The 55347-nt window shown below is 69.5% G+C and carries 57 protein-coding genes and 1 pseudogene (1 of these 58 only partly in view); 26 read left to right on the forward strand and 32 right to left on the reverse strand.

Annotation, left to right across the window (positions count from 1 at the left end; all coding sequences use genetic code 11):
- Positions 1-4: 4 nt before the first annotated feature.
- Together HKK74_RS18190 and HKK74_RS40040 are read right to left on the reverse strand one after the other, a co-directional pair.
- A complete protein-coding gene (locus HKK74_RS18190) occupies positions 5-790 on the reverse strand; it encodes an enoyl-CoA hydratase-related protein (RefSeq protein ID WP_187244436.1) in 786 nt (261 codons plus the stop codon).
- Between the two features lie 56 nt (positions 791-846).
- Complete coding sequence (locus HKK74_RS40040) at positions 847-1797, reverse strand: PaaX family transcriptional regulator (protein WP_246491720.1); 951 nt, start codon at positions 1795-1797, stop codon at positions 847-849.
- 158 nt (positions 1798-1955) lie between these two features.
- Here HKK74_RS40040 and HKK74_RS18205 point away from each other — a divergent pair, with 158 nt between their 5' ends.
- The 5 genes from HKK74_RS18205 to HKK74_RS18225 all read left to right on the forward strand — a co-directional run bounded on the left by HKK74_RS18205 (position 1956) and on the right by HKK74_RS18225 (position 7392).
- A complete protein-coding gene (locus HKK74_RS18205; protein WP_111868348.1) occupies positions 1956-2123 on the forward strand; it encodes a DUF3117 domain-containing protein in 168 nt (55 codons plus the stop codon).
- A gap of 93 nt (positions 2124-2216) precedes the next feature.
- A complete protein-coding gene (locus HKK74_RS18210; protein ID WP_187244437.1) occupies positions 2217-3794 on the forward strand; it encodes a leucyl aminopeptidase in 1578 nt (525 codons plus the stop codon).
- 228 nt (positions 3795-4022) lie between these two features.
- Entirely contained in the window at positions 4023-5651 is a 1629-nt protein-coding gene (locus HKK74_RS18215) for a cellulase family glycosylhydrolase (RefSeq protein ID WP_187244438.1), read from the forward strand.
- Positions 5652-5980: 329 nt separating this feature from the next.
- Complete coding sequence (locus tag HKK74_RS18220; protein WP_187244439.1) at positions 5981-6691, forward strand: YqeB family protein; 711 nt, start codon at positions 5981-5983, stop codon at positions 6689-6691.
- A 62-nt stretch (positions 6692-6753) separates the two neighbouring features.
- Positions 6754-7392: an SIMPL domain-containing protein gene (locus HKK74_RS18225; RefSeq protein WP_187244440.1), complete on the forward strand. Its 639-nt coding sequence runs from the start codon at positions 6754-6756 to the stop codon at positions 7390-7392.
- On the opposite strand, the gene HKK74_RS18230 is transcribed toward HKK74_RS18225, so the two are convergent.
- The 4 genes from HKK74_RS18230 to HKK74_RS18245 all read right to left on the reverse strand — a co-directional run bounded on the left by HKK74_RS18230 (position 7379) and on the right by HKK74_RS18245 (position 9821).
- Positions 7379-8293, reverse strand: coding sequence for a hypothetical protein (locus tag HKK74_RS18230; RefSeq protein ID WP_187244441.1), 915 nt, complete (start codon positions 8291-8293; stop codon positions 7379-7381). The two genes, HKK74_RS18225 and HKK74_RS18230, sit on opposite strands and share 14 nt — an antisense overlap.
- On the reverse strand, positions 8290-8796 hold the full coding sequence (locus HKK74_RS18235; RefSeq protein WP_187244442.1) for a sigma-70 family RNA polymerase sigma factor: 507 nt from the start codon (positions 8794-8796) through the stop codon (positions 8290-8292). The genes HKK74_RS18230 and HKK74_RS18235 overlap by 4 nt, the downstream gene beginning before the upstream one ends.
- A 96-nt stretch (positions 8797-8892) precedes the next feature.
- Positions 8893-9312, reverse strand: coding sequence for a YchJ family protein (locus HKK74_RS18240; protein ID WP_246491721.1), 420 nt, complete (start codon positions 9310-9312; stop codon positions 8893-8895).
- 26 nt (positions 9313-9338) lie between these two features.
- Positions 9339-9821, reverse strand: coding sequence for a DUF1579 family protein (locus HKK74_RS18245; protein ID WP_187244444.1), 483 nt, complete (start codon positions 9819-9821; stop codon positions 9339-9341).
- 99 nt (positions 9822-9920) lie between these two features.
- On the opposite strand from HKK74_RS18245, the gene HKK74_RS18250 reads away from it, so the two are divergent.
- A complete protein-coding gene (locus HKK74_RS18250; protein ID WP_187244445.1) occupies positions 9921-10268 on the forward strand; it encodes an ArsR/SmtB family transcription factor in 348 nt (115 codons plus the stop codon).
- Positions 10265-10708, forward strand: a complete 444-nt coding sequence (locus HKK74_RS18255; RefSeq protein ID WP_187244446.1) for an SRPBCC family protein — start codon at positions 10265-10267, stop codon at positions 10706-10708. The genes HKK74_RS18250 and HKK74_RS18255 overlap by 4 nt, the downstream gene beginning before the upstream one ends.
- A gap of 27 nt (positions 10709-10735) precedes the next feature.
- On the opposite strand, the gene HKK74_RS18260 is transcribed toward HKK74_RS18255, so the two are convergent.
- Positions 10736-11509, reverse strand: a complete 774-nt coding sequence (locus HKK74_RS18260) for an endonuclease/exonuclease/phosphatase family protein (RefSeq protein ID WP_187244447.1) — start codon at positions 11507-11509, stop codon at positions 10736-10738.
- 114 nt (positions 11510-11623) lie between these two features.
- On the opposite strand from HKK74_RS18260, the gene HKK74_RS18265 reads away from it, so the two are divergent.
- Positions 11624-12016 (forward strand): MmcQ/YjbR family DNA-binding protein, encoded by a 393-nt coding sequence (locus HKK74_RS18265; RefSeq protein ID WP_187244448.1) that lies wholly within the window; start codon positions 11624-11626, stop codon positions 12014-12016.
- A gap of 36 nt (positions 12017-12052) precedes the next feature.
- Here HKK74_RS18265 and HKK74_RS18270 read toward each other — a convergent pair whose 3' ends face one another.
- Both HKK74_RS18270 and HKK74_RS18275 read right to left on the reverse strand, forming a co-directional pair.
- Positions 12053-12982, reverse strand: coding sequence for an ADP-ribosylglycohydrolase family protein (locus HKK74_RS18270; RefSeq protein ID WP_187244449.1), 930 nt, complete (start codon positions 12980-12982; stop codon positions 12053-12055).
- 73 nt (positions 12983-13055) lie between these two features.
- On the reverse strand, positions 13056-14096 hold the full coding sequence (locus HKK74_RS18275; RefSeq protein WP_187244450.1) for a pentapeptide repeat-containing protein: 1041 nt from the start codon (positions 14094-14096) through the stop codon (positions 13056-13058).
- Positions 14097-14228: 132 nt separating this feature from the next.
- On the opposite strand from HKK74_RS18275, the gene HKK74_RS18280 reads away from it, so the two are divergent.
- From HKK74_RS18280 to HKK74_RS18305, 6 genes and pseudogenes are all read left to right on the forward strand, one after another.
- A complete protein-coding gene (locus HKK74_RS18280) occupies positions 14229-14519 on the forward strand; it encodes a DUF4158 domain-containing protein (RefSeq protein ID WP_222722432.1) in 291 nt (96 codons plus the stop codon).
- A pseudogene (locus HKK74_RS42130) lies at positions 14498-15055 on the forward strand (Tn3 family transposase); the annotation flags it as partial. The gene HKK74_RS18280 and the pseudogene HKK74_RS42130, both read left to right, overlap by 22 nt.
- A gap of 786 nt (positions 15056-15841) precedes the next feature.
- Positions 15842-16273: an Hsp20/alpha crystallin family protein gene (locus HKK74_RS18290; RefSeq protein WP_187244452.1), complete on the forward strand. Its 432-nt coding sequence runs from the start codon at positions 15842-15844 to the stop codon at positions 16271-16273.
- A gap of 95 nt (positions 16274-16368) precedes the next feature.
- Positions 16369-16755, forward strand: a complete 387-nt coding sequence (locus tag HKK74_RS18295) for a DUF2267 domain-containing protein (protein WP_187244453.1) — start codon at positions 16369-16371, stop codon at positions 16753-16755.
- A 77-nt stretch (positions 16756-16832) separates the two neighbouring features.
- The gene (locus HKK74_RS18300) at positions 16833-17264 is read left to right on the forward strand and encodes a DUF2267 domain-containing protein (protein ID WP_222722433.1); all 432 of its coding nucleotides are present in this window, start codon (positions 16833-16835) and stop codon (positions 17262-17264) included.
- A gap of 248 nt (positions 17265-17512) precedes the next feature.
- The gene (locus tag HKK74_RS18305; RefSeq protein WP_187244455.1) at positions 17513-18067 is read left to right on the forward strand and encodes a Rossmann-fold NAD(P)-binding domain-containing protein; all 555 of its coding nucleotides are present in this window, start codon (positions 17513-17515) and stop codon (positions 18065-18067) included.
- Positions 18068-18203: 136 nt separating this feature from the next.
- On the opposite strand, the gene HKK74_RS18310 is transcribed toward HKK74_RS18305, so the two are convergent.
- Together HKK74_RS18310 and HKK74_RS18315 are read right to left on the reverse strand one after the other, a co-directional pair.
- The gene (locus HKK74_RS18310; RefSeq protein WP_222722434.1) at positions 18204-19460 is read right to left on the reverse strand and encodes a phosphodiester glycosidase family protein; all 1257 of its coding nucleotides are present in this window, start codon (positions 19458-19460) and stop codon (positions 18204-18206) included.
- A gap of 146 nt (positions 19461-19606) precedes the next feature.
- Positions 19607-20092, reverse strand: a complete 486-nt coding sequence (locus HKK74_RS18315) for a MarR family winged helix-turn-helix transcriptional regulator (RefSeq protein WP_187244456.1) — start codon at positions 20090-20092, stop codon at positions 19607-19609.
- An 82-nt stretch (positions 20093-20174) separates the two neighbouring features.
- Here HKK74_RS18315 and HKK74_RS40045 point away from each other — a divergent pair, with 82 nt between their 5' ends.
- Entirely contained in the window at positions 20175-20984 is an 810-nt protein-coding gene (locus HKK74_RS40045; RefSeq protein ID WP_344395190.1) for an amidohydrolase family protein, read from the forward strand.
- Between the two features lie 29 nt (positions 20985-21013).
- The gene (locus HKK74_RS41925; RefSeq protein ID WP_344395192.1) at positions 21014-21229 is read left to right on the forward strand and encodes an amidohydrolase family protein; all 216 of its coding nucleotides are present in this window, start codon (positions 21014-21016) and stop codon (positions 21227-21229) included.
- Between the two features lie 76 nt (positions 21230-21305).
- On the opposite strand, the gene HKK74_RS18325 is transcribed toward HKK74_RS41925, so the two are convergent.
- The 3 genes from HKK74_RS18325 to HKK74_RS18330 all read right to left on the reverse strand — a co-directional run bounded on the left by HKK74_RS18325 (position 21306) and on the right by HKK74_RS18330 (position 23018).
- Positions 21306-22232: a sulfite exporter TauE/SafE family protein gene (locus HKK74_RS18325; RefSeq protein WP_187244458.1), complete on the reverse strand. Its 927-nt coding sequence runs from the start codon at positions 22230-22232 to the stop codon at positions 21306-21308.
- Between the two features lie 172 nt (positions 22233-22404).
- Entirely contained in the window at positions 22405-22482 is a 78-nt protein-coding gene (locus HKK74_RS41930; RefSeq protein WP_376771536.1) for a putative leader peptide, read from the reverse strand.
- 74 nt (positions 22483-22556) lie between these two features.
- Positions 22557-23018, reverse strand: a complete 462-nt coding sequence (locus tag HKK74_RS18330; protein ID WP_187244459.1) for a MarR family winged helix-turn-helix transcriptional regulator — start codon at positions 23016-23018, stop codon at positions 22557-22559.
- Between the two features lie 63 nt (positions 23019-23081).
- Here HKK74_RS18330 and HKK74_RS18335 point away from each other — a divergent pair, with 63 nt between their 5' ends.
- Positions 23082-23654: a GNAT family N-acetyltransferase gene (locus HKK74_RS18335; protein ID WP_187244460.1), complete on the forward strand. Its 573-nt coding sequence runs from the start codon at positions 23082-23084 to the stop codon at positions 23652-23654.
- On the opposite strand, the gene HKK74_RS18340 is transcribed toward HKK74_RS18335, so the two are convergent.
- From HKK74_RS18340 to HKK74_RS18390, 11 genes are all read right to left on the reverse strand, one after another.
- Positions 23620-23811, reverse strand: a complete 192-nt coding sequence (locus HKK74_RS18340; protein ID WP_187244461.1) for a DUF397 domain-containing protein — start codon at positions 23809-23811, stop codon at positions 23620-23622. The genes HKK74_RS18335 and HKK74_RS18340 overlap by 35 nt on opposite strands.
- A 481-nt stretch (positions 23812-24292) precedes the next feature.
- Positions 24293-24673, reverse strand: coding sequence for a hypothetical protein (locus HKK74_RS18345; protein ID WP_187244462.1), 381 nt, complete (start codon positions 24671-24673; stop codon positions 24293-24295).
- A gap of 342 nt (positions 24674-25015) precedes the next feature.
- Entirely contained in the window at positions 25016-26422 is a 1407-nt protein-coding gene (locus HKK74_RS18350) for a purine-cytosine permease family protein (RefSeq protein ID WP_187244463.1), read from the reverse strand.
- A 16-nt stretch (positions 26423-26438) separates the two neighbouring features.
- Positions 26439-27401 (reverse strand): isopenicillin N synthase family dioxygenase, encoded by a 963-nt coding sequence (locus tag HKK74_RS18355; protein WP_187244464.1) that lies wholly within the window; start codon positions 27399-27401, stop codon positions 26439-26441.
- A complete protein-coding gene (locus HKK74_RS18360) occupies positions 27398-27859 on the reverse strand; it encodes a nucleoside deaminase (RefSeq protein ID WP_425544353.1) in 462 nt (153 codons plus the stop codon). The genes HKK74_RS18355 and HKK74_RS18360 overlap by 4 nt, the downstream gene beginning before the upstream one ends.
- 1014 nt (positions 27860-28873) lie before the next feature.
- A complete protein-coding gene (locus HKK74_RS18365; RefSeq protein ID WP_187244465.1) occupies positions 28874-30310 on the reverse strand; it encodes a gamma-aminobutyraldehyde dehydrogenase in 1437 nt (478 codons plus the stop codon).
- Positions 30311-30360: 50 nt separating this feature from the next.
- Positions 30361-31170, reverse strand: a complete 810-nt coding sequence (locus HKK74_RS18370; protein ID WP_187244466.1) for an ABC transporter permease — start codon at positions 31168-31170, stop codon at positions 30361-30363.
- Positions 31167-32066 (reverse strand): ABC transporter permease, encoded by a 900-nt coding sequence (locus HKK74_RS18375; protein WP_187244467.1) that lies wholly within the window; start codon positions 32064-32066, stop codon positions 31167-31169. The genes HKK74_RS18370 and HKK74_RS18375 overlap by 4 nt, the downstream gene beginning before the upstream one ends.
- Positions 32063-33262 carry an ABC transporter substrate-binding protein gene (locus HKK74_RS18380; RefSeq protein WP_222722436.1) on the reverse strand — a complete coding sequence of 400 codons (1200 nt, stop codon included), beginning with the start codon at positions 33260-33262 and terminating at the stop codon, positions 32063-32065. The genes HKK74_RS18375 and HKK74_RS18380 overlap by 4 nt, the downstream gene beginning before the upstream one ends.
- A 67-nt stretch (positions 33263-33329) precedes the next feature.
- Positions 33330-34421, reverse strand: coding sequence for an ABC transporter ATP-binding protein (locus HKK74_RS18385; protein ID WP_312881598.1), 1092 nt, complete (start codon positions 34419-34421; stop codon positions 33330-33332).
- Between the two features lie 124 nt (positions 34422-34545).
- Positions 34546-35709 (reverse strand): ABC transporter substrate-binding protein, encoded by a 1164-nt coding sequence (locus HKK74_RS18390; protein WP_222722437.1) that lies wholly within the window; start codon positions 35707-35709, stop codon positions 34546-34548.
- A gap of 359 nt (positions 35710-36068) precedes the next feature.
- Here HKK74_RS18390 and HKK74_RS18395 point away from each other — a divergent pair, with 359 nt between their 5' ends.
- From HKK74_RS18395 to HKK74_RS18405, 3 genes are read left to right on the forward strand one after another with little or no spacing between them, the layout of a single operon-like run.
- A complete protein-coding gene (locus HKK74_RS18395) occupies positions 36069-38696 on the forward strand; it encodes a nitrate- and nitrite sensing domain-containing protein (RefSeq protein WP_187244470.1) in 2628 nt (875 codons plus the stop codon).
- Between the two features lie 6 nt (positions 38697-38702).
- Complete coding sequence (locus HKK74_RS18400) at positions 38703-39083, forward strand: DUF742 domain-containing protein (RefSeq protein ID WP_187244471.1); 381 nt, start codon at positions 38703-38705, stop codon at positions 39081-39083.
- Positions 39064-39684, forward strand: coding sequence for a GTP-binding protein (locus HKK74_RS18405; protein WP_187244472.1), 621 nt, complete (start codon positions 39064-39066; stop codon positions 39682-39684). The genes HKK74_RS18400 and HKK74_RS18405 overlap by 20 nt, the downstream gene beginning before the upstream one ends.
- 65 nt (positions 39685-39749) lie before the next feature.
- Here HKK74_RS18405 and HKK74_RS18410 read toward each other — a convergent pair whose 3' ends face one another.
- Both HKK74_RS18410 and gabT read right to left on the reverse strand, forming a co-directional pair.
- Positions 39750-41183: an aldehyde dehydrogenase family protein gene (locus tag HKK74_RS18410; protein ID WP_187244473.1), complete on the reverse strand. Its 1434-nt coding sequence runs from the start codon at positions 41181-41183 to the stop codon at positions 39750-39752.
- A 23-nt stretch (positions 41184-41206) separates the two neighbouring features.
- On the reverse strand, positions 41207-42556 hold the full coding sequence (gene gabT / locus HKK74_RS18415; RefSeq protein WP_187244474.1) for a 4-aminobutyrate--2-oxoglutarate transaminase: 1350 nt from the start codon (positions 42554-42556) through the stop codon (positions 41207-41209).
- A 300-nt stretch (positions 42557-42856) separates the two neighbouring features.
- On the opposite strand from gabT, the gene HKK74_RS18420 reads away from it, so the two are divergent.
- Both HKK74_RS18420 and hslR read left to right on the forward strand, forming a co-directional pair.
- Entirely contained in the window at positions 42857-43726 is an 870-nt protein-coding gene (locus tag HKK74_RS18420; RefSeq protein ID WP_187244475.1) for a DMT family transporter, read from the forward strand.
- A 72-nt stretch (positions 43727-43798) separates the two neighbouring features.
- Complete coding sequence (hslR, locus tag HKK74_RS18425; RefSeq protein ID WP_187244476.1) at positions 43799-44194, forward strand: Hsp15 family ribosome-associated heat shock protein; 396 nt, start codon at positions 43799-43801, stop codon at positions 44192-44194.
- Here the strand turns inward: hslR and HKK74_RS18430 are convergent.
- Positions 44167-45006, reverse strand: coding sequence for a DUF4184 family protein (locus HKK74_RS18430; protein WP_187244477.1), 840 nt, complete (start codon positions 45004-45006; stop codon positions 44167-44169). The two genes, hslR and HKK74_RS18430, sit on opposite strands and share 28 nt — an antisense overlap.
- A 123-nt stretch (positions 45007-45129) precedes the next feature.
- Positions 45130-45984 (reverse strand): hypothetical protein, encoded by an 855-nt coding sequence (locus HKK74_RS18435; protein WP_187244478.1) that lies wholly within the window; start codon positions 45982-45984, stop codon positions 45130-45132.
- A gap of 251 nt (positions 45985-46235) precedes the next feature.
- Here HKK74_RS18435 and HKK74_RS41480 point away from each other — a divergent pair, with 251 nt between their 5' ends.
- Positions 46236-47375, forward strand: a complete 1140-nt coding sequence (locus tag HKK74_RS41480) for a pentapeptide repeat-containing protein (protein WP_187244479.1) — start codon at positions 46236-46238, stop codon at positions 47373-47375.
- Between the two features lie 39 nt (positions 47376-47414).
- Here HKK74_RS41480 and HKK74_RS18445 read toward each other — a convergent pair whose 3' ends face one another.
- A complete protein-coding gene (locus tag HKK74_RS18445; protein ID WP_187244480.1) occupies positions 47415-47918 on the reverse strand; it encodes an NUDIX hydrolase in 504 nt (167 codons plus the stop codon).
- 136 nt (positions 47919-48054) lie between these two features.
- Here HKK74_RS18445 and HKK74_RS18450 point away from each other — a divergent pair, with 136 nt between their 5' ends.
- From HKK74_RS18450 to HKK74_RS18460, 3 genes are read left to right on the forward strand one after another with little or no spacing between them, the layout of a single operon-like run.
- Positions 48055-48633, forward strand: a complete 579-nt coding sequence (locus HKK74_RS18450; RefSeq protein WP_187244481.1) for a PadR family transcriptional regulator — start codon at positions 48055-48057, stop codon at positions 48631-48633.
- Positions 48630-49361 (forward strand): ABC transporter ATP-binding protein, encoded by a 732-nt coding sequence (locus HKK74_RS18455; RefSeq protein ID WP_187244482.1) that lies wholly within the window; start codon positions 48630-48632, stop codon positions 49359-49361. Before HKK74_RS18450 ends, HKK74_RS18455 begins: the two co-directional genes overlap by 4 nt.
- Positions 49358-51826, forward strand: coding sequence for an FtsX-like permease family protein (locus tag HKK74_RS18460; protein ID WP_187244483.1), 2469 nt, complete (start codon positions 49358-49360; stop codon positions 51824-51826). Before HKK74_RS18455 ends, HKK74_RS18460 begins: the two co-directional genes overlap by 4 nt.
- 55 nt (positions 51827-51881) lie before the next feature.
- On the opposite strand, the gene HKK74_RS18465 is transcribed toward HKK74_RS18460, so the two are convergent.
- On the reverse strand, positions 51882-52706 hold the full coding sequence (locus tag HKK74_RS18465) for an undecaprenyl-diphosphate phosphatase (RefSeq protein ID WP_312881611.1): 825 nt from the start codon (positions 52704-52706) through the stop codon (positions 51882-51884).
- Between the two features lie 72 nt (positions 52707-52778).
- Positions 52779-55347: the 3' portion of an FtsX-like permease family protein gene (locus tag HKK74_RS18470; protein WP_187244485.1), read on the reverse strand. 83 nt of this gene lie beyond the right edge of the window; the window shows 2569 of its 2652 coding nt (coding positions 84-2652); its start codon lies beyond the right edge, outside the window — the gene reads right to left on this strand; it ends in the stop codon at positions 52779-52781.

Raw genomic sequence — 55347 nt, forward strand, 5'->3', positions numbered from 1 at the left:
AGGGTCAGCGGCCTTCGAAGACCGGCTGCTCCTTCTTGAGGAAGCTCGTCGTGGCTCCCTGGTGGTCCGTCGTTTTCACGCAGAGGTCCTGCAGCTCGGCCTCCTTCTCGAGTGCCGAGGCGAGGTCGTGGGTGGCCGCGTGGTCGAGCGCCTGCTTGACGGCGTGGTAGGCGATCGTGGGGCCGGCCGCGAGCTTCGCCGCGAGGGTCCGTACCGTCGACTGCAGCTCGTCGCCGGGAACCACCTGGGTGACCAGGCCCAGTTCGAGTGCTCGATCGGCCTTGACCGGATCGCCCAGCAAGAGCAGCTCGGCCGCCTTGGCCCGGCCGACGAGGCGCTGCAGGGTCCAGGACATGCCGCTGTCCGGCGCCAGACCGATCTTGGTGAAGGCGGTCGAGAACGACGCCTTCTCCGCGGCCACTCGCAGGTCGCAGGCGAACGCCAAGGACGCGCCCGCGCCGGCCGCCACTCCGTTGATCGCCGCGATGACCGGTTTGGGCATTTCGGCAATGGTCCGCACGATCGGGTTGTAGTGATCGCGCACCGTGTTGGCCAGGCCCCGTCCACCGGCGAGGTTGTCGGCGTGCTCACGCAGGTCCTGCCCGGCGCAGAAGGCCCGTCCGGAACCGGTCAGGATCACCGACCGCGCCGTCTCGTCGCCGGCCGCTCGCGTCACGGCGTCCCGCAGTGCCGCCTTCATCTCCACGGTCAGCGAGTTCATGGCGTCCGGGCGGTTGAGCGTGATCGTTGCTACGCCGTCGGTCACGTCGTACAGCACGGTCTCGGACATCCTCGTCCTTCCAGTTAGCGGTGCCTTCCCGCCGGGGCGCGCGAACAACTGCATGATCACGGCGGGGAGGGGGCCTGCAGGCAACGATCGACGAAACGGGACGCCCCGGGCAAGAGGCGCGCCGCTTCGGCGTCGAAGAAACGCGCCGCCTCGGTGCCGGGCCAGCCGGGTGGGAGCAGGTCGGACGGCAGGCCCGGGTCGCGGAAGAGGAACTTGCGCCACTCGTGCACCAGTCGGCTGCGCACCGCGAACGCGCGTTCGTCGGTCATCTCCTCGCCACCGGGAACATCCGGCCGGGCGGCGGCTCTGCCCTCCCGGGTCCCGGTTTCGCCCCCGCCCTCCCGGGGCCCGGTCTCAGTTCCGCCCTTCTGCGTCCCGGTCTCAGTTCCGCCCTCCCGGGGCCCGGTCCCAGTTCCGCCCTCCCGCGTCCCGGTCTCGGCCCCGCCGCCGATGAGCTCCTTCGCCTCGGCGATCCACCGTTCGTACGCCCTGGCCAGCCCATCGAGGTCCCATCCCCGGGCCACCAGCCCGCGGGCGTCGCCGTCGTAGGTCGACCGGAACCGTTCCGCCCGCACCTGCTCGGCGGCCAGGAGAGGGTCGAGCTCGGGGGGGGGCCGGGGTCCGATCCAGGTGTTCTCCCCGAGCGGGGCATAGCCGAGGTAACCGAGCCCGGCGGTCAGCCGCTGGCGGCGCGCCCGGTCGCGCACCCGCTCAATGACCAGCACCTGCCAGTGCCCGTCCCACGGGCCCAGGTCACGGTAGATCCGGTGGGCGGCCTCGTCGAGGCGCAGCACGGCGCGCGTCGTGAGGGCGTAGGCGGGCCCGGCGGGCAGCCGGACCGGTTCCAGCCAGCCCTGCCGGACCATGCGCGATACGGCGGTGCGCACGGCAGGCGCGGCGATGTCGAGAGCGGCGAGGAGTCTGACCAGCGAGGCGATCGTCGCCTTGCCACCCCGATCACGCAGATGGTCACCGTAGAGGTCGAAGAGGGCCGAACGCGCATCCATGGGTCGCCAGTCTGCCGATCTGGACGCTGATCGTTACCACTTCGCGCCCGGAAGACGAGATAATGAATTCTTACTGATGACGTGGATGCGAGAGGCGGCCACGCGGCCGAAGGTGTCCGAAGGCCCCACGCGGCCCTAGGCAGGAAGGGGATGCACGCATGGCGGCGATGAAGCCGCGGACAGGCGACGGTCCGCTCGAAGTGACCAAGGAGGGACGCGGAATCGTCATGCGTGTCCCACTGGAGGGTGGCGGACGCCTCGTCGTCGAGCTTTCGGCCGACGAGGCCAGTGAGCTCGGTGACGCGCTCAAGAACGTCGTGGGCTGAAAGCCCGTTCGACCCCCTGAAATATCGGTGACGGTCCCGGCGGATCCCGCCGGGGCCATCGCCGTTCTATCGCGCATGTAAGGGAAGATCACCATGCCCGTCGAGACCCAGCTTCGAGCGGTCGAGGGAACCGTACGGCAGGCGGCGCTGGCCGCCGGCGCCGAGGTCCTCGCCGTCCCGGTTCGGCCGGGGCCGGAGGTGGACACGGCCGAACTGGCCGGCCTTCTCACCGTCGATTCGGCCCAGCTGCTGGCCTACCAGGAGGCGACCGCGGATCCCGGCGAGGTGATCTCGGTGCCGCTGCGGTTCGAGGCCGAGGACGGGTCGGGTGACGGCGCCGAACGCCCCGGCGAGGGCGAGCCCGGAAACGGGTCCACCGGCCGCCTCGGTGAACTCCTGCTGTTCGGGGTGGGCGACGGCTCGCCGTCCGCCCTGCGTCGCGCTGGAGCCGCGCTGACCCGCCGCTGTAAGGGCCGCGCCACGGTCGTCGTCGAGGCACCCGAGGGTGATCTGTCCGCTTTCGTTGAGGGCGCGCTGCTCGCCGCCTATGACTTCCGGGCCGGCGAGCCGCCGAAGAAGGGCCCGGTCGGCGCGATCCTGCTGTGCGGGGCCGTGGCGGGCCCGCCGCCCGCGGGTGCGGGCAGCCCCCTGCAGGATGCCGGGGACGGCGCCGAAGAGGCCGTGCGTCGCGGATCGGCCGTCGCCGGTGCGACCGTGCTCGCCCGCGACCTGACGAACACGCCCTCAACGGACAAGAGTCCGGCCTGGCTGGCCGAGCGGGCGCAGGAGATCGCCGCCGAGTCCGGTCTGACCGTCCGGATCCGCGACGAGGAGGAACTGCGCGCCGAGGGCTTCGGCGGGTTGATCGCGGTGGGTGCGGGCTCGGTTCGGCCGCCGAGGCTGATCGAGCTGTCGTACGAGCCGGAGGACTACACCGATCACGTCGTGCTGGTCGGCAAGGGCATCACCTTCGACACCGGCGGGCTCTCCCTGAAGCCCAACGACAACATGAAGACGATGAAGACCGACATGGCCGGCGGAGCCGTGGTCATGGCGGTCATGAGCGCCCTGCGCTCGCTCGGGGCCGGCGTGCGCGTCACCGGGCTCATCGCTGCGGCCGAGAACATGCCGTCGGGCTCGGCCATGCGCCCCGGCGATGTGATCACGCACTATGGCGGTACCACCTCGGAGGTTCTCAACACCGACGCGGAGGGCCGGCTGGTCCTCGCGGACGCGCTGGCCTACGCTGACGCGCGATTGGACCCCGATGTGATCGTCGACATCGCGACGCTCACCGGTGCGGCCAAAGTCGCACTGGGTCTGCGGCAGGGCGCGCTCTTCGCCACCGATGACGAGCTGGCGGCCGCGTTGGTGACCGCTGGACAGGCGAGCGGCGAGTCGCTTTGGCGCATGCCGCTGGTCGACGACTACCGGGTGGCCATCGACTCCGACGTCGCCGACGTGGCCAACATCGAACGTCGCGGCTTCGGCGGCGGCTCGATCATGGCGGCGCTCTTCCTGCGGGAGTTCGTCGGCAAGCGGCGCTGGGCGCATCTCGACGTGGCCGGCCCGGCCAGGTCGACCTCCAACGACGGCGAGATCTCCAAGGGCGCCACGGGCTTCGGCGCCCGCCTGCTGCTGAACTGGCTCGGCTCCGCGACCCGCCCCTGACCCGCCCCGCTCGCGAAAGTGGATCAAGCATCTTCGTACCTCCGAGTACTTCGATCTTGATCGACGCCAGTACCGGAGATCATTTCGCGCGTGAAGGTGGAGTCGGCGGCCCTGTACGGGGGCCGGGGGTCCGCTTATGATGTCGGCTACCGCAGAGAGCCGGGTGCTTGTCGGGCTGCACGGGTGAGCCCGCACATCCCTTTTCACATGGCTCTTCTGAGGTAGATCATGAAAAGCAGACTCGCGGTCGCGGGTACGACACTCCTCGCCCTCCTCTTCTCGATGTTCGTCTCCGTACAACCTGCGCATGCCGCGGTGGGACTGCGCGTCAGCGGTGGACGGGTCGTCGAGGCCAACGGCAACGCGTTCGTGATGCGCGGCGTCAGCCATCCGCACGCCTGGTACGCCGGCCAGACCGGCTCGTTCGCGGACATCAAGTCCCTCGGCGCCAACACCGTACGGGTGGTGCTGAGCGGCGGCCGGTGGACGGCCAACACCGCCAGTGACGTGGCCAACGTCATCTCACTGTGCAAGCAGAACCGCCTCATCTGCGTGCTCGAGAACCACGACACGACCGGGTACGGGGAGCAGAGCGGCGCCTACACGCTCGATCAGGCCGTCGACTACTGGATCGGCCTGCAGAGTGTGCTCACCGGCCAGGAGAACCACGTCATCATCAACATCGGCAACGAGCCGTTCGGCAACAACAGCGTGACTCCGGGTTGGCAGGCCGCCACGACAAGCGCGATCACCCGGTTGCGCAACGCGGGATTCCAGCACCTGATCATGGTGGACGCGCCCAACTGGGGCCAGGACTGGGCGTTCACGATGCGCGACAACGCAGCGGCCGTCTTCGACAGCGACCCACAGCGCAACATCGTCTTCTCCATCCACATGTACGGCGTCTTCGACACGGCGGCCGAGGTCACCGACTACCTGAACAGGTTCCAGACCGCAGGCCTGCCGCTGGTGGTGGGCGAGTTCGGGCACGACCATTCCGATGGCAATCCGGACGAGGACACGATCATGTCGCAGGCGCAGTCCCGTGGCCTGGGGTACATCGGCTGGTCGTGGAGCGGCAACGGCGGCGGTGTCGAGTACCTCGACATGGTGACCAACTTCAACGTGGGCAGTCTGACGTCGTGGGGTCAGCGGATCTTCAACGGTGCCAACGGCATCAGGCAGACGGCGCGTGAGGCGACGATCTACGGCGGCTCGTCGGCCGACACCACACCGCCTACCGCGCCCGGCACCCCGGCCGCCACGAACGTGACCTCTACGGGAGCCACCCTGAGCTGGGCGGTCTCGACCGACTCCGGCGGCAGCGGGCTGGCCGGCTACGACGTCTACCGGGAACAGGGGTCGACCGATCCGCAACTCGGTCAGTCCACCACGAACTCGATCACCTTGACCGGGCTCACCGCGAGCACGCAGTACCAGGTCTACGTGCGGGCGCGGGACGGAGCCGGCAACCTCTCCGCGAACTCCAGTGCGGTCACCTTCACGACCGCGTCGGGCGGTGGCGGCGGTGCCTGCCGGGTCGCCTTCAGCGCGAGCCCGTGGGGGTCCGGCCAGGGCGGCTTCACCGCGTACGTCACGATCACCAACACGGGCACCTCGGCCGTCAACGGCTGGTCGCTCGCGTTCGCGCTGCCGTCCGGTCACGGCTTCCAGCAGGGCTGGTCGGCCACCTGGGCGTCCAGTGGGCAGAACCTCACCGCGACGAACCTGTCGTGGAACGGCGGTCTGGCCGCGAACGGCGGTTCGACGCAGATCGGGTTCAACGGCACCTGGTCCGGCACGTTCACCAGGCCGGCCTCGTTCACGCTGAACGGGTCCGCCTGCACGGTCGCCTGATCCACGACCACCCGTTCCGGCGGGCGTCCGCTCCGTTGCGGACGCCCGCACGGCGGCCGGCGGCGCTCGTCAACGCTCAACGGGACCGCCTCGACCAGCGCGGTCTCGAACAGAGGGCCGTGACGAGCTCTGGCCCGCCGGGACGTGTCATTGGTCTGGGACGGCATCGACTTTGGTCTATGCGAACTGACACTCCGACCGACGCCACGGCCGGGTCGGGTCGGACACGCTTGCGCACGGGGCCCGGGAACCGGCCGTGAGCCCAGCGGAGAGCGGGAGGGCGAGACGTATGTCCGTCGCCCGGATGAGGTGTCCGAGGGAGTTCGTCGATGAAAGCAGGCAAGGAACCGCACGGCGACACGACGGTCGTCGCCGAGCCACTGGAGGAGCGGATCCTGATCTGGGTGCTCTTCCCCGCGCTGGGCGCCGGTGCCGGATGGCTGATCAAGCTCGGCGCGGCGTGGCTGACGGAGATCCCGTTCATACCGTTCCGGCCGGCGTTCGAGTTCCTCACCTCGGCGCCCGAGCCGCGTGCCACGCTCATCGCCCTGCTGGTGGGGGCCCTCCTCGGTCTGGCGGTCGCCTGCGTCGCGGCATGGGAGCGGCTCACCGTCACTGTCACGGACAAGGCGGTCTCGCTGAGGTGCCGCGGCACCACTCAGGACTTCACGCGGGCTTCGGTCGAGGCCGTGTTCCGGGACGGGAAGCGGCTCGTATTGCTCGGCCCGGTGACCGAGGAACTGGCGAGGGAGAGCGGAGACCTGAAGACCGAGCGGCTCAGGGACGCCTTCCTGCGGCACGGATATCCGTGGCAGGAGGGCGGTGATCCGTATGCCGGCGACTACCGGCGCTGGGTCGAGGATCTGCCCGGCCTGCCCGCCGGCGCCAACGCCCTGCTCAAGGCGCGCGCACGAGCGCTCGAGAAGAACGACTCCGATGACGCGCGGCAACTCCGTACGGAACTGGCCGAACTCGGGGTCGTCGTCCGTGACGAGAAGAAGCACCAGTTCTGGCGGCTCACCGAACGGTTCCCGCACTGATCGAGCCCAGACGGCCGGCGATTTCCCTCGTACATGTCCTGAGAAATGGTTAGATCATCGGCATGCAGATGGTGGAACGGCCGTGGGGTGTGGCCGCGTACGGCGCGGCGAACGCGAAGGCGGCGCCCGACCTCGCACGCGTCAGGTTCCGGGTGATCCGGCTGGAGCAGACGCCGTCGGAGGCGTTCGCCTCGGCCAGTGACGCGGTGCGCGACGTTCGGCGGACACTGCGCGATCACGGAGTGTCCGACGCGGCCGTCGAGCGTTCACAGCTCGGACTCACGAGTTCGTGGGAGTACGGGACGCCCCGCAAGTTCCTCGGCTACGAGTGCAAGGCGTCGTTCGTCGTCGAGTCCGGCGCGCTCGATGACGTGCAGTCCCTTCTCGTCGATCTGGTGGCGGCCGGCGCCAATGAGATCGTGGCGGTCGACTTCGATGTGGCGGGGAAGGCGGATCTGCGGGCGGAGGCCCGCCGGCGGGCGGTCGGGGCCGCTCGGCGCAAGGCCGAGTTGTACGCCGAGGCCGCCGGCGTGCGGCTGGGCGCCGTACTGCACATCGACGATGTCGACCCCGAGCAGGTCCGCTTCGAGCGTTACCGCGGGCACGGCGGCGGCGATGAGGCGTCACCCGAGGACCTGGCGCCCGGTCACGTCGTAGTGTCGGCGGCGGTGATCCTCGGATTCTCGATCAGCCGCGATTGATCCGCGGAGGTTGGGTGATGACGGCGGGCGCTTCCTCCCCTTCGGGGAATTGACCCGGCCTGTCGACCACTTTCACGTCGACGATGACTCTCCAACTGCGGACGTTCCACGAGTTCTTGGGACCGTCGACGTACGTGGCCTCATGACCGTGGTACGTGCGGGCGTCAGGTGAGAAGAACGTGTGGTAGCTGCCGCGGAGGCTGTTCTTCTTGCTGAGCCTGATGGACGGACGGCCGATCGGATCCTTGACGTTCCGGCTGACGCGCTGTCCGGGAACCATGGTCATCGCCTGGAACACCGCCGCCACCCGTTCGGGAGAGGTCACAGGGTCCGCGGCGATGCCTTCGAGGATGCTGAGGGCCTGGTCGTCCACGGGTTCGTCATTGGTCCTGCCGGAGGCGATGGCCTTGGCGGCCAGGCGGCTGGCGCGGGCCAGCATCTGGGTGGGATCGCTCGGCCAGGTCCGGACGTCGTACTCCGGATCGGTGACGATCGCCGGGCGCTGCATCAGCATGAGCTTCCCATCGGGGCGTGGAACACCGTAGTAGGTGGCGCCAGGGCTGACCGGAACCCACCTGTACGCGTTCTTCTTCTCCTCCTCCTTGCCGTTGTTCTCGGTCAAGCGGCGCTCCTTGACGAAGTAGTACTGACCGAGCCGGGCGCCGGGGGTGGCGAACGGCGTGGCGGCCGGACGGCGCGGCTGCTCCGGCGCCACCACCATCGACACGGCGATCACCGCGGCGACGGTCACGGCGGCGAGAACGGGAATCGCGAGGAAGGGCAAGCGCCGCGACCCGCTGCGGCCGCTCGCGATGGCCTTCTCCCACGCCTCACGACTGGGCTCGATCGTGTCCGCCTTCGCGTGCAGGGCCGCGCGCAATCGCTCCTCAACGTCGGTCATCGTCCCTCCTCCAGCGTCCGGGTCAGCGCGGCGATGCCCCGGCTGGTGTGCGTCTTGACAGTGCCGGTCGAAACGCCCATCGCCTCGGCTATCTCCTGCTCGCTCAGGTCATGCCAGTACCGGAGCGTCAGGGCTTCACGCTGGCGTGCGGGCAACCGCGCCAGCGCGGCCAGGACCTCACGATGGTCTTCATGGATGAGTGCCATCTGCTCGGACGAGGCCTCGTGCCGTACGGCCGGTGCTCGCAGCCTGGCGACGCGCAGATGCCGATGCCGGTTGCGGACCAGGTTGCAGACGGTGGTCCGCAGGTACGGGAGCGCGGCCTGCGGATCACGAAGCCTCCGTTGCCGCCGGTGCAGCCGCGCGAACGCCTCCTGCGCGACGTCCTCCGGATCGTCCGCGCCGAGCAGTGCCGCCAGCCGGACCAGACGCGTGAAGTTTCCCCGGTACAGCTCTGTCACGAGCGGGTCTGGCTCGGCGGCCGTGTCATGTACGGTGCCCATCACGCCTGCAAGACACCTTCCGGCCGATGGGGTTGACAGCCTCCGGCCGCTATTTTCACCGGGCCGGAGCCCACGGATGATCCGATAGCGGCGAGGTCATGGACTCCCGCTGCCGGCGCCCAAGGGGCCGACATACAGCCAGGCGCCGTCCAGGACGACGAAGCGGCTGTGCTCCTCCAGGCATCCGACGCGGCCCCGTTCGAGGTAATGGGCGCGGAAGCGGACGGCTCCGCCGGTATGGAAGGCGCTCCCGTCGGTGCTCTGGAGGACTTCCAGCCGCACCCATCGCGTGGCCGGGTCGAGGCCTATGAGCCGCGGCCGGGTCGCCGGATGCCAGGTGCGCAAGAGATATGCCTCGTCGCCCCTGCCGAACGCGCTGAACCGCGAGCGCATGAGCCGCTCCGCGGTCGGCGCCTTCGCGGCGCCACGGTGGAAACGCCCGCAACAATCCTGGTACGGCGCGGGCAACCCGCAAAGACAGTCCTTGGCGGCGGCGATCGGGCGGCGTCCGGGCATGTTCCTCATTGTGCCGGGCCGAACCGCTAGGTGAGCCTCGTGAAGTTCATGTCCATCCAGTGCCGCGAGCCCGAGCCGTCGTCGGTCCGTTCCCAGCTGGCCGTCATCGCGTTGCGGTCGGGGGCGATCACAAGCGTTGCGCGTTCTGAGTCACCCGCGAACGTCCAGACGCCGTCGTCGCTCACGCTCGCCTGCATGGTGGTGAAGTTGCCGTGGTTGTCGAAGGAACGCATCGGGTAGGTCCGGGTGGCCGGATCGTAGGGGCCGATCATCTCGATGACCTCGACCTGGTCGTCCCCCATCCGCACATCCACACGGTGGATCAGGAAGAACCCGCCCGCGAGCCACTCGTAGGTGTCGGTTCCGGCGATCCGGATGGTCGGCTCGGACGGAGTCGCCACGGTCTGTCCTCGTGACCGCCAGTGTCCGACCAGGGCGTCCAGACGCCTGTTCTCGGCCTCTGTCGCCGGTCTCTGACCTGAAGCCCGGGTGTTGCTGTTGTCGGTCATGACGTTCTCCTCCTCAACCGGTAAGCTATGTAAGCTCGTTCTTAAACACTTACATAGATCTTGATCGTCATGCAACCGGTGGGATGGAGGTGGTGACCGATGGACGAGGCGTTGCGGGCGATCGCCGACCCCACTCGCCGCGCGATCCTCATGCTGCTCCGCGATGGTGAGGTGGCGGCGGGCGACATCGCCCAGCGCTTTCCCGCTCTCAGCCGCCCGGCGGTGTCCCAGCACCTGCGGGTGCTCGCACATGCCGGTCTGGTTGAGGTCCGCCGCGACGGCAACCGCCGTCTCTACCGGCTGCGGCGTGAGGGCCTGGCCGAGGCGGCCGGGTTCTTCACCGAGATGTGGTCTGACCGGCTCGGCCGCCTCAAACACGCGGCCGAACGGGAGGAGCGGCAGCAGCGGACGCACATGCGCGATGAGGACGAGAGAGGGCCGGCATGAACGACGCAGAGGACAGGATGATCGAGCAGACGCTGTGGATGGACGCTCGCCCCGAGACGGTCTGGCGGTTCTTCACCGACCCGGCGCGGCTGGCGCAATGGTGGGGGCGGGCAGAACTGGACGCCCGTCCCGGCGGAGTCCTGCGGGTGTCGATGCAGGAGGGCCGGCGCCCGGTGATGCGTGGCGAATTCGTCGAGCTCGTGCCGTACGAGAGGATCGTCTTCACCTTCGGCTGGGAGGCCACCCCCTCAGCGCCCGACATCCCACCCGGTTCCACCCGGGTCGAGGTGACTCTCACCGCAGACGGTGGCGGCACCAGACTCAACCTTCAGCACAACGGCCTTCCGCCCGCGCTGGGCACCGAGACCAGCGACGGATGGGCGTACGTCCTCGACCTTCTTCGCAAAGCGGCGACAAGCCACCGAGAACAGGACTCGTGAACCTCACCTGTACCAGTCGTCGGACGGTCAACCGGAGATCTCGGCGGCGATTCCGTAGTGGTCGGACAGGAAGGCGGACCGGCCGTTGGGCAGCCGGACCGCGTCCTGGAACACCAGACGCGCGTCGGCCGCCGGTTCCTGGCCGGCCGGCGCACGCATGAGCACCTGGTCGATGGCCTTGGTGTCGCCGAACTCCGGCGTGGGCCGGTAGGTCGGTTCGGAGTCGCCCGCGAGCACGTCGCGCAGTCCGGTGGCGGACACGAACTCGTCGAAGAGCCAGGAGTCCCTGGGCACGTTGAAGTCGCCCATGACCAGGAGCGGATCCGCCGAGCCGGTCTCGGCGACGGCGGAGGCGAGCTCCTTCAGCTCGGCGGCTTCGATGCGGGCATAGGTGTTCGCCCGGGACCAGTCGCCGGTCTTGTTGGCGGACAGATGAGTGTTCACCACCGTGACGGGCCGGCCCTCGATCTGGACGCGAGCGACGAGCGCGCCCTTTCGCATCAGCCACTCGCCGCGGGCGGGCCCGTTGCGGCGGAAGGACACGAACCGCTGGTCGGTGATCGGCCATCGGGAGAGGGTCACGAGTCCGCCCTGGACCAGTGGGAACGTCGCCGCATGGGCGGCATGGCCGTACGACTCAGTGATCTTGCGGAGCAGTGCGAGGTTCAGCGGCGACATGACCTCCTGCAGGCAGACCACGTCGTACGCCGATCGTTCGAGGATCTGGCCGAGCGCGCGAAGCCGGGCACGCGCCTGCCCGCGGAAGAGCGTGTTGAAGGTGAGCGTCCGGATCGTGGCCATCCGTAAAGAATGGCGAACGGACCGGGTCACCCGCAGCCCGGTCTCCCGGGACGTCACGGACGAACGGCCGGCGGCGGCGGAAATCGTCGGCGCGTCGGTCTATCGTGTCGAGGCATGGCGACCTGGGATGACGTACGCCGGATCGCGCTGGCGTTGCCGGCCACCACTGAGCGGTCCACGCGGGACGGTCTGCCCGGATGGCGGGTGAAGGACAAGGCGTTCACCTGGGAGAGACCACTGCGGCGCGCGGACCTCGAAGCACTGGGCGCGGCGGCTCCGCAGGGACCGATCCTCGGCGTGCGAGTGCCCGACGTCGGGGTCAAAGAGGCGCTGCTGGCCGATGACCCGGACGTGTACTTCACCACACCGCACTTCGACGGGTATCCGGCCATCCTCGTACGTCTGGACCGGATCCCGGTCCCCGAGCTCGAGGAACTGCTGGTCGAGGCGTGGCTGGACCGCGCACCGAAACGGCTGGCCAAGGAGTACGTAGACGCCTCGGAATGAGAAACCGTCCGCCCGGCGCGAAGGGGCCGAGCCGATTCAGGCACCGAGGCGATCGGCCAGGTCGAGCAGTTGGGGCAGCCGCAGAACCCGTTCGCCCGAACCCGGCAGGCGCACATGGAGCGGTTCGGTCCAGCGGGTGGGGATCTCGTCGATCCCGTAGCGCGCACCCGCGAGAGCGCCGGTCACCGCTGCAACGGTGTCCGTGTCGCCGCCGAGGTCGATCGCGGCGCGGATCGCGTCCTCGTAGCCGGTCGTGGTGCGCAGAGCCCAGACTGCGGATCCAAGGCATGGCCAGACGGCGCCGTTGAACTCAGTGGCCTGGTCGGGGTGCCAGTCGGGGGCCAGAACGGTGGCGTAGCGCTCGCGATGGCCGGGGTGGATGACGGCCAGGGTGCCGGGGAGGGCATCGAGGGGGTCGGTGCCCTCCAGCGCGACGCGGATGAGCTCGTGGAAGATGGCGGTGCCCTCCCACGCGGCGCGATCGCCGTGGGTGAGGGCGGCCATGCGGTTGGCGGCGTCCATGGTGACGCGCCGGCCGCCACGGGCGAAATAGACCGCAGAGGTGGACGCCCGCATCAGCGAGCCGTTGCCCGCGGCGCGCCCGCCGACCTGGAAGTGGATTGCGGCGGCCAGGTCCCAGGGCATGCCGTTGGTCAGGACGTCCCTGGTCTGCAACCCGATGTCCCTGGGCCCGGACGCGGCCCAGCGCTGGAAGCGGCTGAACATGTCCGGCGGATCCAGCCCGTCGCGCTCCAGCAGCGACTCGGCGACCAGTACGGCCATCTGAGTATCGTCGGTCGCCTCGCCGGGTTCCCAGCCACGGCCTCCGCACATCTCGCCGGTGGTGTCGGGTGCGGGAAACCGCGCCGAGAACGCCCCTGCGGGCCCGAACTCGAACGGGGCGCCCAGCGCGTCGCCCACGGCCGCCCCGACGATGGTCCCCGCGACGCGCTCACTCCGCTTCACCTCGTGAGGCTACCGGTGCCGCGATGACCGTCGATGAGCGCCGGTGCATGATCACTATCTAACGGTTGGAGTTCTAGGAGGCTCGGTCGCCGGCGGTCGGGAGCCGGGTGTGCTCGTCCGTGCGAGCCATCTCGCGAAGCGCCTCCGCGGTCGCCCCCACGCTCCCGGTCAGATCGGCGCCACGCAGGTCCGCGCCGGTCAGATCGGCGCCGGTCAGGTTCGCGCCGCGCAGGTCGGCTCGGCTCAGGTCGGCCTTGGTCAGGTTCGTTTCGCTGAAGTCGGTGTCGCGCAGACGCGCGTACGAGAGGTCGGCGCGGTTGAGGTTGGCCCGGCACAGGTTGGCGCCGGTGAGGCGAATCTGCGACAGCTCAGCCGCCATCAGGTCGATGCGATCTCTGTCGTGCTCGTGATCGCGGCGGCCGATGACGACCAGGGCGGCCTTGAGGTCGGTGCGAAGGCGGTGCCGCTCCGGTGCCTCGGCGGGCTGCTCCGGCCGTCGCGGGATCGGCACGTGCGCGTCGGGATCCTGGGAGTGCTCGCGGACGAAGGCGGCGAGCACCGCCATGACGGTGGGGTGGTCGCGGGTGGAGTCGCGGGCGATGCGTTCCAGTGCGTAGATGCCGCCGAGCCGGATGTCGGCCTTGTCGGAGCCGAGTTGTTCGATCGCGGCGGTATAGCGGCCGGTGACCATGCTCTGCTCGGTCAGTTCGAGCGTGCGGCGCTGTCCGTGTTCGGTGGCCTCGGCCGACCGCTGCGCGGCCTGGGCGGTGTGATGGGCGGCGTCCGCCGAACGGCGCGCGGAGGTGGCGTTACTGGCGGTGTAGTAGATCGCGGCGGCCGCGAGAAGCCCGGTGCCGACGGTGAGAGCACGCCCGCGGACGGCGTCGAGCGCGTCGGCGAGTTCCTTGCCCTTGAGCCCGTCCCGGCCGCCGACCTCGACGCCGTCCAGGTGCTCGAGCACCCACGGCCCGCCCGGTCCCAGCGTCCAGACCAGCGCGCAGGCCACCAGTGCGCCACCGGCGAGTAGCGCCAGGGTCCGGACCCGGTCGCGCGCCCGCCGGCCTCCGCTGACCGGCCCCGCCCCGGCAGGATCCCCCGCCTGATCGTCAACCATGGTCCGGACTCTACGAACCTCCGGCGTGCCATGGGGGGTATCGCCGAGGTGAGCCCAAAAGGGGCCATGGGATGATCTTGAAGCCCTGAGAGCCCGGCCCGTCACCCATTCGGCTCAGTGCCGTTGGTGGTGATGTTGACCGTCGTCTGGGGCCTGGGGTGGGTTGTGACCTCGATCGAACGAACCGCATATCCGCGGTTCAAGCGGCTGATCACCGCGCATGAGCTGTATCTGTTCTTCTCGCCGACGCGTGATGAGCTTGCGTGGGCGTCGGATGCCACGGACTGCGATGAGCATCTGCTGGCCCTGCTGCTGATGCTGAAGTCGTATCAGCGCATGGGGTGCTTCCCGAAGCTGGACGTCCCGGAGATGGTGGTTACCGGCCCAGCAAGCAGGCCGAGTACGAGCACATCGACGCCCTAGTCGGCGAGCCGGGCAAGAACGTCATCGACTGGGACCTGATCGAGTCCCAGTTCCGGCACCTGATGCGGGTGGCCGTCTCCGTCCGTGAGGGTGCGATCTCCTCCTCCACGCTGCTCAAGCCCCTGCGGTCGGGGTCGAAGAAGAACGCCACCTACATCGCCTTCCGCGAGGTCGGCCGCGTGATTCGCACCGTGCAGCTCCTGCGCTATCTCTCAGATGCCCCGCTTCGCCGGCGGGTGACGGCGGCGACGAACAAGGTCGAGTCGTTCAACCGGTTCTCGCAGTGGATCGGGTTCGGCAACCGCGGCGTCATCGCGGACAACGACCCGGTCGAGCAGGAGAAGGCGATGAAATTCAATGCTTTGCTCACGAACGCGGTCATTTTTCACAACGCCCTGGACATCGCCGAGATCACCCGGCAGCTGCTGGAAGAGGGCTGGACGATCGAGCCGGAGGACCTGGCGCACATCTCGCCGTACCTGACCGAGCACATCAACCGGTTCGGCGAGTACTCCACGCACGAGCTGGGCATCCAGCCCGAAGCGTACGACCCGAAGCTACGCCGGGCGGGGTCAGGGAGGTGTGAGGGTGTCGAGCCGGGCGGTGAGGTCGGGGTGGGCGGCGGCCAGGTGCGGGCGGGCGGCGGTCAGGGGGGCGATGAGGTCGGCGGGATCGTCGTGGGCGAGGGCCGCGTGGAGCTCGCTGATCGGGCGGCGGGCGTCGGGGGGAAGGTCCGTGAGTGCGGTGATCTGGCCGGCGAGGCGGCGCAGGTCGGCCGCGTTGCGGCGGGCCCAAGCGGCGGTGCTGCGGTCGGCGGCCCGGGCCTGACGGGTGGCCTGGACACGCTGCTCGCCGGTGGTCCCGGCCGGGCCGGGACGGCCGCGCAGGTAGCGGCGTTCGGCGGCCTGGCGGCTGGCGACGCCGAGGGGGTGGGCGAGGTCGGCCCAGCTGGCGCCCGCGTCGCGGGCCGTTTCGATCAGGCCGGTCTCCCATCCGGCGAGCTGCTCGCGTACCTGCCGCAGCAGCGACAAGGAGGCCAGGGCCTGTTCCGGACCGGGGGCGGGGGCGTTTGGGGTCTTGTGCTGGGCTTCGCGCAGGGCGGCGTCTATGGCGTTAAGGGCCGCTGCGGCGGCAAGGAACGACACCGGGCTGTGGGCGTCGGTGCGGGACAGAGACGGCTGGTCAGCCGGGATCACGGACACCTCCCTCGGGTTGTCATCAGGCTGACGACATCATGTTTGTCATCCATTGGATGACATGATACAACGGTGTCAGTGAGGCGCATTGGCAGTAACTGCCTGAACCTGCTGGAGGTGTTTTCAATGTTGATGCGCACTGACCCCTTCCGTGAGCTGGACCGGCTGGCGCAGCAGCTGATGGGCCCGGGTACCTGGTCGAGGCCGTCGGTGATGCCGATGGACGCCTACCGCGAGGGTGACGAGTACGTGGTGGCCTTCGACCTTCCCGGCGTCACCGCGGACGCGCTCGACATCGACGTCGAGCGGAACATGCTGACCGTCAAGGCCGAGCGGCGGCCGGTGGCGAAGTCCGACGACGTGCAGATGGAGCTGTCCGAGCGGCCGCTGGGCGTCTTCTCCCGCCAGATCGTGCTCGCCGACACTCTGGACACCGAGCACATCCAGGCCGACTACGACGCGGGCGTGCTCACCCTGCGCATCCCGATCGCCGAGCGCGCCAAGCGCCGCAAGATCTCCATCGGCGTCGGATCCGGCCGCAAGGAGATCTCCGGCTGATACCGGCCGGACGGGTGCGGAGGGCACCTGATCTCCCCATCATCCCGCCCTCCGCACCCCGTGGGCAGTCCGAAGAGCAAGGGGTGGCCGCCGAGATGACTCTGCGACACAAAGCGTTCCTCGACCACGTGAAGGAACGCGGTGAGTACGGCACTGTGGAGGAAGCCGAGCGCGCCGCCCGCGTGGTGCTCGCCCTGCTCGGCGCGCACGTGGTCGGCGAAGTCCGCGCCCAGCTCGCAGCCCGCCTGCCGGAGGACTTCGCCCTCATCCTCCTCAACCCGCTGCAGAGCGCCGAACCGCTGTCGCCGGAGCGGTTCGTGCGGGCGACCGCAGCCTGGATCGAGGGCGCCACCGAGCAGACCGCGACGTGGGATGTCAGCGCAGTGCTGTCCACGGTCGCCGACACCGCCGGCGACGACCTCCTCAAAGAGCAGCTCCCCGCCGGTTACGACCTCCTCTTCGGCCGCCCCCAGCCCACCTGACCACTAGCTCGGTGCCGCACACCGGCACCACCCCCACCCTGGCTCCACGAAAGGCATGCACCGCAGTGATCACCGACGTGCGCGTACCGCTTGAGCACCAGCAGCCATACGGGACGGCGTACGAGCAGATGCTGGAGAAGGTCCGCTACGAAGGCGCCTACCCCACCCGCGAGAAAGCCGACGAAGCCGTCCGCCTGGTCCTCGCGGGGCTGGGACGCCAGCTGACCGGCGACGAACGCGTCGACCTGGCCGCCCGGCTGCCCCTGGAGGCCGCACGCGTCCTGACCGCGCAGATCCCCGACACCGAGCCCCTGACCGGCTGGGCCTTCGTCAAGGACCTCGCCGCCCGCACCGGCGCCTCCCTCGCCACCACCCGCTGGGACACCGGCTCCGTCTTCTCCGCCGTCACGGCCTGCACCGGCCCCGACCTCATCAACCGCATCCTCCACCAGCTCCCCTCCGGCTACGCGCTGCTGTTCGGCCGCGCCGAACTCACCCCCGCCACGTAAACGGGCACCCGGCACCCGGGGCCGCAAAAGGGCCCCGCCCAGATCCGCACCGACCGGGCCCGTAAAGACGGAAGTCCCCGATCCGCCGCGATCGGGGACTTCCGCCCTGTCGCTCAGTGCGCCCAACCGGTGTGTAGCTGTGCGTGACGACCGCCGCAGGCGGCAATTCTCGCAAACGGTCCTTTGCGCGAGCAAGATCAGAAACGGGCCACCGGACTCCCGCCGAACCCGGATTCGTTCGCAGAGCGTTGGCGGACGAGGACGCCGACGCCGACGAGACCGGCTACCGCACGGTGGAGCTCGCGGTCCGGGAGTCCGGCTTGGAGTGGACCCTCGTGCGCCCCGGCGAGTTCGCGGCGAACTGGCTCGACTACGCGCCCGACGTGCGTGCCCGGCGCGAGGTACGGCGGCCCCACGGCGAGGCGGTCAGCCGCCCCACCCACGAGGCCGACATCGCGTCGCTGGCCGCGACCGCCTTGCTCGAGGAGGGGCACGCCGGGCGGACCTACACGTTCGCCGGGCCGCAGGCCCTGACCGTTGCCGAGCAGGTACGGATCATCGGCGCGGCCGTTGGCGCGGAGGTCCGCTTCGTCGAGCTCACCCCCGAGCAGGCCCGCGAGGAGTGGTACGACCCCGAGCAGGGCATGGACCACGCGGTCATCGACTGGCTGCTCGACCTGTACGGCAGGTCGGTGGGCGGTGATGGAGCGGTCGCAGACGCCGGCGACTTCGAGCGGGTCGTCGGTCGTCCGCCGCGCACCTTCGCGCAGTGGGCGGCCGACCACGCCGAGGACTTCCGCTAGCGATCCGTCCGTCGGGTCCGGCCGCCGCGTCCGTCCGTACAGGTCGGTCGTGGCAAGGTGGTCGGACTGAGGCGTGCAGGACAGAAAACCGGCCCGGGCCGAGAGGCCCGGGCCGGTCATGGCGGTGGTGGCGGCGTCAGTGCCCGCCGCCGTGGTATCGCGTGTTCATGAAGACGAGGGCGTCACCGACGGCCCGCTCGGTCGTGCCGCTCGGCCGGTTCACCAGTGCGCCGCCGACCGACATGGTGGTGGAGCCGCCGCCGTCGAGGTTGATCGCGTCGTGCATGCGCAGCGCGTCGGCGACGGCCGCGGTCTCGTCCATCGTGGTGCCGACACTGGTGGCCATGCGACCGTCGATCGTCGCGAGCACGATCTTCTTGTCCCGCGTCGTGCCGGCGATGGTACGGGGATTGCGCTGGAAGAAGCTGTCCGAACCGGCCGGTACCACGATCTCGCCGTCCGCCGTGAGCCGGTAGCGGCCGTTCACGCCGTACAGCCCCTTGCGCGCGGCGAGCTTCTCACCCCGCTCGTCGACCAGTGTGGAGGTCTGCTTGACGCATCCCTGTCCCGTCACCTGCAGCAGGGACGCCGCTTCCCGGCCCGTCGCCTGCAGTGACGTCTGACCGTCCGCCAGCGCTGTGCCACGGGTCGCCGACGTACGCACCACGCAGCCGCGCCGGTCGAGGACGACCTCCACGCCCGCCCCGGACGGGGTGGCGTCGGCGAACTCGGGGGTGAACCGCACCACGTCGCCGGGCACCGTGCACTGGGTCTGGTCGGGCAGAGCGGCGCAAGCGGCGGGAACGACCGGCGGGTGGTTGATGAACTCCAGCGGCAGTGTGGCCTTGGTCGTACGGTTCTGCACGCTGCCGGTCCAGCTCAGCTTGCCCATGAGGACCCGGTTGCTCTTCGCGTCCACGACGAAGTTCGCCTCGGCGTTGTCGGCGGTCGGCTCGCTGAGGAGCTTCCCATCGAACAGGCCCAGGCCCACCGGGTCACCGGGGTACTGCGCGCTGGCGGTGAAGGTGAAGAAAGAGGCGTTGACCCCGGCCAGGGCGCCGGAGGAGCGGACGAGGTCGGTCGTCTTCTCCACCTTGGCCAGGTCCGGCCCGTAGGTCGCCGCGAGATGCCCGCGGGTCTTCCTGGGGTCGATCGTCAGTACGTTGACCACCCAGGGACCACGGGTCGTGGTGTTGATCTGGTCGGCCGGGGCGGGGTCGGTCCCGCGGACGATGCGGGTCAAAGTGACGCCGTCGGCCAAGTTCTGGCTGCTGCGCGTCTCGGTCAGGTCGGCATCGCCCAGCGGAAGGGCCGCGTCAGCGGCGGTGGCGTGGCCTGCCGGGGCGAGAACGAGGGTCAGGGCGGCCGTCATGGCCGCAGCGGCACGCTTCATCCTGGATACATAGCGGGGATTCGAAGTCACGCATGCGAGCTTTTTCGATCACGACGAACTTTTACCACCGTGCCAACTGATCAATTGGCGACATATGGGTGAAAGACTCCGCTTCCCCGAAGGTTCGCGGGACGGCCGCACGCCGGTCAGGGTCCGCTGTTCCGATCGCCTCCGGGCCCGGTCGCCTGGCGCGCAATCCCGGTCAGCATCGCGACGAGCCGCTCACGATCGGCTGGCTCGAGCCAGCCGAAGAGCCGGTCGCCCACGGTCGCCGCGGCCGTGCCGCCTTCGCGGGCCTTCCTGCGCCCCTCTGGCGTCAGCTCGATCGCGTACGACCGGCGATCGCGAGCGTCTCGGTTGCGGGTGGCCAGGCCGCGTCGCTCCAGTTCATCCATGATCCGGACCATGGCGGACTTGTCCAGGTCGAGGAGCGCGCTGAGACGCCGCTGGCTGGCCGGGCCGTCGCGGTCGAGGGCCGCGAGGACGCCGTAGTGACGTGCCTCGATGTTCAGAGGGGCGAGCGCCTCGTTGAGCGCGCGTCGCGCGTACTGGTGCGCGGTGGCCAGGAGAGCGCCGAGCACCACATCATCGCTGACAGGGTCGCCGGCGGTCTCTGGAGGTGGGGTCGGCACCATCCCATATTAGGGGGATGGCTCCATAGTCTCGGTTGAGACTGTCTCGGATGCTTCTAATCATGACGACAAGGAGCCCTTCATGGTCACGCCATCGATGAGCCGCCGTACCGCCCTGCGCGCCGGCGTACTGGCCACCGCCGCGGTGAGTGTCGGGGCGGCGGTGCCGGCGACCGCGAGCGGCACGGGCCGGATCGACACCCATCACCACGCCGTTCCCCCCGCGATGCGGAAGTGGGCGGTCGACAATGGCCTGCTGCCGCCGGAGGGCGGCCCGAACTGGGGCCAGTGGGATCTTCAGGCGACACTCGATGCGATGGACGACAACGGGATCGCCATGGGCATCGCCTCCGCCCCGGCCCCGGCCGTCGCGTTCCGCGACCGTGCCCTCGCGGCCTCCGGCGCGCGCACGATCAACGAGTCCCTGGCCGACCTGGTCAGAGACCACCCGCGCCGCTTCGGATTCTTCGCCTACCTCCCGCTTCTCCACATCGACGTGGCCCTGAGCGAGGCCGCGTACGCGCTCGATGAACTGGGTGCCGACGGCGTGCTCCTGATGAACACCGCCGGCGGCCGTTACCTCGGCGACAAGGCCTTCGATCCGGTGTTCGCAGAACTGAACCGGCGGCGTGCGGTCGTCATGACCCACCCGGACGCGCTCCCGGAGGATCCCGAACCCCTGCCCGGCGTCGAGAACTCGGTCGCCGACTTCATGTTCGACACCACCCGGTGCGCCCTCAACCTGATCACATCGGGAACCGTGGACCGCTACCCGCGTTTGTCGATCATCCTGTCCCACGGTGGGGGCTTTCTCCCCTACATCGGCGGCGCGTCGAACGCGCGGGCAGGCGCGGCGAGGGCCCCGACCCGGGCGCCTTCCGCAGAGCGCTGAAGCGGTTCCACTACGACACCGCCCTGCCGATGTCGCCCTACGCCACACCCACGCTCCTCAACGCCGTCGGGCCGGACCGCATCCTGTACGGCACCGATTGGCCCCAGGTCCAAGCTCCCGAAGTCGCCAGAGCCCGCCGAGCATTCGACCGGGACCCCGCCCTGAGCGACCGGAACCGTGCCGCCATCAACCGCCACAACGCCCTGCGCCTCCTGCCCGGCCTGCGCGATCGCCTGGAGTCCTGACCCCGAGCCGGTGACGCGCCCAACGGCGGGACGCGACAGGGAGAGCGGCCGACGCACGACACCGTCTGGAGATCGGTCAGTGCCTCGCGGGGCTGACCGCCGGCTCCGCGTTCTCGGCGGCCATGGCCGATTCGGCGGCCTGGTCGCGGCGGTATTCGCGCAAGGAGTAGGCGAATGCCGCGGCCCAGATGATCGCGATGGCGGTGTAGGCGAAGGCCCGGACGCCACCGGGAGCGTCGACCCAGTCACTGCGCAACAGGGTGCGCGCGTTGGTCAGGATGATGACGCCACCGACGGACGAGCCGAGGATCCGTGGCGGGATGTGGCGTACCAGCCAGGCGGCGATCGGAGCGGCGATCATGCCGCCGATCAGCAGGACGCCGACCCAGGTGAAGTCGATGTTCTCCGACCCGATGCCGACGATGAAGCCGGCGCTGGCGGCGATGGCGACCAGGAACTCGCTGGCGTCGATCGAGCCGATCACCTTGCGCGGTGCCAGACGGCCGCTGGCCAGGATGGCGGGGGTACCGACCGGGCCCCACCCGCCACCGCCGGTGGCGTCGACGAAACCGGCGAGCAGGCCGAGCGGGGCCAGGAAGCGTTTGCGCAGCGGCTTGCCCATCCGGTCGCGCGGCAGGCCGGAGGTCGTGAACCGGACGAGGATGTACACGCCGAGAGTGAGCAGGATGAGCGACATGACCGGTGCCGCCGAGTCGGTCGACAGGTTCGACAGGAACGTCGCGCCGGCGAAGGCGCCGATCGCGCCGGGGATGCCGATCCTGGTGACGACCTTCCAGTCGATGTTGTCGAACCGCCAGTGCGCGACCCCGGAAGCGAGGGTGGTGCCGATCTCGGCCAGGTGCACGGTGGCGGAGGTCGCCGCCGCGTTGGTCCCGATGGTGAGCAGCAGGGTGGTCGAGGTGACGCCGTAGGCCATGCCGAGGCTGCCGTCGACGAGCTGCGCGGCGAAGCCGACGAGCCCGAGCAGGACGAGCGTCCGCACCGCGTTCTCCCTTCGGTGTGTCCACTACGTGGTCGGAGTCGTTCGGGTCATCGGGGCGCCGCGCTCGCCGCGGCGAGCCGAGCCGGGGCGCGGAAGTGCGCCGTGCGCTCAGGCAGCGCACGGGGGCCCCGGTGTGTCGATGGCCAGGGGCTGACGATCTGCTGCCGACGTCTCAGCCCGGACACAGGGCACTGGCGACGCGGCACAGATCGACATGCTCGCGGGAGACCAGCCGAGTGCCTCTCTTCATGATTGCGACGATAAGCGCAACCCGGGCACTAAACAACTAAGCAGGTAGGAAACCTGCTATAAGAGGTGACCCTGCTAGCCGGGATCCCCTCGCAACCGGCTCGCGTGACGCCTCTGGTTATCGAGTGCGCAGGACAGGAACTTCACGATCAGTTCCAGCTCGGCCACGCTGAACTGGCGTAGTTCGGTCTGAGCATCGTTCAGAATCGGCCCCCAGATCTCCATGGTGAGCCGCTCGGCCCGTTCGGTGAGGCGAACGAGGACGCGGCGCCGGTCCGAGTGGTCGCGGACCCGTTGGGCGAGACCGGCCCGTTCCAGCCGATCGATGACGGTCGTCGTGGCACCACCGGTGAGCCCGGCGGTCGTCGCCAGCTCGCCCGCGGTCAGCGCGCCCCGTGCGCTCAACCGGCTCAGACAGCGCAGGTCCGTGCGATTGATGCCGAGGCGCCGGGCCGCCAGCTCGTCGATGAGATCGGTGGCGTCCTGGAGTTCCTGTACCGCCCTGGTCAGGGCGTGGATCTCTTTTTCCTTTGACAATCTAACCCTTAGAAAACTAAATTATCTGCCGTCCAGCAGATTTTAGACCCCCAGGGGGCGTTCGTGCCAGACCACCGGATCGACCTGCGTCAGGCCACAGCCGACGACATCCCCGACCTGCTCGTGCTCATGGACTCGGTACTCGAATGGCTCGTCGCATGCGGCCGACCACAGCAGTGGGGAACTGTGCCGTTCTCCCGAATTCCGGGGTTCCCCGATCGCGTCTCGGACTGGGTCGCTCAGGGCGTCATCACGCTTGCCGAGCGGAAGGGCAAGTGTGTGGGGTTCCTCGCCGCGGCACCGGTTGTTCCGCCACGCGTCCCCGCCGGGCTGGTTCCGGAAGGGTCGATGTTCGTGCACACCGTGATGTCCGACCGCGGCCCCGACGGCCGAGGCGTCGGTTCGGCGCTCATGAACGAAGCCGAGTCCCGTGCCAGGACGCAGAACGCTCCCGCGCTGGCGCTGGACCACTGGGCGGGAAGCGCTGAACTCGCGCGCATCTACGACCAGCGTGGCTACGTCAAAGTGGCGGAATACGACGAGGAGCAAGGCGGAAGGTCAGTCCGCAACGCCGTACGGGTCCATCGCCTCTCCTCCGGCCCTACAGGTCGAGCTCTCCGGTCTGAATCCGGTTGAGCAGTTCGGCGAAGGCGGCCGGGGTGATGGTGAGGTGGCCGGCGTCGGGGTTCTTGCTGTCCCTGAGGCCGACGGCGCCGGGGAGCCGGGCGGCCTCGACACAGTCATTCCCCGAGCCGTCGCTGCAGGTGCTCTTGCGCCATGTGGGGTTGTTCATGCTCGGTCCTCTCGTTGCCCAGTCAGTCGGGCTCGTTCCAAGCCCAATCGGTCTGCGGAAGCTTGTCCAGTGTCGGAGAACGCACGACCGTCGCGGGCGTCGGTGGTGCATACGCCGACACTGAAGGCCGTTCTGTCGTGTTCCCTGGCGGTCATCGTGTGGAGCAGGCCGATTCCGGCGGCACGCCGAGCACGTCCGCCCGCTACGCCTGGTCGACGGCCCGCGGCCGTTGGTCGTTGGCCGGATCCGGACGGCGGCCAATCCTCCCGGCATGGCGCGAACGAATACGTCGTGACCGCGCCGGGGAGCCGTCCCCGGTGATGACTGCTGCTCTGTCCAGTGTCGGAGAACGCACGACCTCTTCGGCCATCGGTGGTGCATATGCCGACACTGAACGCCGTTCTCAGCAGCCTGTTCCTCACCCGAGGACCGACAGGGGCTGGTCAAGGTCGAGTTCTTTGCTCGCGCGCGTGGTCTCGGCTCAGTGACCGGCTGGCGGCCGGCCCGACCAGCCCTGACCGCCGGGCGGCACCTGACCGGCCTGGTGGCCGGGCGCCGGGTAGTGCTGCTGCGGACCGGCGGGCATCGCCATGTGGTGCGTCGTGGCGGTTCCCGGGCCACCGTTGCGGCCGACCTGGAAGCCCACGCCGCCGATCATGAGGCTCATGCCGCCGAGGGCCAGGACGATCGCCGTGGAGCCCATGCCGTTGCCCTTGGTGACGCAATTGGAGCTCGGAGTCGTGCCGGGACTGCTGGTCGTGCAGGCGTCGGCGGAGGCGACGCCCATGAAGAACGCGCCCACAAGGGCGAGCCCCGAGAAGGCAAAGAAGAGCGGGAACAGTGGGTGCACTCTGGATCTCACGTCGACCTCGTTCGTCCACTCCGGCGCGAGGACGGACAGGCTTACCCCGGTCAGCCGGATCGTCGGTGCTTGACGCCGGATTCCGCCACTGGGTCGGCTTCCGGCCGTGGGAGTCTAGCGATCATATGGCGTCCGGCCGACCCTCGGTCTGGATGCCGGACGGATGGCCGGTTCCGGGCGCGGTGGTACGGATCCGGTCCGCGAAGCGGCCCGCCTGCTCCAGCGCGTCGGCCGCTACCGGAGGAACGACCCGCCTGGATGAGCATCGGCGGTACCCCTCAGGTCGGCGCTCTCTCGTCGCGTTGGAGATGGGAACAGAACCGGCCCATAACGGCCGACGGTCTATCGGGCCCGGCGCAGGGGGCGCAGCGCCAGGTAGAGGCCGGCCGAGATGAGGAATCCGGCCTCGAAGGTGATGTCGCCGACGGAGCCGAACCGGTCCGGGACCGGGCCGACGTACTTCTCCTGGTTGGAGAACAGCCACACCGACAGGACCACCCCGGCGGCCATCGCGATCGGCCCGGCCCGGTTGCGGTGCCGCGGGTCGAACAGCAGGTGGTCGATCGGCCTCCCGCGGCGCAGGTAGAGGTCGACGAGTACGACGCCCAGCCACGGGCCGATCCAGTAGGCGATGATCAGCAGGAACGTCTCGTAGTCGTGACCGGCGTCGTCCAGGCCGAAGTACGCGACCACCAGCCCGACGACGCCGAAGACCAGCGCGACCATCGCCCGCTGCACGTTCGACGGCAGCGGCAGCCTGATCCCGAGCGTCACGAACGACATCGACCCCGAGTAGATGTTGATGGCGTTGGCGCCCACTGCGCCGAGCGTGATCGCCAGCAGGGTCAGATCGCCGATCAGGGACGGCAGGTGCCCGGTGAACGCGCCGGTCGGGTCCTCAAGGGCCTTGCCGCCGATGGTCACCGACGCCGCCCCGACGATCTGCAGCACGGTGCAGCCCACGAAGACGCCGAGCCCGGCGAACAGGCCCACCGCGCGCCGGTCGGTGTCGCGCGGCAGGTAGCGGGTGTAGTCGGCGGCGTACGGGTTCCAGCCGGCGGCGTAGCCGAACGACGCGGCCAGCGCGATGAGGAAACCGCCGACACCTCCGCCGTCCGCAGCGCCCGGCGCTCCGAAGTCGGCCTTGGCGAGGATGATGACGGTGACGACACCGAAGACCACGGCCAGTACCGGGAACGCGTAGCGCTCGAAGGCGTGCACCAGGTTGTGCCCGAAGAACGCGATCGCCACCTGGGCGCCCACGACGACGGCCAGGCACAGGGGCTTGGGCAGGCCGGTCAGGGTGTTGAGGGCGAGAGTGGCGCTGACGCTGTTGACCGCGAACCAGCCGATGCCACCGGCGACGGTGTTGAGCGAGGCGGGCAGGATGTTGCCGCGGAAGCCGAACGGCACCCGTCCGAGCACCATCTGCGCGACCCCGTGCGCCGGGCCGCGGGCCGACAGCACGCCGTGCGCGACCGCACCGAGCCCGGTGCCGAGCACTATGGCGGCGACCGCCTGCCAGAAGCTCAGCCCGAAGGCCGCGACGGCCAGCACGCCGAGGAAGACGGTCGCGAACTCCAGGTTCGGCGACGCCCAGGTCCACAGCAGGTTCAGCGGCCGGCCGTGCCGCTCGGTGAGCGGGATGAAGCCCACGCCTCCGGGCTCGACGGTGGTGATCTTCGTGCCGTACTCGCCCTCCCGTACGACGACTCCGGACGGCGTGGAACCGTTCTGCAACGTTGTCATGCGGGGCTTCCTCGGGTCAGCCGATGGTGATGGCGTCGAGCTTCTCGAGCAGGTAGTCGTGCGCGCGCACGGGACCGTAGGCGATCCGGCCGAGCGGCGGGCCGAGCGACTCGATGCGGGCGTCGGGGTCGCACTCGTAGAAGAAGACGAGCGACACCAGTTCTTCGTCCGGAGCGCTCGGGTCGGGCGGCAGCACGCGATGCCGGTTGGACTTCCACCGGCCGCCGGTCCAGCGGGCGAGCAGGTCGCCGATGTTGATCGTGAACGAGTCCTCGACGTACGGTGCGTTCGCCCACCCGCCGCCCGGCAGGTAGACCTGCAGGCCTCCGACGCCGTCCTGGCGGTCCAGGATCGTGACGGTGCCGAAGTCGGTGTGCGGGCCGATCCGGAACTGGCCGGGCTCGGGCTCGCCGAGCTGCGACAGCGGCGGATACCGGTTGACGTTCAGGGTGTACGAGGGATGACCGGCGTGCGCGGTGAAGAAGTCCGGCGCCAGGTCGAGAGCGGTGGCACAGAGTACGAGCAACTCGTCCGCGAGCGAGTGCATCCGCTCCAGATGGCCGGTCAGCAGGCCCCGCAGCTCGGGGACCTCACTCGGCCACACGTTCGGCAGGAACCATTCGGCGTCGATGACCGGGTCGCCGATCCGGCGGTCGGCGCCCACCGCGAACGTCTCCTTGAGGTCGGGCGGGGTCTCGGTGCCCTCGGCGTAGCCGTTGGCCTCGACGCCGGGCGGCAGCCAGCCGCGCTCGCCGACCGTCACCGCGTACCGCTCCTTGGCCGCCTCGGGCAGGGCGAAGAACCGCTTGGCGGCGGTACGGATCCGCGCGCGCGGCTCGGCGGGCACGCCGTGGCCGGTGATCACGAGAAAGCCGACCGCGCGCAGTGCGGCGTCGACCCGGGCCGCCACGTCGCGCCGGTCGGACTCGTCCCCCTCGAACCACGGCGTGAGGTCGATGATCGGGACAGCGCTGCTCAATCGTCCACTCCGATGTCCTCGTTCCACAGGTCGGGGCGTTCCTTGATGAAGGCGCTCATCAGATCGACGCAGTCGTGATCGTCGAGGACGATCACCTCGACGCCGTGCTCGGCCAGCCAGGCGTGCCGGCCCTCGAAGGTCCGGGTCTCGCCGACCACAACGCGTGGGATGCCGAACTGGAGGATCAGCCCGCTGCAGTACCAGCACGGCGACAGGGTGGTGGCCATGGTCGTACCGCGGTAGCTCCGCTGGCGTCCGGCGTCGCGGAACGCGGCGGTCTCGCCGTGCACGGACGGGTCGTCGTCCTGCACCCGCCGGTTGCGCCCTCGCCCGAGCAGGCCGCCGTCCGGCCCGAACAGCGCCGCACCGATGGGGACGCCGCCCTCCGCGTAGCCGGCTCGGGCCTGTTCCAGTGCGATCCGCAGCATCGCGGCGGGATCGGGGAAAACGCTGGTCACCTGCCCACTATCCATCGTCGGCGGCGACTCGGAAAGAGGGCGAAACGAGACTGGAACGGGGCAGCGCGGGATTTAATCACCCTGGAACATGGGCCGGCCCCCCACGCGTCGCCGGTGAACGGCCGCGTCCGCCCGTCAGCTCCGGCGCCGTACCACGGCGATGGCGGTCCTCCTACGGTAATCACGCCAGGATCGTCCGCGTGGAATCGGCTTGTCTTTCACATCACCCGGTCACCGCATTTCCCGCTCGCGGCCGCGGATCGTCCGGACGATTCCGCCCGCCGCGCCGACCACAATTCCGTGCTCACTTTTGCCCGTCTCCCGGCGTCTGCGGAATTCCGTACGATCCGAATGTGGTCGCCTCCCGCGAAAGGTGGTCGGCCGGTGCTCCGTTCGGCGCTCGGCGCTCGGCCATGCTTTTCGCCGGACGGATGAAAGGCCACCGCTAAATATGAAGAGCGTCCATTCGAAACAGGCGGGGAGGGAATGGGGTCGAGTCCGGATCCCGACGTGGGACGGGCCGCCGGCACGGTCGCAGTGCCTTCGAGACGGCGATGCGGGCAGGCTCGCGCGGTCCGGCTCCGCCTGCTCACCGCACCTGTTTCCAAAGAGCGGCGCCGGGCCCGGAGTGGCAATCCGTTGTTTCGTCGTACCGGCGGCGATGTGCTTTTCCGCTGTACCGTGAACGCGTCGGTACCAGGCCGCCGCAGAGGGCCGAGTCGCCATTCCCGGTAGGCGCCGGTACGGTGCCCGGGGGCGGTGTCGACGCTCGCCTGGATCGGGTGACCGGCGTGATCACGATCAGCCGTTATCGGACCCAACTCACCCGTAGTCAATAACGCGATTCTTGGGCGAACTCAACGTCAGAACGGAAGAATACTCCCCGCTACGAAAGGAGCACCCAGAGCATGATCGGGCACGCGGGGCGACCACTGATCACAGCGTGCGTGGGTGCCGGGACCAGGTCACCCGGCACCCACGAGGTCGCATCCTTCGACGCGCGACGGAGGTGCGTCAGAGCTCGATGTTGGACATCACGTGCTTGACGCGGGTGTAGTCCTCGAACCCGTACATCGACAGGTCCTTGCCGTGACCGGAGTGCTTGAACCCGCCGTGCGGCATCTCGGCGACCAGCGGGATGTGGGTGTTGATCCAGACGCAGCCGAAGTCGAGCCGCTTGGCCATGCGCATGGCGCGGCCGTGGTCGCGGGTCCAGACCGAGGACGCGAGGCCGTACTGCACGCCGTTGGCCCAGCGCAGTGCCTGGTCCTCGTCGTCGAACCGCTGCACGGTGATGACCGGCCCGAAGATCTCGTTCTGTACGGCCTCGTCGTCCTGGCCGAGCCCGGAGACGACGGTCGGCTCGTAGAAGAACCCGCGTGAGCCGCTGCGCTCGCCACCCGCGTGCACCGAGGCGCCCGCGGGCAGCCGCTCGATGAACCCGGAGACCCGCTCGAGCTGGTTGGCGTTGTTGAGCGGCCCGTACAGCACGTCCTCGTCGTCGGGCAGCCCGGTCTTCGTCTGCTTCGCCTGCTCGGTCAACGCGGCGACGAAGTCGTCGTGCACCCCCGGCCCGGCGAGCACCCGGGTGGCGGCCGTGCAGTCCTGACCGGCGTTGAAGTAACCGGCGACCGCGATCGCCTCGGCGGCGGCCTCGATGTCGGCGTCGTCGAACACGATGACCGGCGCCTTGCCGCCGAGCTCGAGATGCACCCTCTTCAGGTCGCGTGCCGCTGACGAGGCGACCTCCATGCCCGCGCGCACCGATCCGGTGATGGACACCATCTGCGGGACCTTGTGCTCGACGAGCGCGCGGCCGGTGTCCCGGTCACCGCACAAGACGTTGAACACGCCCGGCGGCAGGAACTCGGCCGCGATCTCGGCCATGAGCGCCGTGGTCACCGGCGTGGTGTCCGACGGCTTGAGCACCACGGTGTTGCCCGCCGCGAGCGCAGGGGCGAACTTCCAGACGGCCATCATCATCGGGTAGTTCCACGGCGTCACCTGGGCGCACACGCCGATCGGCTCGCGGCGGATCATCGAGGTGTGACCGGCCATGTACTCGCCGGCCGACCGGCCCTCCAGCACCCGCGCGGCTCCGGCGAAGAACCGGATCTGGTCGACCATCGGGGGGATCTCCTCCGAATGGGTCAGGCCGACGGGCTTGCCGGTGTTCTCGGACTCGGCCGCCACCAGTTCGTCGGCCCGCGCCTCGATGGCGTCGGCGAGGCGCAGCAGGGCGAGCTGGCGCTCCGCCGGCGTCGTGTCGCGCCAGCTCTCGAACGCACCCGCCGCGGCCTCGACCGCGACGTCCACGTCGGCCTGCCCCGACACCGGCGCGGTTCCGAAGACCTCGCCGGTCACGGGGCTGATGAGCTCCGCCGTACGGCCGTCGCCGGCGTCGGTCCACTCGCCGTTCACGAAGTTTCGCGTCACGCGCTGATCACTCATGTTGTGGGCTTTCTCCTAGCGGTTCGGATGAACGCGATCGGATCACACGGTCAGATCACGCGGGCGTCGTCACCGGAGATGCGTTGCGCCAGCCAGATCGGCACCACGGACAGCACGATCAGGACGGCGGCCACCACGTTGACGACGGGTGCCTGGTTCGGACGGAACAGGTTGTTGAAGACCCAGATCGGCAGTGTCTCGACGCCCGCCCCGGCGGTGAAGGTCGTCACGATGATCTCGTCGAAGGACAGCGCGAACGACAGCAGCCCGCCCGCCAGCAACGCGGAGCGGAGCAGGGGGAACGTCACGTAGCGGAAGGTCTGGAACGTGTCGGCGCCGAGGTCGGCGGAGGCCTCCTCGACGTTCAGGCCCATGCGCCGCAGCCGGGCCAGCACGTTGTTGTAGACGGTGACGACGCAGAAGGTCGCGTGCCCGACGATCACCGTGAACAGCCCGAGCTCGATCCCGAAGGGCGCCAGCACGGTGCGGAAGGCGTTGTTGAGCGCGATGCCGGTGACGATGCCGGGCAGCGCGATCGGCAGGATCACCAGCAGCGAGATCGTGTCGCGGCCGAAGAACTTGTACCGCTGCACCGCGAACGCCACCATCGTGCCGAGCACGAGGGAGATGACGGTCGCGCCGAGAGCCGCCTTGAGGGAGGTCCAGAGGGCCGACCGTACGCCCGCGTTGTCCCAGCTGATCGACCACCAGTGCAGGGTCAGATCGCTCGGCGGCCAGCTGAAGGAGCGGTCGACGTTGAACGAGTTGGCGAGGACGACGAACAGCGGGATGTAGATCACGCCGAGGCCGAGGACCATCGCCAGCCGGAACGCGATGCGGGCCCACCGGGAGGTGATCACAGATTCTCCAGTGCTCCGGTCCGGCGGACCGCGACGAGATAGACGACCATGACGGCCACCGGCAGAGTGGCCACGGCGGCGGCGAACGGCAGGTTGTTGGCCACGCCGATGTTGTCGTACACCACGTTGCCGATCATCTGGCTCTTCCCTCCGACGATCTTCACGGCGATGTAGTCGCCGAGGGAGAGGGAGAAGGTGAAGATGGACCCGGCGACGACCGCGGGGAAGGCGACCGGCCAGACGACCGTGCGGAAGGTGCGGAACGTGCGGGCACCGAGGTCGCCGGCGGCGTCCATCAGGTTGTCCGGCAGCCGTTCCAGGCCGGCGTAGATCGGCAGGATCATGTACGGCAGCCAGAGGTAGGACAGCGTCATCACGGTGGCCGGCAGGCCGTAGCCCGGGCCGTGCGCGCCGAACGGGCCGAGTGCCCAGTCGATCAGGCCGTCGTTGGCGAGCATGACCCGCCACGCGTATGCCTTCACCAGGTAACTGGCCCAGAGCGGGGTGAGGATGGCGATGACCAGCCAGCGCCGCGTGCGGGGTGAGGCCATCTTGGCCATGTAGAAGGCCATCGGGAAGGCGATGAGGCCGTCGATCACCGTCACGAGCACGGCGACCAGGACGCTGCGCAGCATCACCGTCCGGTAGACGTCGAGCGTCACCAGATCCTGGAAGTTCTGCCAGGTGAACTCTTTGACCACGTCGCCCGTGAACACGTTCGTGGACCAGAAGGCGGCGACGAACAGTGCCGCGAGCGCCCCCAGATAGGCCACGACGAGCCAGAGCAACGGCGCCGACAGCAGCAGCGACAGCCTCAGGTACGGCCGTCGGTGCAGCATGCCGGCAAGCCGGCGGACCGGCCCGCCGTGCCCGGCGGGCCGGTCCGGCGATTTCATCCCTTGATCTCCGTCCAAGCACGCGTCCACTCGGCGTAGTCCGTGCACTTCACGTTCGTACGGCCGTCCAGGCACTGCGGGATCGGCGTGGTCCAGTAGTGGACCTTCTTCCAGTACTCCGTGTCACCCGCGTGGTAGGTCTCGCAGTGCTTCTTGTCCTTGGTCAGCTCACAGGAAGCGGGGTTCGACGGCGCCTCGCCGAAGTACTCGGTGGCCTGCGCGTTCACCTTCGGGTCGGCGATGTGGTTCAGCCACTTGTAGGCGCAGTTCGGGTTCTTGGAATTCGCCGCCACCATCCAGGTGTCATTCCAGCCGGTTCCGCCCTCCTTGGGCAGGACCGTCTCGATCGGCGCCTTCTCGGCCTTCACCAGGTTGGCGATGACCTGCCAGGTGGTGCCGGCCACGGTGTCGGCGCTCTTGAACGACTGCACCGCCTTGGTGTAGTCCGACCAGTACTCACCGATGATCGGCTTCTGCTGCTTGAGCAGGTCGACCGCCGCCTGGAGCTGCTTGCTGTCCAGGGCGTACGGGTCCTTGATCCCGAGTTCGGGCTTCGTCGACATGAGGTAGAGCGCCGCGTCGGCGATGTAGATCGGCGAGTCGTATGCGGTGATCTTGCCCTTGTACGGCGAGTTGGGGTCGAAGACGACGCTCCACGAGTCCGGCGCCGGCTTCACCTCTTTGGTGTTGTACATCAGCATGTTGGCGCCGCGACCGTGCGGCATGCCGTAGGGGACGCCGTTCACCGAGTTCCACGGCTTGTTCTTCAGATCCGGGTAGATCCCGGCGTAGTTCGGCGTCAGGCTGGTGTTGAACGGCGCCACGGTGCCGCCGGCGATGAGCCGCAGCGACGCGTCGCCGGAGGCCGAGACAACGTCGTACTGCCCGGTCTTCATCAGGTTCAGCATCTCGTCGGAGGTGCTGCCGACCTTGGTGTTGACCTTGCAGCCGGTCTCCTTGGTGAAGGAGGAGACCCAGTCGACCGACTTGTCGTTCGAACCGTCTTCGACATAACCGGCCCAGGCGACGATGTTGACCTGGCCTTCGCCCGGCCCGAGGGCCTTGTGGGGCTCGATCTTGGGAGGCGTGAATCCGGCGGCGGCGGCAGGGGGTGCCTCGCTCGACGATTCCTCTCCACTGCCGCAGCCGGTGGCCAGCAGGCCAACGGCTGCGAGTGCGGTGATTGCGAAGCGCACTGAGCGCATCGTGTGTCTCCGATTCAATGGGGGTTGGGGGTTGGGCGGAACGAATGCCAAGCGACCGTCAGCCGACGGTCGTTGGCGGACCGTCCATCACCAGCCCGGGAGGAACGTCCTCCCGGATGGCGAACTCGTGCTCCCGCCGCCACGCGAGCCGGACTCGCGCGTCGCGCAGCTTGAGCACGTCCATGGACGATGTCTGTAGGTTCTGCTGCAAAGCGATCAGCCGGCCGCCCGCGTCGAGATCGACGACGAATCGGGTGGCCGCCCCCGCGTAGACGACCTCGGCGACCGTGCCGGCCGCCGCGTGCTCGCCCACTGGCACTTCCGCGTTGAGGTGGGTGTCAACGCGGATCTTCTCGGGGCGGACGCTGTAGATGCCCGTACGCCCCAGGACCGACTCGGCGGCCTCGCCCTGGATGAGGTTCGAGGTACCGACGAACCCCGCCACGAACGCCGATGCCGGCCGTTCGTACACCTCCGCCGGGGTGCCCACCTGCTCGATCCGGCCCGCGTTGAAGACCGCCACGCGGTCGCTCATCGTGAGCGCCTCCTCCTGATCGTGGGTGACGAACAGGAAGGTGATGCCGACCTGGCGCTGGATCGCCTTGAGCTCGACCTGCATCTCCTCGCGGAGCTTCTGGTCGAGCGCGCCGAGCGGCTCGTCGAGGAGGAGTACTTTCGGGCGGTTGACCAGGGCCCGGGCGAGCGCCACGCGCTGCCGCTGGCCACCCGACAGCTGCCCCGGCTTGCGCGCCTCGAAGCCCTCGAGCCGTACGGTGCGCAACGCCTCGACGGCACGCTCCCGACGCTGCGCTTTCGACACCCTCTTGACCTTGAGGCCGTACTCCACGTTGGCGATCACGTTCATGTGGGGGAAGAGAGCGTAGTCCTGGAAGACCGTGTTCACGTCCCGCTCGAAGGGAGGTCGCTTGCTGACCTCGTCGCCGCCGAGGTGAATCGTGCCGGCGGTCGGCGACTCGAATCCCGCGATCAGCCGGAGGACCGTCGTCTTGCCGGAGCCCGACGGGCCCAGCATGGCGAAGAACTCACCGTCGCGGATGTCCAGATCCACGCCGTCGACCGCGACGACGTCCCCGAAGATCTTCCGCACCCCGCGCAGGCCGACCGCAAGTCGTTGCGCCGGGGGGCTCACTTCCCTGGACTCCTCAATCAAACCCTTGGGCTCCTCAGTCAAGATTCGGCAGGCCGTCACTCTAGTGATCTCTAGCCTCTTGTACCACCCAGGGCACCCACGCCACTCCGGTGAGTCAACTCACTCAGCCCTTGATCTCGGTCCAGGCCTGGGCCCAGCGCGAGTAGTCCACACAGGTGGTGCCGCGATCGTCGCCGCAGTCGGCGACCGGCGTCTTCCAGAACGCGATGCGCTTGTAGAACTCGGCGTCGCCCACGTGGTAGGTGGCGCAGAAGCCACTGGCCGTGTAGCGGCAGGCTTTCGGGTTGGCCGGCGCCTGGCCGAACCACTGGCCGACCTGCGACTGGACCCTCGGCGTAGTGATCCAGTTCATCCACTTGTACATGCAGTTGGGGTTCTGGGCCTTCGACGAGATCATCCAGGTGTCGGACCAGCCGGTGGCCCCCTCGGTCGGGATCGTGGTGTCGACCGGGACACCCTCGTCCTTGGCGAGGTTGGCCGTCACCTCCCACGCGGTGCCCGCGTAGTTGTCCGCGGACTTGAAGGACTGCAGCTCGTCGATGTAGCTGTGCCAGTACTGGTTGATGTTCGGCCGCTGCTGCTTGAGCAGGTCGACGGCGGCGTTGAACTGCTTCTCGTCCAGCTCGTAGACGTCCTGGATCTTCAGGTCGGGCCGGTGGGCCTTGAGGTAGAGCGCGGCGTCGGCGATGTAGATCGGGGAGTCGTACGCGGTGACATGGTTGGCGGCGGGGGAGTTCTTGTCCCACACGACGCTCCATGACGTCGGCTTTTGCGGCATCTTGTCGGTGCGGTACATCAGCACGTTCGCGCCGTAACCGTGAGGGGCGCCGTACATCTGGTCGTTGACCGAGTTGTACGGCTGGTTCTTCAGGTAGGGCGCGATGTCGGGGTAGTTGCTGAGCAGGCCGGTGTTGACCGGAGCGACGTCGCCACCGTAGATGAGCCGCAGGCTGGCGTCACCGGAGGCCGACACGCCGTCGTACTGGCCGGTCTTCATCAGGGCGACCATCGAGTCGGAGGTGTCGGCCACCTTCGACCTCACCTGGCAGCCGGTGGCCCTGGTGAAGGGGGTCACCCAGTCGACGGTCTTGTCGGTCGTCCCGTCCTCGGCGTAGCCGGCCCAGGTGACGATATTGAGCCGGCCCTCAGAGGCCCCGATCTCCTGTTGCGCGGAGAGGGGCGGTGCGACGGCCTCCGATCCCGAATCCGAGCCGCTGCAGGCGCCGGCCAACAACGCCGTCGCGGCCGCGGCGGAGGCGAATCGCACTCGTATGCGGTGGTGCCGCGCCGGCCGGCGCCCGCGCGGCAATGGGCTTCGGTGTACGGACGGCATCAGCTGGGGCTGGCTCTTGTACATCACGCTCGGCGATTTTAGGGGGGTCGGCCGGAGTGTGAAGCTCAAATCCGTATGATCTAGATATCTCTCGACATCGCCTACGGCGGGATTCGTTCGTAGTAGGCTCTCCGGCGTTCAAGCCGAGAACCATCCATCCAACTGACCAAAAGCCTGTCGCAGTGCGATCAAGGGGCCGTTGAGTGGGATCCGCCATCAACCATCGTCGTGCCAGTACCAGAACCAGAACAAAGGCCGGCCGGTTCAGATCCATCCGATTTAAGATCATCCTGTTGCTTCTCGTTTCGCTCGTGTCGCTCAGTATTCTGTGGGCCTTCGCGGCGAGCATCGCTCTCGGCGACGGGCTGAACCTGAGGAACGTGCGCACGGTCCAGGAGCATTTCGGCTACCCGTCGGGCGCGCTCGGTAGCGCGCTCCAGGCCGAGCGTCGCCTGACCATCGTGTTCCTCGGCAGCAAGTCCGCCGGCGACCGAGCCGCGATGGAGTCCGGCCGACTGGTCACCGACCGGCAGGCCGAGCTGTTCCGCGGGCTGGCCGCCGACAAGGGTGCCCAGGACGTGGCACCGGACCAGGCGAAGCAGCTCGCCAACGAGATCATCGCGCGATTGCAGGAGCTCACCAACAAGCGCGCCGCCATCGACGCGGGTTCGACCAGCAGGTCGCAGGCCTTCACCAGCTACACCGACATCCTCGGTGACGTCGGCACGCTGCAGGGATCGCTGTCGACGCTGAGCAACCCCGAGGTGGCCCGGGACGCGCGGAGCCAGGTCGCGCTGACGAGGGCCAGGGAGACGCTGGCCCAACAGGACGCGCTGCTGGCCGGGGCGCTGGCCGTCGGCCGGATGACGCCCGGCGAGCACGCCGAGTTCGTCAAGCTCGTCGGTACCCAGCACTCCCTGTACAACCTGTCCGTGTTGGAGCTGCGGGAGGCCGACCGGGCCTACTACCAGCAGGTCACCACGACGCCTGAGTACAACCGGCTTCGGGTGCTCGAGGACCGGTACGTCCGCTCGCCCGCTCGGGTCAGGGCGAGCCCCGACACCGCGGTCCTGTGGAAGACCACCGCCGACTCGAACCTCACCCGGCTGCGCGGACTGGAGCTTTCGCTGTCCGCCGCCGCCGAGTCGCGCGCCGCGCCGATCGCGGACGGCATCATCCTGCGGGTCGTCCTCGCGGGTGCGCTCGGCCTCATCGCGGTGGTCGCGTCGCTCGTCCTGGCGATCTGGGTCGCCCGCTCGGTCATCCGAGAACTCAGCGGCCTGCGGCGAGAGGCGCTCGACCTCGCCGACGTCCGGCTGCCGAGCGTGATCCAGCGGCTGCGTAGAGGTGACGAGGTCGACGTCGCGGCCGAGGCGCCGCCGCTGTCGTTCGGCACGAAGGAGATCGACCAGGTCGGCCAGGCGTTCAACGCCGCCCGGCGGACCGCCATCCAGGGCGCGGTCGAAGAGGCGGCGCTTCGCCGCAGCGTCAGTGACGTCTTCGTGAACCTCGCCCGCCGCAGCCAATCTCTGCTGCACCGCCAGCTGAACCTGCTCGACTCGATGGAGCGCCGGGGCGCCGAGCCGGACGAGCTCGAGGACCTGTTCCGCCTCGACCACCTCGCCACCCGCATGCGCCGTCACGCGGAAGGCCTCATCATCCTGTCCGGGCAGGCGCCCGGACGAGGCTGGCGCAACCCGGTCGCGGTCGTCGACGTGGCGCGCGCGGCGGCCTCGGAGGTCGAGGACTACACGCGGGTGACGGTGGCGCCCATGTCGCAGGCGTCGATCACCGGCGTCGCCGTCGCCGACATCATCCACCTGCTGGCGGAGCTCATCGAGAACGCCGCGATGTTCTCACCGCCGCACACCACCGTGCAGGTGACCGGTGAGGCGGTGGGGCACGGCTTCACGCTCGAGATCGAGGACCGCGGTCTGAGCATGGACCCGGAGAGCCTGGCGAGGGCCAACGAACGCCTCGCCAATCCGCCGGAGTTCGACCTGTCCGACAGTGCGCAGCTCGGCCTCTTCGTGGTCGGCCGGCTGGCCCAGCGGCACAACATCAAGGTGACGCTGCGCACGTCGCCGTACGGCGGCATGACCGCGATCGTCCTGCTGCCCGAGGAGATCGTGGTCCGCGGCGAAGAGGAGCAGCTCGAACCCGAGGGCGGGGATCGGCCGCTCGCGCTCACCCGCCGCAGCCAGGACGCGCTCTATCCCGTCGGGGCGGTCCGGGGCGGAGCTCAGGACGGCGGTTCGGCGGCGCCCGGAGCCGGTACGGTGCTGAGCCTGCACTCGGGCGAACCGCCCGCGGCGGCACCGCGCCCGCCGGCGCACCGGCGACCGCCGGCCGAGCCCGCCGCCCCGGTGCCACCGGCGATCAGACGGCCCTTCGACCGGCCGCCGGTCCAAGGCCATCACGGCGACGAAGGCCATCTCGGCCAGCAAGGCCCGCAAGGCCCGCAAGGCGGGCGTCAGCAGAACCCGCCGCCACCGGATCAGCCCCGTCAGGGTCAACCGCCGAACTCCCCGCAGCCGTTCGAGCGGGCACGCCCGGCACCGGCCCCGGCGCAGGCGTCGGCCCCGCAGCCGTTCGAGTGGGCACGTCCGGCACCGAAGCCGGCCGATTCCGAGCCGCCGCCGCCACGGCAGCACCCGCCCGAGGGCATCCAGCGGCAGCCCGGCGGCCGGCGCGGCAGCGGCAGCGGCAGCGGCAGCGGCAGGAAGCCGCCGTTGCCTCAGCGGGTCCGCCAGGCCAATCTCGCCCCGCAGTTGTACGACGAGTCGGCTCCGGCGCCGCCCACTGATCCGGGTGAGCGTCGTGACCGGTCACCGGAGGAAATGCGGTCGATGCTGTCGTCGATCCAGAAGGGCACGATGCGCGGGCGCACCCAGCCCGTAAAGAACGACGAGGGACCGTGACGGCTGATGACCGGTCATGGAAGCGAATGGCTCGACGAGGAGGCGGGCCCTCTGGTCCGCTCGTACGCGCTGACGCGCGGCCGCACCAGCCCCGGAACCCGCGGCGAGGGCTTCGAGATGATCGCTATCATCTCGACCGTTGGGACGGCGCCGTTCTCGTCGCCCAACGTGTGGCCGGAGCATCTGGCCATCCTCGAGCTGTGCGCCCGTCCGCTGTCCGTCGCGGAGATCTCGGCGAAGTTGCGGCTTCCCCTGGTAGTGATCCGCGTACTGCTCGGTGATCTCCTCGACGTCGGATTGATCGCGGTTCGGCGCCCAAAGCAGGACGACCGGCCTTTCAACGAACATTTGCTGAGGGAAGTGCTCCATGGACTCCAAGCGCTCTGAGGCCGCACAGCGCGCTGCCGACATGCCCCTCGCGGTGAAGATCCTTGTCGCCGGGGGTTTCGGGGTCGGCAAGACCACGATGGTCGGCGCCGTCAGCGAGATCCGGCCACTGCAGACCGAGGAAGTGCTGACCGACCGGAGCATCGGTGTCGACAACACCGCCGGCGTGGAGCAAAAGACCACGACCACGGTCGCGATGGACTTCGGCCGCATCACGATCCGCGACGGCCTGATCCTGTATCTGTTCGGCACACCGGGCCAGGACCGTTTCTGGTTCATGTGGGACGAGTTGTCGCTCGGAGCGCTCGGGGCGGTCGTGCTGGCCGACACGCGCAGGCTGGCCGACTGCTTTCCCTCCGTCGACTACTTCGAACGCCGGGGTCTGCCCTTCGTCGTCGCGGTCAACTGCTTCGAGGACGGGTTCGACTACACGCCCGACGAGATCCGCCAGGCACTCGACCTCGACGGGGCCATCCCCGTCGTCATGTGCGACGCGCGTGAGCGGAGATCCGGGAAGAAGGTGCTGACCACGCTCGTGGGCCACGTCCTGAGCATCCACGGTCACGCGCCTCCGCGTGAGGCCGGCGCGCCCGTCTACTGATGTGAGACGGGCGCGCCCGTCCGCCGATCTCATGTCCGCCGCACCGGCGTGCCGGTGCGGCGGGATCAGAGGTCGAGGCCGGTGAGGACGAGCACGCGTTCCTCGGTCAGGTCGGTCATGGCCGACCTGACGCCCTCCCGGCCGATCCCGGACTGCTTCCAGCCGCCGTACGGCATCTGGTCGGCGCGATAGCTCGGCACATCTCCGATGATCACTCCGCCGACCTCCAGTTCGCGGTGCGCGCGGAAGGCGACCCGCACATCGGTGGTGAAGACACCGGCCTGCAGCCCGTACTTCGACGAGTTCACGATGGTGAAGGCCTCGTCGAGGTCGGTGAACCGGGCCACGGACAGGACCGGTCCGAAGATCTCCTCCTCGGCCATCCGGGTACCCGCCGGGACATCGGACAGGACGGTCGGGGCCACCTCGCGTCCCTGACGCGTGCCGCCGGTGAGCACGGACGCGCCCGCGTCGCGCGCCTCGTCCACCCACGCGATGATCCGCTCCGCCGCGGCGTCGTTGATGACCGGGCCGACCTGTACGCCCTCGGCGGTCGGGTCCCCGGTCGTCAGCTTCTCGACGGCCGTCACCAGTTCCTCGACGAAGGCGTCGTGGACCGCCGTGTGGATCAGGACGCGCTGGACGGAGATGCACGACTGCCCGGCCTGGTAGTTGGCGAACAGCGCGATCCGTTCGGCGGCGGCGGTCAGGTCCGGCCAGTCGTCGTTGACGACGACGGCCGCGTTGCCGCCCAGTTCCAGGGTGAGGTGCTTGCGCGGGGCCTGCTCCTGGATGGCCCAGCCCACGGGGCCCGAGCCGGTGAACGAGACGACCGTCAGCCGGGGGTCGAGCACGAGGGGCGCCATCCTGTCGTTCGGCACCGGCAGCACCGACACCATGCGAGCCGGAAGGTCGGTCTCGGCGATGAGCTCGGCGAGCAGCATCGCGGTGAGGGGCGTGGCGGGTGCCGGCTTGACCAGGATCGGGGCGCCGACCGCGATGGCCGGGGCGACCTTGTGCGCGACCAGGTTGAGCGGGAAGTTGAACGGCGCGATGCCCAGCACGGGACCGCGCGGGAAACGCCGCACCACCGCGAGCCGCCCGGTGGCGGCGGCGTCGGTGTCGAGTCGCTGGAGGTCGCCGGAGAACCGGCGCGCCTCCTCGGCGGCCCAGCGGAAGGTCGAGACCGCCCGGGCGACCTCGCCGCGGGACCAGAACAGCGGTTTGCCGTTCTCCGCGGTGATCAGTGCCGCGAACTCCTCGGCGCGGGCCGACAGCGCCGCCGAGATGTGGTCGAGGGCGGCCGCACGGACGTGCGCCGGGGTGGCCAGCGCCTCCGCGCGTACGGCGTCGAGATCGGCGACGGCCCGCTCGACCTGTGCCTCGGTCGGAACCGACACGACACCCACGAGCGATCCGTCCCACGGGGACGTCACACGCAGGGTGTCCGCCCCGGTCGTGGGCACACCGGACAGGTGGAACGGCGTGATGTCTGGCATGGGGGAACCTAACTCAGAGGGATTCAGGCCGATTCGGTGAAGGCCTGTTCGAGGATATCCAGACCCTCGACGAGCAGATCATCGGGAATCGACAGCGGTGGCAGGAACCGCAGCACGTTGCCGTACGTACCGGCGGTCAGGGTGACCAGGCCGGCCGTGTGACAGGCGGCGTTGATCTTTGCGGTCAGCGCGGGGTCGGGGGTCTTCGCCGGGCCTGGGCCGGTCACCAACTCGATGGCGAGCATCGCACCCCGTCCTCGCACGTCACCGATCTCGGAGTGCTTGTCGGCCAGCCTGCGCAGCCGCGGGACGACCATCGCCTCGATGTCGCGGGCGCGCCGGGCGAGATCGTCGCTCTTCATGGTCTCGATCGCGCCGAGCGCGGCCGCGCACGCGACCGGATTGCCACCGTAGGTGCCGCCGAGCCCGCCGCCGTGCACCGCGTCCATGACCTCGGCCCGCCCGGTCACCGCGGCCAGCGGAAGGCCGCCGGCGATGCCCTTCGCCGTGGTGATGAGGTCGGGGACGATCCGCTCGTGCTCGCTGGCGAACCAGTCGCCGGTACGGCAGAAACCGGTCTGGATCTCGTCGGCGATGAGCAGGATGTCGTTTTCGCGGCACCAGCTCGCGACCCGCTTGAGATAGCCGGGCGGTGGCACGATGAAGCCGCCCTCGCCCTGGATCGGCTCGATGATGACCGCCGCGGTGTTCTCCTCACCGACCTGCGCGTGCAGTTGGGAGACGAACAGCTCGAAGGCCTCGTCGGCGCAGTGGTCCGGCCCGGTCGGCCAGCGGTACGGGTAGGCCATCGGTACCCGGTAGACCTCGTTCGCGAACGGCCCGAAGCGGTGCTTGTAGGGCATGTTCTTCGCGGTGAGGGCCATGGTCAGGTTCGTGCGTCCGTGGTAGGCGTGGTCGAAGGCCACGATGGCCGGCCGGCCGGAGTAGGACCGGGCGATCTTCACGGCGTTCTCCACGGCCTCCGCACCGGAGTTGAACAGCGCCGAGCGCTTCTCGTGGTCGCCCGGGGTGAGTTCGTTGAGCGCCTCGGCGACCTCGACGTACTCCGCGTAGGGCGTGACCATGAAGCACGTGTGGGTGAAGTCCGCCACCTGCTCCTGGACCCGCTCCACCACCCGGGGCGCGGCGTTGCCGACCGTCGTCACGGCGATGCCGGATCCGAAGTCGATGAGCTGGTTGCCGTCGACGTCCACCAGGATGCCGCCACCGGCGCGCTCGACGTAGACGGGCAGCCCCGTCGAGACACCGGCGGACACCGCCGCGCTCTTGCGCGCGTGCAGTTCGGCCGAGCGGGGGCCGGGGATCGCCGTCCTGAGCATGCGGCGCTGTTCGATACCGGGGGTCGGCCTCATCGTCGGACGCTCCAATCCGGGACACGTGCTGTCGCCGCCGGCGTACGGGGGTGTCGCCGGCGACCGCCACGGCGCACGGGCGCGGGCCCGTGGCCGCCAAGATTATGACGGGCGCGCGGACCTGCCGGAAACTCCTGGCGTCTCGGAACCGCACCGCGAGGACGGCATGGCGTGATCAGATCATGACACTCCGTGAGAAGGTGGCGGTAGGAGCCTTCGGACCGACGCATCGCCGACCATCGGATCGACGGCGTGGCGGGGATGCTGAGGGGCAGTGGTCGCCGTGAGTGCGGAACAGCGATGATCGCGGTGACCCTGGCCGTGCTCGCCGCGGTGAGCAACGCGCTCGCATCGGTGCTGCAGCGGCACGCGGCGCGGACGGCCCCGGCGAACCGGACGTCACCGCTGGGGCTGATGCGGTACCTGATCCGCCGGCCCGTCTGGCTGTACGGCATCGGCGCGCTGATCGCGGGCTTCCTCTTCCAGGTCGCCGCTCTGAGCCAGGCCGGGCTCGCGCTCGTACAGCCCATTCTCGTCACCGAACTGCCGTTCACGATGATCTTTATCGCGTGGCTGTTCCGGATCCGGCTCGGCACGGAGTCCTGGCTGGCGATCGGCGCCCTGACCGTGGGACTGGTCGTGTTGCTCGTCGCGGCCGGCCCGACCGAGGGCGATCGCCTTCCGCACCGGGCCGGCTGGGCGATCGCGACCGTCGTCACCATCGGGGTGATCGGGGGCCTGGTGGCGTTCGCGGCGATCCTCAGGGGGGAGGGCCGGGCCGTGGTCCTGGGCGTCGCGGCCGGCCTGGGCTTCGCCTTCACCGCCGCGCTGATGAAAGAGGCCACGAAGGTTCTGGCCGAGGACCCGTACTCCCTGTTGACCTCATGGCCGGCGTACGCCATGGTTGCGGCCGGCCTGTGCAGCCTGTTGCTCCTGCAGTACGCGCTGCGCAGCGGAACGCTGGTCGCCGTGCAACCGGCGCTGAACGTTTCGGACCCGGTGGCGAGCATCGCGTACGGCGTCGGGCTGTTCGGTGAGGAGATCAGGCTGGAGGCCTGGGCGGTGCCCGAGGTCGTGGGCGTCGGCCTGATCCTCTACGGCAGCATCCGGCTGGCCCAGTCACCGCCGCTCCGCCGGCACGAGCCCGTCACGCCGCCGCCCGAAACCTGAGCCGGGCCGAGGCAGGGCGGTGATCGCACCGCCGCCGATGCCCCGGCCGACCGGCGACGTTAGGGTCGTGCCATGGTGACGGATCAGGGCACCGTGCGGGTCGATGTGTGGATCTGGTGCGTACGGCTGGTGAAGACGCGTTCGATGGCGACCGCCGCCTGCCGGGGCGGCCATGTCCGGGTGAACGACGAACGCGTCAAGGCGGCCACTCCGGTGCGGCCCGGTGACGAGGTGCGGTTGCGTCATGGCGGGCGGGAGCGACTCGTCATCGTGCAGCAGATCGTGCGCAAACGGGTTGGGGCGGCCGTTGCCGCGGACTGTTTCATCGACAACAGCCCACCACCGCCGCCGCGCGAAGCCCTGATCCCGATCGGACGGCGTGACCGTGGCGCGGGCCGCCCCACCAAACGCGACCGCCGCGAAATGGAACGTCTTCGCGGTCAACTCCTCGATTCGGACGAGGACTGAGGCCGGCGGGCCGGAGTGGCACGCCGAGGGGAAGAGCCGTCCGCCGGACGGGGGGCCCGGCGGCGAAGGGCGTGGAACACCAGGCTGTAGGCGATGAGCGCGAGCGTCGCGAACGCCATCGCGCCGATCACCCCGCCGACCGTCCTGGCGTGGAGGTCGGAGCGATCGGAGTTGAGCGGCAGCCAGGAGAGGGCGCCGTAGCAACTGCCGGCGAGCCCCGCCACCACCGTTCCGGTCAGGGTGGCCACGCGGTGGCGGACCGGCAGGCCGGCCGGTTCGTCCGCGGCCGGTGTGGCGTGCCGCAGCCACCAGAACGCCCATCCGGCGATGACCAGCAGGCCGATCGCGCCGCTCCCGTACTGCGCGACCTTGAACCCGGGCAGGCCGAACGCGAGCGGCTCGGCCAGCGCGGGCCACCACCGCACACCCGGGGCGTCGGGATGGGTGAAGGCATCCCAGGAAACATGGCTGAAGGTACCGATCGCGGCCGAGACCAGCACCCAGCCGAGGTCGTTCATGCGGAGCTCGTCGAAGCCCCGCGCCGGGACTGCCACGCGGCCACGGACCCAGGCCGGGCAGAGCGCGATCAGCGGCCATTTGAGCAGCGGATGGAAGACGGCGAGCAGTAGCAGGGCGAGGCCCAGGTCGACGGTGACCGTGCCGATGAACATGTGCGTGAGCCAGCGTTCCTTGAAGAACGGGAGGAAATACGGCAGGTCGGGTGCCATCGACCCCATCACCATCGCCGAGGGCACCAACCGTCCGCGCGCCAGTGGCAGCACGATGGCGGGATGGCTCAGGGTGAACGGCACGGTGCCTCCAGCGTCGGCGCGGACCGTCGAGGCGATTCGCGGCGATGGGGAGTGGGCCGTGCTTGGGAGCACGTTCCTGAACCACCTTCGGAGCGACTCTGCTGCGTGACCCGAATCGGTGGATCAGGCGAAGAGGTCCTCGATGGAGGTGATGGTGAGCGCGCGGTTCAGCCAGCCGTCCAGGACTGTGGTGTCTGTGCAGGAGAGGATCTGGTCGCGAACCGTCTGAGGTACGTGGATCCCACGCTGGTCGAGGACGTTCAGCATCGCCATGGCCTTGCCTTCGGCTCGACCTTCGGCTCGGAGTTGGGATACGTACCGGTAGTTCTGGGTCGACATCAGCGTTCTCCATGCCTTTCGTGCGGTCGTGTCGCCCAGCCCCACCTCGGTGAACTCGGCGAAGTATCCGGCGGTGTCGGTATCGATGGTGTCCAGGGCGGTGGCCAGCACCTTCAGTATGGCAGCCGCCTGCTCGGAGCGGCTGTGGGTGAGCGCCGAGAAGACCGTAAAGAGCACGTCCTCACACGCTTGGGCCAGGTCGGTGACGGCGGGGACGTTGTCGGGGCTGAGCACGAACGGGCGCACCACCATGCAGGGGAGGGTCGCCGGCCCGATCTCGATGGGTTGTCGTGCCCATTTGGCAGTGGTCTGCTTGGGGGAGATCACGAGTAACGTCACCGGGCACTCGTACTTTGCGTGCAGGTAGGCGATGTAGTACGGCCAGCTGATGAGCTTGTCGTCATCGCGCTCGGTCTGCGACTCGACGATCACGACCTGGTCGCCGGTCTCAACCTCGGCCAGCAGCACAGTGTCGATTCGCCGTTCCAGCGGGCGGATCTCGGTGGCGTCGGTGTTGAGCACTGACACCGCGCGCGGGGTGGGCAGGGCGACACCCAACAGACGGTTGAAGGCTCGGGCGAACAGGGAGGTGTCCTCTTGGAAAATCCTGTGGAGGGCTTCATGGGGGGAGTTGGCCACAACTGTAAGTTATCAATTGACTACTCTTCGTTGTGGCAACTTGGTGCGGTTCATGGACGATCCGCACGGGCTGCCTGAGGCTCTGACGGCCTGTGATCGGTTGGCTGAAGATCCGTTTCCTGCTGACTCGGTGTCGTACGGCAAGTCGCACAGGAGACTGCGCATCGGGGTCTATGAGCGACGTCGCTTCGCGATGCACCTGACTGATCATTGCCTGGTCGTATGGCACCGCGCTTTGCGATAGTGAGCCCGTGCGAGATCGTGTCGGTTCACGGCGGGGTGTGATGCGCTGGTCGCTGGGGTTGCACGTCACCCTGCTTCTGCTTATCGCGGTGGGGGTGGCGGGGGCGGTACTGGCGCTGCTCTGGCTTCTGCTCGGGCGACCGTATCTGGCCTCGGCCGGGCCGCTCAAGCCCAGTGAAACCTACGACGCCATCAAGATTGCTTTGACGGTCGTGGCGGGAGTCGGCGGGGTCGTGGCCCTGGTCGTGGCCTACCGGCGGCAACATTTCAGCGAAGCCGCCGATCTGCGCGAGCACGCCATCGCGATGACGACCCGCTTCGGAGCGGCGGCCGAGCAACTCGGCTCCGAGTGGCCGGCCGTACGGATGGCGGGCGCGTATGCGATGGCGCGGGTCGCCGATGACTGGTCGGAGGAACGGCAGACCTGCATCGATGTACTCTGCGGCTACTTGCGGATGCCGCACGATCCGAACCCGCCCGAGGAGACTGACAGGCTGACCGTCTGGCGACGCGAACGCGAGGTCAGGGTGACCGTGCTGCGGCTCATCGCCGCCCATCTGCGCGACGGAGCGCTGGTGTCCTGGCAAGGGTGTGATCTCGACTTCACCGGCGCCGTTCTCGACGGGGCTGACTTCCGAGGGGTGCGGTTCACCGGCGGCGACGTCGTCTTCGTCAACGTTGTGGTTGCCGGTCATGACAAGGATCAGGTTGTCTTCGACGACGTTGAGTTCGCCGAAGGCAGCAGCGTCTACTTTCGCTCCGCCGAGTTCCGTGGCGGTGATGTGCGCTTCCATCGGGCAAAGTTCACCGGCGGTTGGGTTACCTTCGATGGTGCGCGCTTCACCGGAGCGGATGTGGACTTCCATGACGCCAAGTTCGAGGCGGGCGAGGTGCATTTCGAGGATGCCGAGTTCGCCGCTGGGCTGGTCGACTTCACCGGGGCATCCTTTCAGGGCTGCAAGGTCAACTTCGCCGAATATCGTGTGGAGATCCGCTACTCAATGGCAGGGCCGGCCCGCTTCACCGGCGGCACGGTCGACCTCAGTGCGGTGGCTGATTTTAGCGACCCACCGCGGTTCGGGCTCACCAATCCGCCGCTGGGCCTTCTGCTACCGGACGGCATACAGGCTGCTGACCTGCCTCAATGAATCCCGGTGCGGGCGGCTGAGGTGAACCCGGGCCCTCTATCAAGAAGGCAGCCCGATTACCTCAGCCAGTCCTGAGAAGCTGTAGGCGGTCCCGCCGTTGTATTCCAGGGCCCGGGTGAGCCGGTTCAGATTGCCTTCATCCAGTTCGGGTAGGGCGTCCAGCGCATACCAACGCACCTCCAGGGACTCTGCGTCGTTCACGCGGGCTCGACCTCCGACCGCCTGGCAGCGGAAGGTGAGTTCCAGGTATTGGGTCTGATCGCCGTTGGAGTAGGTGATCGGCTCCGAGACGGTCACCGAGGTCAATGCCTCCGGGACGGCCACCACCCCTGTCTCCTCGAAGCATTCGCGGACGGCCGCATCGGCTGGCTGCTCGGCCGGGTCAATGATGCCGCCGGGCAGGACCCAAGCCCCGGTATCCGCGCGGCGCTCGAGAAGCACGCGGCCTTCGTCGTCCAGGACGACAGCGATGGCGGAGGAGAGCCAGAGCAGACGCTGGCCGACCAACGAGCGAAGTTCCGTGATGAAGGCAGGGGTCGACATGGTGGCACCGTATCCACGGTCTCCGTCAACTCACGCACTCACCCGCCAACTCAAGCGCTCAGTCACCGGAGAGCGCCACGGAGGGCAGCTGTATACTGGGTATAATACTGAGTATGCGACGCGATGGGATTGTGTGATGAGCGTGCGACATGCGCTGTTGGCCCTGCTCAGTGAGGGCCCGAAGTACGGGTTGCAGCTGCGCCAGGAGTTCGAGGCCCGGACCGGGGAGGTCTGGCCGCTTAACGTCGGTCAGGTCTACACGACCGTGCAACGCCTGGAGCGAGACGGCCTGGTCGAGTCCGACGACGGCGAGGCCGAGGGTCCGCAGAAGACCTTCCGCATCACGGCCAAGGGCGGGGAGGAACTCGCCGTCTGGTTGCGCACGCCTCCTGGTGACGCTCCACCGCGCGACGAGTTGGTGATCAAGATTCTCGTGGCGCTTCGGGTGCCGGGAGCGGCGGTCGAAGAGATCCTCCAGGTGCATCGCCGCCATGTCGTGGAGATGATGCAGCGGTACACCCGGCTGAAGGAGACCGCCGACGAGGACGACCTCGGGGTGCTGCTGGTCGCCGACGCCGAACTGTTCCGGCTCCACGCGGTGAGCCGTTGGCTCGACACCGCAGACGCCCGGCTCAGACGTCTCCCTCGGCCGAAGACCCCTCCCGCCGAGACGAAGGAACGCCCGCAGGCCACGAGGCAGGGGGCGGACCGATGAGCCCGGTGCTCGAGATGCGCGGAGTCTCGAAGGTCTACGGGGAGGGGCCGGCGGCGGTAAAGGCGCTCACCGGCGTCGATCTGTCGGTCGAGAGCGGGACGATGGTCGCGGTCATGGGCCCCAGCGGGTCCGGCAAGAGCACTCTGCTGACGATCGCGGGCAGCCTTGAAGAGCCCACCAGTGGAGAGGTGCTGGTCGAGGGCACGTCGCTGGTGGGAATGTCCCGCAACGACCGGGCCAGGATGCGCCGGCGGCGCGTGGGCTATGTCTTCCAGGACTTCAACCTGCTGGCGGGTCTGACGGCGGTGGAGAACATCACGCTCCCGCTGGAGCTCGACGGCATGAGACCGAAGGCGGCCCGCGAGGCCGGCCTGGAAGCGCTCGGCGAACTCGACCTCACCGATCGCGCCGGTCATTATCCCGACGAGCTGTCCGGTGGGCAGCGTCAGCGGGTCGCGATCGCGCGGGCCATCGTCGGCGACCGGAGACTGCTCCTCGCCGACGAACCGACGGGCGCGCTCGACTCGGTGAGCGGTGAGGGTGTCATGCGCCTGCTCAAGGTCGCTTGCCGGCGGGGAGCCGCAGCGGTCCTCGTGACGCATGACGCCCATCTGGCCTCGTGGGCGGATCGGGTGGTGTTCGTCCGCGACGGCGTCGTCGTCGACCAGACCGCTCCGCCGGCCGGCCCCGAGTCGCTGCTCGCCGTCGAGACGGAGCCCCGCGCATGACGACACGCACCGAACCGACACCCGTCGCCGGGGAACGCGCCGAACCGCCGAAGAGGACGGCGGCGAACGGCGGTCTCGTCGCGCGCCGGGCCGTGGTCCGCTGGGCGTGGCGACTGTTCCGCCGGGAATGGCGCCAGCAGACGCTGGTCCTCGCACTCGTCACCTTCACGGTGGCCGGGGTGACATGTGCCGTTTCCCTGGCCTACAACGTCGCGTCCTCGCCCACGGCCACGTTCGGCTCCGCCTCGCAGTTGCTGTCCTTCGACGGGTCCGATCCCGAGGCGCTGCGGGCCGACATCACCGTCGCCCGTGACAGCATCGGCCCCATCGAGGTCATCGAGCACCTGCAGGTGCCGCTGCCGGGCTCGGTCGACCCGCTGGATCTGCGGGCACAGGACCCCCAGGGCCGTTTCAGCCGGCCGATGCTGCGCCTGCGGGACGGCCGCCTCCCCGCCGGGACGGCGGAGGTGGCGCTGACCGACGACGCTGCCGCGGCCTTCCACGCCCGGGTCGGATCCGCCCTCCGGCTCGACGGACGTGACGTCAGGGTCGTCGGCCTGGTCGAGAACCCGCACGACCTGAACGATGAGTTCGCGCTCGCCGCGCCCGGCACGTTGGGCCGGCCCACGTCGGCCGATGTGCTCGCGCGGGCCGGGGCGCAGCGCTTCGACGACTACCGCACCGCCGGCGACCGTCCCATCGCGTTCCAGCTCAGGAACCGGACCACCAAGTCGCTGGCCGCCGCAGGCGTGTTCGGCGTCGCCACCGTCGCGTTGCTCCTGGTCTCGCTGGTCGCCGCGGCCGGATTCGCCGCGGTGGCGCACCGGCGGCTCCGCCAGATCGGGATGCTGGCCGCCATCGGCGCCACCGACAGGCACCTGCGGCTGGTACTGATCGCCAACGGCGCCGTCATCGGAGTGATCGCGTCGGTCACGGGCACCGCCCTGGGCGTCCTCTTCTGGCTGGTCCTCGCGGGTCGCCTGGAGGAACCGCTGGCCCATCGCATCGACCCCTTCAGCCTGCCGTACCCGCTGCTCGGACTGAGCCTGCTCGTCGCCGTCGCGACACCGGCCGCGGCCGCGTGGTGGCCGGCCCGGGCGATGGCGCGGATCCCCGTGACCGCCGCGCTCTCGGCCCGCCCGCCCCGGCCGAAGGCCGCGCGCCGCTCGATCCCGGTGGCCGGGCTGTGCCTCGCCGGAGGCGTGGCGTCGCTCGCTCTCGCCGACCAGTCCAATCCGCTGCTCATCATCACCGGCGTCATCGCGATCGGCGCCGGCATACTGCTCATCAGCCCGCCGGCGGTGCGGGTCCTCGCGTGGGCGGCGACGCGGACGCCGATCGCCGTGCGGCTGCCGCTTCGCGATCTCGGCCGGTACCAGGCGCGCGCCGGGGCGGCCCTCGCGGCGATCAGCCTGGCGCTGGGCGTTCCGATAGCGACGGTCGTCGCCTCGGCCGCCGCCGAATACACCGCGGAGCAGGGGAATCTGGCCGATACCGAACTGCTCGTCCGCGTCGGCGATGCCGAGCCGGTCGCCGCCGAACGTACACCCGCGGAGCTCGACCGGATGCGAGCCGCCGTCGATCGCTACGCCGCCACGCTCGACCGGCCCGCGGTGGTCCCACTCGACATGGCGGTCGACGTCTCGGCGCGACCCGAACGGTCGGCGGGCGGCGGTCCGGGCGTACGGCCGGTGGTCGAGCTCGGAACGCCGGCCGGGAACGGCTGGCGATCCAAGGCCGTCTACGTCGTGACCCCGGAGCTGGCCCGTCATTTCGGCCTCGACCTTCCGGCGATCCGGCCCGACACCGACGTCCTCACCGTCGAGACCGGTCGGGTGCAGTTCGTCAACGTGGCACAGAGGGATCTGGTTCCTCGCGTACAGCCGGTGAGGCTGCCCGCCTACTCCTCCGCGCCGACCTCGTTCATCACGCCGAACGGGATGCGGCGCGGCGGCTGGACGCCGGTCCGGGTCGGCTGGCTGATAAAGAGCGCTCAGCCGATCACCGGCGCGCAGATCACCGGGGCACGTGACATGGCGGCGGCCGCGGGGCTCACCGTCGAGGCCAGACGTGACCAGAGCTCACTGCGCACCCTGCGAACGGCGGCCACCGCCGGGGGAGTCGTCCTCGCGCTCGGTGTCCTGGCCATGACAGTGGGCACCATCCGTGGCGAGGCGGGCGGTGAGCTCCGCACTCTCACCGCGGCCGGAGCCACCAGCGCGATGCGGCGCACGCTGACCGCCGTCACCGCGGGGGCGCTGGCCACCGCCGGTACGGTCCTCGGCGCCGCCGGCGCCTACCTCGGCCTGATCGGCGCCTACGCGTCGGACCTGAGCGCGCTCGGCCGGATGCCGCTGATGGAACTCGGCATCACCATCGTCGGCGTACCGCTGCTCGCCACCGCCACGGGCTGGCTCATCGCCGGGCGTGAGCCCCCGGCGATCGCCCGGCGACTCCTCGAATGATCCCTGCGGGGCAGCGGATCTCGTGACCCCGGGGATGGGGGCCGGATGCCCGGGGTCAGAGCCTGCCGGTCGCGAGCAAGGTGATCAGCAAGGCGGCCGCGGCGAGGCGGTAGACGATGAAGACCCTGAAGCCGTGCTTCGCGACGTAGCGCAGGAGCCAGGCGATCGAGGCATAGGCGACGACGAAGGAGACGACGGTGCCGGTCACCAGCGCGACGGCGTCCGTCCCCGTACCCAGGGCGTCCTTGAGCTCGTAGAGGCCCGCCCCGGTCAGCGCCGGGACCGACAGGAAGAACGAAAGCCGGGTCGCGGCGACGCGGTCGAGACCCCGGAACAGGCCGAGCGAAAGTGTCGCGCCGGAGCGGGAGAAACCGGGGAACAGCAGGGCGAGGATCTGCGAGCAGCCGACGATCATCGAGTCGGCGAAGGTGATCTCGGCTTCGCCGCGCTTGAGGGTCGCGTGCCGTTCGGCCAGCCACATGACCGCGCTGCCGCCGATGAGCGAGGCGGCCACCACCCACAACGAGGCCAGCGGGCCGTCGATGAGCGGTTTGGCCGCCAGTCCGACGAGCACGATCGGGATGGTGGCGAAGACGACCCACCACGCGAACCGCGAGTCATGGGTGGCGCGGGCCTGTTGGTCGGTCAGCCCGCGGAACCAGGCCGTGGCGAACCGCAGGATGTCCTTGAAGAAGTAGACGAGCACCGCGGCGATCGCCCCGGTCTGGACGACCGCGGAGAACGCGACGACGGCATCGTCGCCGACCGGGATCCCCATGATCCCTTCGGCGATCTTCAGATGCCCTGTGGACGAGATCGGCAGGAACTCCGTGATCCCTTCCACGATCCCGAGCACCACCGCCTGCCCGATGTTGATCACGCTCAACCCGTATGTCCTCTCATCAGCCGAAGGGCCGCCCCCGAGGAGGGGCGCATGACAGGGTTCACCGTCCTAGAGGTCGCGCAGGACGGTGAGTGGCGGCCGGCGTACGGCCCGGATCGCCGCGGCGCCGGCCGCCAGCAGGGCGATGAGCCCGATGGCGACGACCAGGCCGAGGTAGGCCCACGGGACGGTGAGGCCGGCCGGCGGCGGGTCGAAGACACCGGTGAGGATCTTGACGAGCATGTGCGAGAGCGGCCAGGCGGCCAGGCCGCCCATCAGGGCCGCGCCGACGGTGACGACGGCGACCTCGGTCCAGACGAAGGCGCCGAGCCGGCGGGTGCGAGCGCCGAGCACGCTCGCGAGGGCGAACGTGCGCCTGCGCTCGGTGAAGCCGAGGGCGAGCAGGAGGCCGGTGGCCGCGGCCGCGAGCGCCACTGCGTAGGTGAGTTCGATGGTGGTCAGCCCGCGCAGGTCCACCGCGGTGAGGCTGGTGCCCACGACGTGGTGGACCGAGTCGAGGTCGGTGATCTGCGCGCCGGAGCCGAGCCGGCCGCGCAGGTTCGCCGCGAGTTCGTGCGGGGACCGCCCACTGGCCGTGACGAGGAACGTCCCGACGGTGTCGCTGCCGGTCTGCGCGGCCACGTAGTCGGCGTTGGCGACGAGGAAGCTGTCGCGCGGGGCGGTGGGGAACTCCTTGGCGATCCCCGCGTAGTGGAAGACGACTGTTCGGTACTGCCTGGTGCGGCCGTCCTGCAGCCGGAGCCTCAGCTGGTCGCCGGGACGGAGCTGGAAGTCCTTGACGGTCTCCTCGCTGACGAGTACGGCGTCGGGTCGCCGGGCGAGCCTGCCGATGAGCTCGCGGGCGGTGCCGCCGGAGAAGTAGGCGTCCTGGAGTTCGGTGGCGGCGCTGAAGCCGGTGGGCCGGATGCCGTAGAGGTCCTGCAGGTCCGCGCCGACGTAGGCGAACCGGTGCTGCAACGGTTCGACGTGGCCCACTCCCGGTACGGCGGCGATCCGGCGCGCTTCGCCGGGCGGGACGTACGCGCCCGGCGACTCGGTGACGGTGACGTCGGCGCCGTTGGTGAGCTGGGCGTCCACGAGCGCCTGGTGACGGTAGGTGGCGTCGAAGACGGACGTCGTGCCGGCGAACACGACCGTCAGCGCGGCGAGCGCGACGGTGCGCGCGATGAGTACGCGCTGACGGGACAGCGTCGCGGCGACCGTGTCGGCCAGTCCTCCGGCGAGCGGGCGGCTGAGCCTGGCCACCACGGGGCGGCCGCGGCCGAGCAGCCAGTACGTCACTCGCCAGGTGAGCAGCCCCGCACCGGCCCACAGCAGCGCGGGGGCCGCGAAGGCCCAGTAGCTCACCGAGATCGTCGGCAGTCCTTCGGGCACGAGCACGATCTTGTAGCCGTTCCGCCCGGCCGCCCAGAACACCGCGCCCGCGGTGACCAGCAGCCAGAGGTCGAGGCCGTACCGCAGCCAGGCGGGTGCTCGCCGTGCGGCGCCGATCTGCCGGCGCGCGCTCGCCACGGTGCCGTGGCGGGCGTCGCGGGCGGCCGGGATGAGCACCGCGAGGACGGCGATGACCAGCCCGGCGACGACGGCGCCACCTTCCCAGTACGCCGTCGTCGCCGGAGTCGCGCCGAAGCCGGCCGAGCCGAAGGCCAGCCGCCCGGTCAGCGCGGCGATCCCGAGTCCGGCCGCGGCGCCCACGACGCCGACGGCGACGGCCTCGGCGGTGGCGAGCGTGAGCAGGGTCCGGCGGGTCGCGCCTCGGGTGCGGAGCAGCGCCTGCTCGGTGCGGCGCCGCGTGGCACCGGAACCGGTGATGACGGCGGTGAGCAGCCCGGCGAGGACGGCCCCGGGCGCACCGAGGAACAGGAAGAGGATCTGGGCGTAGAGGGCGTCTGCGCGGGCCGCGCCGAGCGCCGCGCCGAGGTTGTCCCCGACCCGCCCGGCACCGGCCAGCCGTACCTCCAGATTTCGGGCGCTGCCGGAGACCCGGGCGTAGGCGCCGGCCGGATCGGCGGGCAGGGCATGGCGGAGCCGGGCGTGGAACTGGGTGCGGACCTGGTCGGGACGGGCGTGCGCCACGGGATCGAACAAACGATGCCACGTGTCGGCCGGCAGGAGCAGAACGTTGTCCGGCGGAGCCTGTGGCTGGGCGCCGACGGGAGCACCGACCTTCTGGAAGAGCGAATCGGCGCTCGGGAGCTCGACGACGCCGTCGACGCGGACCTGCGCCGCCGGCAGCCCGGCGCGCTGCACCTTCACCGTGTCGCCGGGGGCGGCGTGCAGGTTCGCGGCGGTCTGCTGGGCCAGCAGCACGCCGTCGGCCCCGCCGACCAGGGACCGCAGCTCGCCCGGGAAAGCGGCGGCGTAGCCGGACGGCAGGCCGAGCACCTGACCGGCGCCGGTCGTGAGCGTCTGCCCGGCCGTGCGGGCCTCGAGCCCGGCGGTGTCGGCGAAGTCGACGCGGCGGAGGTCGGTGAACCGGCGGTCGGCGTGCAGCGCCGGCTCGATGGACGGGTCGCCCTCGATCTGCCAGTCGACCGGGACACGGTCGATGGACCGCTGCGTCATCGTGGACTTGGCCGAGGTGAGGAACGCGCCGAGCGAGGCGAGCAGCGCCACC

This window comes from Actinomadura alba (assembly GCF_014323705.1).
GTDB lineage: Bacteria > Actinomycetota > Actinomycetes > Streptosporangiales > Streptosporangiaceae > Actinomadura_C > Actinomadura_C alba.

Bases quoted from the DNA above. Each gene is read 5' to 3' on its own strand.
- HKK74_RS18190 (WP_187244436.1), bottom strand. From the start codon at position 790: ATGTCCGAGACCGTGCTGTACGACGTGACCGACGGCGTAGCAACGATC.
- HKK74_RS40040 (WP_246491720.1), bottom strand. From the start codon at position 1,797: ATGGATGCGCGTTCGGCCCTCTTCGACCTCTACGGTGACCATCTGCGT.
- HKK74_RS18205 (WP_111868348.1), top strand. From the start codon at position 1,956: ATGGCGGCGATGAAGCCGCGGACAGGCGACGGTCCGCTCGAAGTGACC.
- HKK74_RS18210 (WP_187244437.1), top strand. From the start codon at position 2,217: ATGCCCGTCGAGACCCAGCTTCGAGCGGTCGAGGGAACCGTACGGCAG.
- HKK74_RS18215 (WP_187244438.1), top strand. From the start codon at position 4,023: ATGAAAAGCAGACTCGCGGTCGCGGGTACGACACTCCTCGCCCTCCTC.
- HKK74_RS18220 (WP_187244439.1), top strand. From the start codon at position 5,981: ATGAAAGCAGGCAAGGAACCGCACGGCGACACGACGGTCGTCGCCGAG.
- HKK74_RS18225 (WP_187244440.1), top strand. From the start codon at position 6,754: ATGCAGATGGTGGAACGGCCGTGGGGTGTGGCCGCGTACGGCGCGGCG.
- HKK74_RS18230 (WP_187244441.1), bottom strand. From the start codon at position 8,293: ATGACCGACGTTGAGGAGCGATTGCGCGCGGCCCTGCACGCGAAGGCG.
- HKK74_RS18235 (WP_187244442.1), bottom strand. From the start codon at position 8,796: ATGGGCACCGTACATGACACGGCCGCCGAGCCAGACCCGCTCGTGACA.
- HKK74_RS18240 (WP_246491721.1), bottom strand. From the start codon at position 9,312: ATGCCCGGACGCCGCCCGATCGCCGCCGCCAAGGACTGTCTTTGCGGG.
- HKK74_RS18245 (WP_187244444.1), bottom strand. From the start codon at position 9,821: ATGACCGACAACAGCAACACCCGGGCTTCAGGTCAGAGACCGGCGACA.
- HKK74_RS18250 (WP_187244445.1), top strand. From the start codon at position 9,921: ATGGACGAGGCGTTGCGGGCGATCGCCGACCCCACTCGCCGCGCGATC.
- HKK74_RS18255 (WP_187244446.1), top strand. From the start codon at position 10,265: ATGAACGACGCAGAGGACAGGATGATCGAGCAGACGCTGTGGATGGAC.
- HKK74_RS18260 (WP_187244447.1), bottom strand. From the start codon at position 11,509: ATGGCCACGATCCGGACGCTCACCTTCAACACGCTCTTCCGCGGGCAG.
- HKK74_RS18265 (WP_187244448.1), top strand. From the start codon at position 11,624: ATGGCGACCTGGGATGACGTACGCCGGATCGCGCTGGCGTTGCCGGCC.
- HKK74_RS18275 (WP_187244450.1), bottom strand. From the start codon at position 14,096: ATGGTTGACGATCAGGCGGGGGATCCTGCCGGGGCGGGGCCGGTCAGC.
- HKK74_RS18280 (WP_222722432.1), top strand. From the start codon at position 14,229: ATGTTGACCGTCGTCTGGGGCCTGGGGTGGGTTGTGACCTCGATCGAA.
- HKK74_RS18290 (WP_187244452.1), top strand. From the start codon at position 15,842: ATGTTGATGCGCACTGACCCCTTCCGTGAGCTGGACCGGCTGGCGCAG.
- HKK74_RS18295 (WP_187244453.1), top strand. From the start codon at position 16,369: ATGACTCTGCGACACAAAGCGTTCCTCGACCACGTGAAGGAACGCGGT.
- HKK74_RS18310 (WP_222722434.1), bottom strand. From the start codon at position 19,460: ATGAAGCGTGCCGCTGCGGCCATGACGGCCGCCCTGACCCTCGTTCTC.
- HKK74_RS40045 (WP_344395190.1), top strand. From the start codon at position 20,175: ATGGTCACGCCATCGATGAGCCGCCGTACCGCCCTGCGCGCCGGCGTA.
- HKK74_RS41925 (WP_344395192.1), top strand. From the start codon at position 21,014: ATGTCGCCCTACGCCACACCCACGCTCCTCAACGCCGTCGGGCCGGAC.
- HKK74_RS41930 (WP_376771536.1), bottom strand. From the start codon at position 22,482: ATGAAGAGAGGCACTCGGCTGGTCTCCCGCGAGCATGTCGATCTGTGC.
- HKK74_RS18340 (WP_187244461.1), bottom strand. From the start codon at position 23,811: ATGAACAACCCCACATGGCGCAAGAGCACCTGCAGCGACGGCTCGGGG.
- HKK74_RS18350 (WP_187244463.1), bottom strand. From the start codon at position 26,422: ATGACAACGTTGCAGAACGGTTCCACGCCGTCCGGAGTCGTCGTACGG.
- HKK74_RS18365 (WP_187244465.1), bottom strand. From the start codon at position 30,310: ATGAGTGATCAGCGCGTGACGCGAAACTTCGTGAACGGCGAGTGGACC.
- HKK74_RS18375 (WP_187244467.1), bottom strand. From the start codon at position 32,066: ATGAAATCGCCGGACCGGCCCGCCGGGCACGGCGGGCCGGTCCGCCGG.
- HKK74_RS18400 (WP_187244471.1), top strand. From the start codon at position 38,703: ATGACCGGTCATGGAAGCGAATGGCTCGACGAGGAGGCGGGCCCTCTG.
- HKK74_RS18405 (WP_187244472.1), top strand. From the start codon at position 39,064: ATGGACTCCAAGCGCTCTGAGGCCGCACAGCGCGCTGCCGACATGCCC.
- HKK74_RS18410 (WP_187244473.1), bottom strand. From the start codon at position 41,183: ATGCCAGACATCACGCCGTTCCACCTGTCCGGTGTGCCCACGACCGGG.
- gabT (WP_187244474.1), bottom strand. From the start codon at position 42,556: ATGAGGCCGACCCCCGGTATCGAACAGCGCCGCATGCTCAGGACGGCG.
- HKK74_RS18420 (WP_187244475.1), top strand. From the start codon at position 42,857: ATGATCGCGGTGACCCTGGCCGTGCTCGCCGCGGTGAGCAACGCGCTC.
- hslR (WP_187244476.1), top strand. From the start codon at position 43,799: ATGGTGACGGATCAGGGCACCGTGCGGGTCGATGTGTGGATCTGGTGC.
- HKK74_RS18445 (WP_187244480.1), bottom strand. From the start codon at position 47,918: ATGTCGACCCCTGCCTTCATCACGGAACTTCGCTCGTTGGTCGGCCAG.
- HKK74_RS18450 (WP_187244481.1), top strand. From the start codon at position 48,055: ATGAGCGTGCGACATGCGCTGTTGGCCCTGCTCAGTGAGGGCCCGAAG.
- HKK74_RS18455 (WP_187244482.1), top strand. From the start codon at position 48,630: ATGAGCCCGGTGCTCGAGATGCGCGGAGTCTCGAAGGTCTACGGGGAG.
- HKK74_RS18460 (WP_187244483.1), top strand. From the start codon at position 49,358: ATGACGACACGCACCGAACCGACACCCGTCGCCGGGGAACGCGCCGAA.